This is a genomic window from Ferruginibacter sp., assembly GCF_031391665.1.
Classification (GTDB): Bacteria; Bacteroidota; Bacteroidia; order Chitinophagales; family Chitinophagaceae; genus Ferruginibacter.
Genome location: NZ_JANMUN010000070.1, coordinates 1 through 57671, shown reverse-complemented (window position 1 = coordinate 57671; position 57671 = coordinate 1). Strand labels below are relative to the sequence as shown.

The window sequence follows — 57671 nt, the reverse complement described above, 5'->3', positions numbered from 1 at the left end:
TGTAGCTATGGCACAGGATAAAGCAGCTGCAACAGCAACTGCAGGTTACAACCAACTTGCCATTCTGTTAATAATAATGACGGTGGTGCTGGCTTTTGTAATTTATGGATTAGGCCAGGTACTGCTGGTATTAAGCAGACAAATGCTTGATAAAAATAAAAAAGAAAACAAAACTGCAGCTGCTTTAATTATGGTTGCATTATTGTTTATTTCACCGGCATGTTTTGCCACTGGCGATGTAGCAACCGATGCAGTAAAGGTTTTGCCTAATTTTGGAGGATTGTCTGCAACAAATTTTTACATGTTTGTTGTGGTTATTGCTGTAGAAGTTATTGCTATTTTATTTTTGGTATTTTCTATTAGAAGAGTGTATGCCGAATTGTTGCCTCAAAAAGAAATGGTACCAGGAAAGATTTCTCTGTTAAAAAATTGGTGGGTAAATATTGATAAAAAAATATTTACCAAAGCCGTACCTGTGGAGAAGGAAGCAGATGTAATGCTGGATCATAATTATGATGGCATACAGGAGTTGGATAACGCTTTACCGCCCTGGTGGAAGTATGGTTTTATAATAACCATTGTAATTGCATGTGTGTATCTTTTAAATTTTCATGTATTGGGTACCGGTAAAAACCCAACTGAAGAATATGTGGCAGAAATGCAAAGTGCAAAAAAAGAAATTGAAATATTTGAATCAAAAAATAAAGATAAGGTCGATGAAAGCAAAGTGCCCATGGCCGATGCAGCAGGGATAGCCATCGGGCTGCAATTGTTTGAGGCTAATTGTGTGGCATGCCACACTAAAAGCGGCGCAGGTAGTCAGGAGCCGGTAAGTGTGGGTCCTAATTTAGTTGACGAATATTGGATACACAAAGGCTCATTAAATGATATTTATACTACCATAAAAAACGGTTATCCTGATAAGGGTATGCAGGCGTGGAACTCTAAGTTTAATCCTAAAGAAATAAGCCAGCTGGCCAGTTATATAAAATCTATACGTGGTACAAAAGTACCCAACGCCAAATTACCACAGGGAGAAATGTATACAGAATCAGTGGCAGCAGATTCGGCAGCAACAGTTAAAACCGGTGCAGCTTTACCGAAAAATGCAACAGGGGTAATTGTAAAAGATTCTGCAAAGCAATAATAATTAAGCAGCAGTAGTAAATGCAGCAAATATAATTATGGAAGAAACTATTGTACAGGATAAAAAAGGAAGTTTCAGGGATACTGTTGCCACCATTACCAAGGAGGGGGGCAGAAATTTCATTAATCCCAAAAAACCAAAAGGCAAATTATATAATTTAAGAACACGGTTCAGTATTTTTTATTTAATTATTTTTTTTACACTTCCTTTTATAAAAGTAAATGATGCACCATTATTAATGCTGAATATACTGGAAAGGAAGTTCATCATTTTTGGATTAATTTTTTGGCCGCAGGATTTTTTTATTTTCGGGATTGCAATGCTTACGTTTGTAGTTTTTGTTATTTTATTTACTGTAGTTTTTGGCAGGATATTTTGCGGCTGGGCCTGCCCGCAAACCATTTTTATGGAAATGGTTTTTCGAAAAATTGAATACTGGATCGATGGCGATTCAACCAGGCAAAAGCAATTAAAAACAATGCCATGGAATGCGGAGAAAATTAAAAAACGGGGTATAAAGTTTATAATATTCTTTAGCCTCTCTTTTATTATAGCTAATTTTTTTTTGGCTTATCTTATTAGTATGGATGAGTTGCTGGGATATTTACAAAATCCTTCGGCACACATTGCTACACTCATTTCTTTACTAATTTTTACCACTGTTTTTTTCTTTGTGTATTGGTGGTTCAGGGAGCAGGCATGCATTGTGGTTTGCCCTTACGGCAGGTTGCAGGGTGTGTTACTCGATAAAAATTCAATTGTTGTAGCTTATGATTACCAGCGTGGCGAGCCTAGGGGTAAATTAAAAAAAGCAAATGATCACGATTGTAAATGTACAGATTGCAAAGAGGAAGGAGCCTGTAAAAGTATTGCAGCTAAGTTTGAAGCTATTGTTCCGAAGGGTGATTGCATTGACTGCTTTGCCTGTGTACGTGTTTGCCCAACAGGTATTGATATCAGGAACGGAACACAATTAGAATGCGTAAACTGCACGGCCTGTATTGATGCCTGTGATGCAATTATGACCAGCATTGAAAAATCTAAAGGTTTAATTCGCTATGCATCAGAGAATAGTATTCTTGAAAAAGTGAAATTAAAATTTACACCAAGGATAAAAGCTTATACAGCGGTCCTTACTTTGTTATTGTCGCTATTAGTTTTTCTTTTAGTTAGCCGTACAGATTTAGATGCAAGATTAATGCGTACTGCAGGTATGACTTTTACCACATTACCTGACGGTAGGATAAGTAACCTGTACAATTTAAAGCTTACCAATAAAACACATAAAAATATTCCATTTACATTAAAGCCGGAAAATTTTAAAGGCGAAATTCAATATGTGGGCAGCAGCAGTTTAACAGTAAAAAAAGAAGCTTATGCTCAACTGCAGTTTTTTGTAAAACTAAACCGTAACGATGTTAAAAGCTGGAAAACTGAATTGCAAATTGGGATGTATCAGGATGGAAAAAAAATAAAAACTATTACGGCTAAATTTATTGGTCCGGAAATTTATAACTAAAAAATAATAGGCAAACATGCTGGTTGTTAGCCAGAGTTTGTTGAAGGCTAGATTTTTAAATTTAAATATTTTATTATGAACTGGGGGTATAAAATACTTTTTGTTTACGGCATATTTATAGCTGGCATTTTATTTATGGTTTTTAAATCATCAACCCAAAAAATGGATTTGGTAACTACTGATTATTATGCCAAAGAATTAAAGTACCAGGAAAAAATTGACGAAGCCAATCGTGTGAGTGCTTTGTCAGAAGAAATCCGTTATCAAGTAAAAGATAAGGAGATTGCAATATATTTCCCCAAAGATTTTTTAGGAAAAAAAATAACTGGTATAGTAAATTTATATTGCCCTTCTGATGCACAAAAAGATATAACACAAAATTTTTTGTTACTGGATGAAGCCTTGACAATACCAACTAGTAATAAGGGTCAGTTTGAATTACACATCAACTGCCAGGCAAATGGTATTACTTATTATTTTGAAAAGAAAATATTTATTGATTAACAGTTATGGTACAATTAATACTTGTTGCATTTACAATGGGATTGCTGGGCAGCTTTCACTGCGTGGGTATGTGTGGGCCATTAGCCTTATCGCTGCCATTAAACAGTGATAGTTTTTGGAGTAAGTTTTCGGGCTCTTTATTATACAATGCAGGCCGCATTGTTACTTACTCCGTATTTGGTTTAGTGTTTGGCGCCATTGGTAAAAGCGTGGCATTGTTTGGTTACCAGCAGTGGTTATCTATACTGTTAGGGATACTCATTATTTTTTTTATTATCCTGCCCAAACGCATTGCTTTATTTAAAAAAAATAATATTGTACTTCAGTTTCTGGAAAAATTACGGGCTTCTTTAGGGCAACTTTTTTTGAAAAAAAATTACGCTTCTTTATTTTCAATAGGATTATTAAATGGCCTGTTGCCATGCGGTTTAGTGTATATGGCAGCAGCCGGTGCTGTGGCCACCGGTGATATAGTGCACAGTATTTTTTTTATGGCATTTTTTGGGTTAGGCACACTGCCTATGATGTGGAGTATTGCTTTTTTTGGCAATTATGTAAGCATTGGTATCAGGCAGAAAATTCGCAAAGCGTATCCTTATATGATGATGTTGATGGCCTGCTTGCTTATTTTAAGGGGTATGGGTTTGGGCATTCCGTATATAAGCCCTAAAGTTAATGTTGAGAAAAAAGAAGTACTGCGTTGTTGTACAATACCTGATTAAATTCAGTGAATGGTATGACGGCGATTTGTAAAAACTGAGATAAATAAAAGTATTTTTATTTTATTTATGATTATTAAAATTGAATACAAACCATTTATTGTTAGTTAAATGACCAATAGTTACATATCTAAGTTAGATCAGTATCACCACGAACATCTTACCTGGGAGAGGATGCTTGATTTTTTTAAACAGGAGAATGCGTTTTTAAAGACCCGTTTGTCGCAGGTATTAGACCGTAAAATTGACAAGGAGTTTCTTGCCCTGGCGGAACAATTTCAAAACCAATTTATAATAAAAGATGATTTTATCGATGAATTAAAACACGATATTAATGAAATGGAAAGATCAGTAAAAGAAAGTACGGTTGCGTTGAAAATTGTACCAGATATAAAGGCAGAGGCAAAGCATAATAAATTACGCAACGAAATGGAGTATTTAGAAAAAAACTTTGCCCAGTTAAAAAATGAATTCAATAAATACCTGGTTTCAGTATTATAACAAGCTTTTAATTTAAAAGGGCAACTAATTTTTTCTCGTTTACAATAGAAATATTACCATCTTTAATCTCTATAAGTTTTTCACTTTTAAAATCACTGAGTGTACGTATTAGCGACTCAGTAGCAGTACCTGCAATATTGGCCAGATCTTCACGGGAAATATGCATTGAAAAAACAGCGTCGCCTTCTTTTTTGTATTTTTTCTGTAAAGTAATCAGCGCATCAGCCACTCTTTTTCTTAAAGAATTATAAGCAATGCCTAATAACTGTTCTTCCTTTTCAGAAACGTTTTTTGCCAGCAGCTGTATAAATTTTTTCTGTACACCGCTATTGGAATGCATCAGTTTTTCAAAATCTTCCTTTGATATTACGGTAATCTCGGCATCTTCAATGGCTTCTGCATTTTCTTTGTAAGCCGATTCTTCTAGCAGGGCAGTATAGCCCAAAAAATCGCCTTCGTTAAAAAGTCCCACGGTTAATTCTTTTCCATCATCATTGGTTTTAAAAGTTTTTACTTTACCTTTTTCAATGTAAAACAATCGTACAGGATGATTTCCTTCGGTATAAATAAGTTGTTTCTTTTTATAATGGTTTACGTTGCCACTTTCGGTAAGGTGCTGCAGGGCATTCTTTCCGCCAAACTCATTAAGCATTTGTTGTATACCGTCTGTATTGGCTTGGTATTCTTTTTTTAATAATTGCGCTTTACGCAGGCGGTTTTCAATTGCATTCAATAATTCTATATCGCTAAAAGGTTTGGTTATATAATCATCTGCACCCATTTCCATTCCTTTTCTAAAATCGCTGCGTTCTGCTTTAGCGGTTAAAAAAATAAAAGGTATGCCTGTTAATTCCGGATTTTTATTAATCAGGTGCAATACACCATAGCCATCCAGCACCGGCATCATTACATCGCAAATGATCAGGTCAGCTTTTTTTTGAAGGGCAATTTCAATACCTCGTTTTCCATTTTCGGCAGTAGCAACAGTGTAGCCTGCCAACTGCAATATCTCTGCTGTATTTTCTCTCAGTTCGTCATTATCTTCAATAAGCAGTAAATGGTTCATAAAAAAAATATTTCGTTTACAAAATTATGATGAAGTAAATTTAATAATAAATTCTGTTCCCTTTTCCAATTCACTGTTATAAGAAATCTGTCCATCCATTAATTCGATATACTTACTTACAATGTGAAGCCCTAAACCGGTGCCTTGTATATTAGCAGCATTAGTGCCTCTGAAAAAGCGTTCAAATAAATGCTCCTGGTCTTCTTTCGAAATTCCCAATCCGCTGTCTCTTACTGAAATAATAATTTCCTGATCATTAGCAGTGGTTGTTATTGTAATTGTTCCATTCTCTAAAGTAAATTTTATTGCGTTAGACAACAGGTTAAGAATTATGTTCCTCAATAGGGAAGGATCCAGGTCAACCACTTCGTTGCCATGATGTGTATAATTGATCCGCTGACCGCTTTTTACCAGATTTCGCATTTCTGCACAAACAGTTTCCAGTAATTCTTTAATATTAAAATGAGAATAGTGTGCAATAATTTTTCCATCTTCTATTTTGCCTATAGATAAAAATTCATTGAGCAAATCGGTAAGATTGCTCACAGATGTTTTTATACGGTTAATATGTTTATCCCTGTTTTCCTGCTGAGCAGTTTCGGTATATTTTGCCACTAAAGATGCAGAGGAAAGTATAGTGCTTAATGGTGTTCTGAATTCATGCGAAGCCATTGAAACAAAACGGCTTTTTAAATCGCTCAATTCTTTTTCCTTGCTTAATGCTTTGGTCAGTTCTTCTTTTGAATTTTGTAATTGTAATAACGTTTCCTGTAACTGCTCTGTGCGTAATTCTACTTTTTGTTCAAGGTCATTATTCAGTTCTTCTATCTTTAAATTAATATCTGCCAGCTGCTCTTTTTGCTGAATAACAGCATTTTCAATTTCCTTTCGTTTGGTTATATCACTAATAAATGCGATGGCAAAATTTCCATCATCAGCAGTGTAATGGCTTAAACTTATTTCTACAGGTATTTCTGTACCATCTTTTTTTACTCCAAACAAATCTTTACCAATACCCATTGGCCTGCGTTCAGGTTTTTTACTGTAATGGGCCAGGTGCTGGGTATGTTTATGATGATACCGTTGTGGAATCAACGTTTCAACTGGTTTACCAATTATATCGTCAGGCGTTTCATATCCAAACTGCAACAGTAAAAAATTATTAGCAAGTATAATTTCACCCCTGGCATCAATAACCAATATGCCCATTGATGCATATTGAAACAGGGCTTCAAATTTTTCTTTTTCTTTTAAAAGATTATGTGCTGAAGTAGATATTAATTTGTTATATTTTTCCACTTTTTATTTTTAAGCATGCCGGCAAAGTATTAAACCAATTAGATATTGAATCTATCCGGTTAAAAAGCTGTCAGGTTGAGCCCGTCGAAACCGGTGCGATATTCATCCCGCCTTTGACATCCGCCTGTGGCGGAGACAGTATTCTTTCAATGTCTAATTGGTATTATTATTAGTTATTAAACAAAAATATTGGGGTAGATAGCTACATAGCGCTGTGGCACCACAATAATTTAGTAATATTAAAATTACAACAATACAAACAGATAGAGGAAGATAAAAAATAGAAACAATGAATTTTACAAACCTCCGTAATAATCATAGCCTCTTTCGTACCAGTAATCGGGTGGTCTTTCGTTACTGAAAAAGATAGTACCAATTCGTTTAAGGTGTTTTACGCCGTATTTAACAGGAATGATAAGCCGTAATGGATAACCCTGGTTCGCAGGCAATGGTTTGCCATTCATTTCGTAGCAAAGAATTGTTTGCGGATGTAAAATACTTTTACTGTCGATGCCTACATAATATTTTTTATCAGGCGTGTTCATACCCACATAGCCAAGATGTGTTTGGTTGTTAAGATTATACCTTGCAGCAAAGTCGCTGAATTTTACACCGCCCCAATGCGTAACCTGGCTCCAGCCCTCAATGCATTTAAAATCAAAAATAATTTCGGTTTTAGGTAATGCTTTTATTTCTTCTAGAGAAATTAAAACGGTATCGCCTGCGTTGCGAACTACCTGTAATTTCCATTTGGTAGCATCAAAGTCGGCACTCATACCTTCATCGCCATTCTTTCTTACTTTAACCGCTGCGGCCGAAGGGGGATAGGTTTTTGTTAGATGATTATCGCTGAAAACAGAAGAAAATATTTTTTCATTAGCATTTAAAACAGTTCGCAATGGTTTGGGTGTACCGTTATCTGCAGGTTGTTTATAAATCCATTTCCATATAGCAATGCAGGAGGCAATAAACAAAAAGAAAAATAAAAAAGAGATCAGTGTTTTATTTCTTACTCTTTGTGATGAAATTATTTGTGTATTATCATTGTCCATTTGAATTAATTTGATGAAGGGTTACTAATTTAGTGGAGTCTTCAGGAGTTTCTCCGCCAGCTAGCGGAGGCGGAGGGGACTTCCTCGTCTCAAACCCTCTTACCATTCCTGCAAAATTATTCCATCCGGCAATTATCACCTGTACAACATGCACTAAAAAGAAAAGGCAAAATAAAATAGTTAAAATAAAGTGCTCTGCTCTTGCCCATTCGTAACCACCTAATGCGGTACACAACCAATATAATTGTACTGGTTTAAAAATAGCAAGTCCGGTTAATAAAGAACCAAGCCCCATAAAAATTACGCCGGTATATGCAATACGTTGTGCAGCATTATATTTTTTTTGTGGAGGCAATCCTTTTTTTATGTGCAGGTCGTGCAGTAAAACTAACCAGGCTTCTCTTAAAGATTTTTTATTGGGAAAAATGAGTTTATACTGTTTAGAAAATAATAAATACACAACATACAATAAGCCATTAATGGCAAACAGCCACATAAAAACAAAATGTAAATTCATTCCTTCGGCCAGGCGAAAAGGAATGTTCAATGCTTTATTAAAAGAATCAGGAAAAAATTTTAAAATTGTTTTATCACCCCAGCCTAAACGGTACACATCATTGGCCCAGTAAATTAACATGCCGCTCCAGATCATTACACCCAGCACCGGAAAATTTATCCAGTGAAACCATCGTATGGCCAACGGATGTTTTTGTATAATTTTTTTCTCGGCCATTAAAGTTGGTATTTGAAATTCCGAATTTTAAATTAACTCACTAAGTTTTTACAGGGATTAGATTTTAAAATTTCAAATCCAGAATTAAAAATTCAATTATTTCTTTGGATAAAATACTAAACTGGCCGAGTTCATACAATACCTTAAGCCGGTGGGTTTTGGGCCGTCTTCAAAAACATGACCTAAATGAGCGCCACATCTATTGCAGTTTACTTCTGTGCGTTGCATACCAAAGCTATTATCGGTTACATCTTCTACATTAGCTTTTGATATGGGTTGCCAAAAACTTGGCCATCCTGTGCCGCTGTCAAATTTTGTGGCAGAACTAAATAATTCCTGATCGCAGCAAATGCATTTGTAAATACCTGTTTTATGATTATCCCAGTATTTACCGGTGTAAGCTGCTTCTGTACCTTTTTTTCGGGTAACCTGGTATTGCTCAGCAGTTAATTGTTTGCGCCACTCAGCATCCGTTTTTTTTACGGCATAAGTTTTTGTTTGGGCAGATGAACAGCCTGACAATAATATGAGTGCCGCCGCCAGTATATTTTTCATAAATTTTATTTGAAATAGATACGCAGGATGAACAATTTTAGTTTTAACAGCGCTAAACTTTTAACAAACTTTCGTGTTAACAAATTTAAACTATAAATTTATAAAGAAAAAACCTTTTACACCAATGGGAATATTAAATCAGATTGCAGAATACCTGTATTTAAAAAAGAAAGATCCCAATGCGCCACGTACGCAATGGATGAAATATATGCATGGCATTAACCGGCTTTCTCTTTTACTTTTTTTACTGGCCATGATAATACTGGCAATAAAATTACTGCGTTGAAGAAGTAAGGAAATTGTAAATACTTTTAGCAGCGTTGGCAGATGCATGTCCACCCTGGCTTAATAAATTTTTTAAAGCAGCGTAATCTTTTTTAAGCTGTTCCTGTTTTTCTTTACTGTTTAATATGGTATCCAATTCTTTTGTAAGATTTTCCACCGTAAGATCGTCCTGTATTAATTCCTTCACCACTTCTTTATCCATTATTAAATTTACTAAGCCAATATATTTTATTTTCACCAGGCGCTTTGCAATTTGGTAAGATATTGAGCTGCCCTTATAACAAATTACTTCGGGCACTGCAAATAAAGCGGTTTCTAAAGTGGCGGTACCACTTGTTACCAATGCCGCTTTTGATTGTGCTAATAAATCGTAAGTTTTATTTACTACAGCAGATACATTGCTGTACGGCACCAGTAATTCGGTGTAAAAATTTTCATCCAGTCCCGGTGCTTTGGCAACAACAAATTGATAACTGGGAAAATGTTTTGCCACTTCCAGCATGATGGGCAGTTTTTTTAAAATTTCCTGCTGGCGGCTGCCGGGTAAAAGTGCAACAATGCCGGAATTAGAAATTTGTAATTGGGAATTAGGGAAAGTTGTAGCAGTATTTTGATCCGGTAATTCCAAATTCCTAATCCCAAATTCCTCAATCACTTCCACCAGCGGGTGCCCAACATATTCCACTTCGTAATGCCATTTTTTATAAAAATCTTTTTCAAAAGGCAGGATGACAAGCATTTTATCCACGCTTTCTTTTATGCCTTTTACCCTGTTCTCTTTCCATGCCCAAACCTGCGGCGAAATATAATAGATGATTTTTATGCCCTGCTGCTTTGCCCATTTTGCAATGCGTAAATTAAAACCGGGGTAATCAATCAGTATCAATACATCAGGTTTATGCGCCAGAATATCTTTTTTGCAAAAATCGATATTGCGAAAAATTGTACGCAGGTTTTTTATCACTTCTATAAAACCCATAAACGCCAGATCCCTGTAATGCTTTACCAATGTGGCACCTGCGGCTTCCATTTTATCTCCGCCCCAGCAACGGATGCCTGCAGCAGCATCCAGTTTACGCAACTCTTTAATAAGATTGCTGCCATGTAAATCGCCACTTGCCTCACCTGCTATAATATAATACTGCATAAATAATAATTACCGGTGCAATTTACTGCATTGTTTATTTAAATATACTTTGTTTAAAAAAGATTTCGTGGTTACCTGGTATTACATGCAGCTGCATTTAAACTACTGCCTTTATTAAAGCAGCAAGTATTTTTATCTTGAGCCAAAACTATAAAAAAAAGGTAGTTTTGGCTCAAGATAATTGTATAATCTTGAGCCAAAACCGTTAAAAAAACTTACTTTTGGCTTAAGATAATTGTAAGTAATGGAAGTAAATATTATAGGCAGAGAAGAAGAAAAGCTTTTACTGGACAGTATTATAGCCAATAAAAAAGCAGATTTAGCGGCGGTATATGGCCGGCGCAGAATAGGTAAAACTTACCTTATCCGCACCTATTTAAAAAAACATATTGCACTGGAGTATTCCGGTATTCATAACGTAGAAACTGCTGTACAGTTAGGAGGTTACTGCAGAGCAGTAGCCAAACAATTGAATAATAATATTGCCCTGCCCGAAGTAACTGATTGGTTTGCTGCATTTGATTTAACAGCCCGGTTGCTGCAAAAAAAAATACGCCGCAAAAAAGTAGTTTTATTTTTAGATGAGTTTCCGTGGATGCAAACACCCAAATCAAATTTTTTGGCTGCCTTTGAACAATTTTGGAACACCTGGGCCAGTAAACAAAATAATCTCGCTGTTATACTCTGCGGCTCAGCCGCCAGCTGGATGATACAAAATGTAGTACGAAATAAAGGCGGCCTGCACAACCGCATTACACAAAAAATTGCATTGCAGCCTTTTACTTTACATGAAACAGAATTGTTTTTAAAAAGCAGGAATGTACAATTAAACCGTTATCAAATTACACAATTGTATATGGCATTTGGTGGCGTGCCGCATTATTTGGAGCAGGCAACACCCGGCTTAAGTGCTGCACAAATTATTGATAAAACCTGCTTTACTAAAAATGGTTTTTTGTACAATGAGTTTACCGATTTATATAAAGCTTTATTCGATAGTGCCGACAGGCATTTTAAAGTAATACGGGCACTGGCTGCAAAACCCATGGGGCTTAGCCGCAACGAAATTATTAAAGTATGCAAATTGCAAAGTGGCGGCAGCACTACAGCCTTGCTGGAAGAATTGGCGGCATCGGGGTTTATTACGCCTTATATACCTGTTGGTAAAAAAAGTAAAGACAGTATTTATAAATTAACTGACGAGTACTCTTTATTTTATTTAAAGTTTATGGAAGCTAATCGCAGCGGCAGTAAAGGTATATGGGTACGCCTGAGCGATACACCCACCTGGAAAAGCTGGAGTGGACTTGCTTTTGAAAGTATATGCATGAAACATATACCTGCCATAAAAAAAGTGTTGGGTATTACTGGTATTTACAGCGAAACCGCCATTTGGAAAAGCCGTGGCAACAGCAGTAAAGGTGCTGCACAAATAGATTTAGTAATCAGCAGGCGTGATAACTGCATTAACCTTTGCGAAATAAAATTTTATGAAAACCAGTTTACTATTGATAAAAAATATGCTGCTTCGCTGCAGCAAAAAAAATATATTTTTCAGCAGGAAACCAAAACCCGTAAACATCTTTTTATTACCCTCATCAGCAGTGTGGGTTTGCAGGCTAACGAACACAGTATTGGATTGATTGACCAGCAAATCACTTTAGATAATTTGTTTGTTCCTTTGCAAAAAGAAGGATAACATCCTGAGCCAAAACCCTGTTTTTTTATGAGTTTTGGCTCAGGATGTTTTGCTGCAAAATTAACAGTTGATATTGATTGTTTGAAAATATTACACTTTTACCGCTTCAATAATTACACTTTCCATTGTTACCATTTTGCCATTTAATTCAAAATCGGGCTCCTGTTTTTCTATGGCTTGTGCAATGGTAAAACCATTTTGTGCAAGCAATTGCGTTGCATCCTGTTTACTAAACATATTAAAACCGTATTTTGTAAAAGGGTAATTTATCATTTGCCGCTTTGGCCGCAGGGTAATAATAAGTTTTCCTTTGTGTTGTAACACCCTTTTTATTTCATCAAGAATTTTAATGCTGTCATCCCAAAAATAAATGGTGTTGATGGTAAATATTTTATTGAAACTTTCATCGGCAAAGGGAAGTGTAATACCATTAGTTAAAACAAATTTTGCCTGCCCGTTTTTTATCCATGTGTCATTTATTCTTTCCGCCTCGGCAATCATTACATCCGAAAAATCGGCACCGGTGTATTGTATGCTGTTATGCTGCTGCAAAATTTTGTTTATAAAAAACCCATTGCCCATACCAATTTCTAAAATGTTATCGGCTGCTGTGGCATTTACTATTGCAAGTGTATCTAAGTTGATATGTACATTACCACGGTTCATCCACTCACCGGTTTTTATTCCTTCTTCACCAGTGGGTTGGCGGAGTTGAGCGGCAAGTTGCTGAAGGGATTGTTCGTCCATGAGAAGATTGTTTGGAATTTTTTTATGAATCAGGAACTATTTTATTGGTAATCTTCTATCTTGAATTTTTTGTTAATTTGTAAGGTCTTACCATTAACCTTATTTATTGAAATAAGATTTGTGCTTAAAGCCATCCCTGTTCCTAAATCTTTTACTTCTGCTTTTATTCTAATTTTCTTTTTTGTATCAATCAATTCCTGCCTGCGATAAATCTTTATTTTTTGATAATCATTATTAGTGAAATAAACTTTAATAATAGAATCGTCATCAAGCTTTAACTCAATATATGGGCTGTATAATAAATTTTGAGCTTTCAGCGTTTCATACATTTTTAAAAACCTCAGATCATTTGAATCTAACAGTTTACGATTAACAGTATCTGCATATACCTTTACTTTTTCAATAATACTGTCCGGCTGATTATAGAAACTGCCAATTCGAAACCAGCTGTAGTACAGATCTCCTTCAATCAATTTATTATTTTGTTGATGAGATTTACAACTTGTAAATAAAATAATAACTGAAAATAGTATGGTTGATGAACGTAATGGCATATAGATTAATGCTGGAATATAAATATACGAAGCATTATACTATCTTTAAAATTGATTAATATAGTTTTAAACTATCAGTAATAAATAAAGACAATCAATCTACGCTGCAATAAAAATTCAGTAAAGAATAAAAAGTTGAAGAGTGCGACGCCACCGCAGCCAAATAGAATTAATAAAGCCCGGCTCAAAAAAATGAAAACATGATCTTCTTTATTTCCCCCTTCAGGGGATAGGGGTTTTATTTCTCAAACACCTCAATCGTTGCATTAATTCCTCTTTCGGTAATGGCATCGCATTGGGGTTTTAATATTTCGTAGCTGCCTTCTTTTACGGCGTATTTGCCTTTGGTGTGGATGATCATGCTGCATTGTTCGGCCTGCTCTTCGGTATGGCCACAAACTGCCATCAGGGTTTCTATCACCCATTCAAAAGTATTCACTTCATCATTCCAAACAATTAGCGAACTGGTTTCGTCGGATGAGGTTAATACATCGGTGTACTCCCAGCTTTTTATTTCGGTATGTGTTTTTACTGCAGCCATGCTAACACAAAAATAATATCATTTTTTTATAAAACAGCGCAATGCAACATTTAAGGCACAATAATTGTCTGAATATGCAGTTACAATACTGTACCAAAAAAATTACCAAATACAATGCTGCGGCTCACCAGGCGAAAAAAAGAAGGCACCGAACCACCTGCAAAAAAGCAGGCCGTTGTATTGCCTTTGCATACGGCCAACCGCAGCTTAGATTTTTTGGTGGAGCTGATAAAAAAAATACGCCCCGATAACCCCCGCAGAATTGAAGAAGCCGAATTAAAATTTAAAGCGGTAATGTACCAGATAGGGCAGGAGCGTATGTCTTTATTTTCTTTACGCAAAGCATTACTCACCCAGTTTTTAAAAACCAATATTGTTACCGCACTTACCGAAAGTGGTATTGTAAGCAGCCGGGGTTTTGTGCAGGAGCTGCAGGGTAAACTAAAACATAAAATATTACCGGCACTGCAAAGCCCCGATAATTTTTTATACGTTATCAATAAAATATTTTATAAAAAAAGCGATCATATTTGGGTAGAAGGTATGGACCCGGAGTTGTGGAAACAGTTTTTTGAAATGCTGGGCATACAAATTAATCTTACCGAACCGGCGCTGATAAAGCAATTACAGCAATCGCTGCAGTTATTAAGTTACCGCATTACCACGCTGGGTTTAGAAAAAGAAATGACGCACCGTTACGAAAATATTGATGATGCTATTTATCCTTTTTTAGAACAGAACCGTTTGGTGAATGACTATTTAAAAATTTACCAGGCTGGCGGTAACGCAGAGTCGCAGCGGATATTGCTGGGTAATATTACCGAGGCATTGCACAATTGCAACCAGAGCATTCAGTGGATAAGGGACCAACGTAAAACTTATGGTACCAGCCTTGCACAAACTTATATACTTACCAGGTTGCAGCAGCAAATTAACCGCCTGTTTATAATTATTGATGTGCTGGACAGTGATAACGCATTAAACACCGAACGCTTTGCTGATTATTTTAAAACTGTAGTGCATAACGAGAACAAAAAAAATTCGGTAAGAGAATTTTTAAGTGAAAACACCGGGTATTTAGCGTACCAAATTGCAGAGCATGGCGGCCGCACCGGCGAAAGATATATTACCACCACCCGAAAAGAATTTTGGAAAATGTTTTGGAGTGCTGCAGGCGGCGGTATAATTATTTCTTTTATTGGCATAATAAAAAACCTGCTGGGTAAAATGAAACTGGCTCCTTTTTGGCAGGGCTTTTTATACAGTACCAATTATTCGCTGGGGTTTATTTTAATACAGGATACCAACAGCACACTGGCTACTAAGCAGCCGGCATACACGGCAAATAATGTGGCCAGCTCTTTTGATGTAGAAAAAATTGGCGAACAGCCCGACTTACGCAACCTTGCTATAACGGTTGCAAGAGTAAGCCGTACCCAACTGGCATCTTTTGCAGGTAATTTAATGGTGGTTTTTCCGCTAACCTATTTACTGGCATTTTTATTTTTTGAAATTACCGGAACAAAAATTGCCGAAGGCGCAGCGGCACATAAATTACTGGTAGATCAGCAGCCTTTTCACAGCCTGGCATTATTGTATGCCTGCTTTACCGGCTTTTTTTTATTTGCCAGCGGTTTAATTGCAGGCTATGTAGAAAATTATGTGGTGTACGGCAAAGTTGGCGACCGCCTCCGCAGCCTGTCTTCTTTTAAAAATACTTTTAGCGAAAAAAGACGTTATAAAATTATCCATTACATCGAAAATAATTTGGGTGCACTAACGGGTAACATTGCCCTTGGTTTCTTTTTGGGTATGGCAGGTTTTTTCGGTTATATCTTTGGCATCCATTTCGATATCCGGCACATTACCATTTCTGCTGCCAACACTGCTATTGGCTTTTTTGGTATGAACAACAGTATATCCACCAAAGAACTGTGGTACACCCTTGCCGGTGTGTTTAGCATTGGCTTTTTAAATTTTGCAGTAAGCTTTAGCCTGGCATTTTTTGTAGCCGTAAAAAGCCGGGGCATCCATTTAAAAAATTACCCCGAGTTTATTGGTATTATGTGGCGCTACTTTAAAAAATATCCCCGGGATTTTATAAAAGCACCTGCGGTGCGTACGGCAAATCAATTAAAATAATTTTTTTGGGACGGGCTTTATGCCTTTGTGGAGCTGCGGTGGCGTCGCACTCTTGTACAGTTGTTCTTTATTGAAATTTTATCTAAGCGGAACCACAAACACTAAAAACTAAAATAATTGTTAATAAATCAAGTGAGAGTTTGGGGTTTATACGATTACAAAATATTTTTCGTTACACCACCAATCCTAATAAAATCTTCCTTAAAAAACACACATGAAAATAATAAAAACATTATTTAGCATTTTTTTTATTTTGTTTTATTCTTCAGCTATTTCTCAATCAGATTCTTTGTCAAATGACCAAATTGTTCTTCAGCTTAATATTGTAACATTCGAAAGTGAGAAAATTGTTACAACTGTTCACCTTAGAAATACCGCTGACAATAAGACGAGAAGTTTTAAAACTGATAATAAAGGAAAAATAAGCTGTAATGTACAAATTGGGGGAAATTACGTTATTTCGATTACCGATTCAGACGATTCCTATGAATATACTATTCCAGATTCGGACGGAGTACCATTAATTTTTAATTTCAAATACAATCTTCAGCAAAAATCCATTTCAACAGTCGTTATCAAAATTTTTAACAATGAAATTCTGAAAGATATTTTAGTTGATGCAAAAAATGACTCAAGACAAATTTTGAGAATAAAAAATGATACAGTACATTTTCTTATTTCAAAGGGGAGAAATTATCTTGTTCAGGCAGCTGGAGTTGAAATTAAAAACAATTTTATAAAATTTGATGGCACTTATAATAGCGCATTTAGTTACGTATTATACTTCAGTGACGAAAAGCATGCAGAATTAATTGCAATAGATAGTTCTCAATCTGTTCTCAATATAGTTTATAAAAATCTTTATAATAAACCCGTAAAAGGTGAAGTAATTACAATAGAAGGTAAGAAGCATGGTACTAACTATAAAATAAGGACTTCCACAAACGGTAGCAGTTTGGCAATATTGCCAGCAAACGATTATTATACTGTATCCTTAAAATATTTTCCAAATGTCTTTAATATTAATATCGAAAAGGAAAATAGCATAATTCTTGCCAATAATCTATTATTAAATTACCCCAGTCCGCTAGAATTTGAAAAGCAAAAAAAGGAAGAGGCAAAGAGGATTGCTAAACGGGATTCTTTATATAAAATATATGATAAACCTTTCGAATTAAATTATCTTGATCTTCAAAATGATTTATCTGCTCAGGCTTCCATTGACGCTGTAGAAATAGAAAAAGATTTGAATTATTTTAAGAAAAAAAATAATGTGGTTTGTGCGGTTTTAAACAGAAATAAATGGGCTTCTAAGATAATTGTAACTGATGTTACCGGAAGTATGTATCCCTATATGAAGGAAGTAGCACTATGGCATTTACTGGAAATGATGAATAAATCGAGATCTGATTATGTTTTTTTTAATGACGGGGATAATAAGCAGGACTATTTGAAAGTTATTGGTAAGACTGGAGGAGTATATACCAGTTTGAAAGGAGCACCTGATTCTGTAATTAAAACAATGCACAGAGCAATGAACAATGGAAATGGCGGGGACACTCCGGAGAATGATATTGAAGCATTATTGACGGCAACAAAATTGAAAGAACCAAATTCAGAATTACTTTTGGTTGCAGATAATTTGAGTGGCATTAAAGATATCTCTCTTATAAATGAAGTTAAATTACCCGTTAGAGTTATTCTTTGTGGTGCACAAAAAACTTGGATTCATTCTGATTATCTTGAACTTGCCTATAAAACCGGAGGCAGTATTCATACAATTGAAGAAGATTTATTCACATTGTCTAAATTGCATAATGGAGAAACTATAGTAATCGGTGGGATCTCATATAAATTTGAAGGTGGACGATTTTTTCTTATAACTTCACGATTATAAATTATATCCGGAAATATTAAAATTTTATCGATGATTTTCTTGCCCTATTTTTAGTTTGCTGTGTCATTGGTTTTTTTACACTATTCATTTTCAATCTAAACTTTGTAACCGTGAAACCCTGTTGTTTTGATATCTTTTAATTAGGGTACTGTTGCAGTTGGAATTATTTTACATTTTCTTCTCCTTATTACTGCCCCGGAATAAACTAACTAATAACCAAAACAATGGCCAAATAATTAGTAACATAATTGACTGGCATAGTAAAATCATAAGGCCGGGTATTCTTTCCGTAAATAAAATTAACGATGGAAATAATACAGCCGGGTAGAATACATAATATAATATGCCATCGCTTACAAGATTATTCGTTGACCAGTAACTGTAAACTGTTGCAAGAACTACATAAACTAAAGCAATATAGAATGCCAGTTTTTTATTCGATAACCTTCTTTTTATCACTTGCCGGTTAGTTGGTTAATAATCTCCGCCTTGTTTCGTGTCTCACGAAACATTCGCCGCAATCTTCGCTTCTGTTAGATTGTAATGCTATTTAGCAATCAAATAAACACACTGTAATTATTTGAAATTGGGTTATAAACTTGCATTGCTTTTATATTTTCTGACAAAGTACCGAAGCGAATGGTTCGTGAGACACAAACCAAGGCTGGCAAAAAACCAGGCGAATTATTTCATCAATGCTAAACCTTTTTCCAAACTGTCCTTCCACTCAGGAATACCAATACCAAAAGTATTTTTTATTAAACCATTGTCTATAACGGAATATTGTGGCCGCTTTGCAGGTGTGGGATATTGAGATGTGGGAATTGGGTTGACTATGCAGTTACTGCCGGCTAATTCTTTTATGGCTAAAGCAAACTGGTACCAGCTTATTATGCCCTGGTTGCAATAATTAAAAATAGTATTATGGGGAGTAATAGGCGAATGGGGAATAACAGCAACAGGATTTTTTTGAATGATTACCATTATTGCATGAGCTAAATCGGCTGCATAAGTAGGGCAACCCAACTGATCATTTACCACATTAATACTTTCTCTTTCCTTCATTAACCGCAACATGGTTTTTACAAAATTATTTCCATAAGAAGAATATACCCAGGATGTTCTTATAATAATTACTGATGGATTATTTTGTAAAGCCAGCTCTTCGCCTTTTAATTTTGACTGGCCGTAAATACTTATCGGGTTAGTAGCATCGGTTTCGGTATAGGGCTGTTGGGCAGTGCCGTCAAAAACATAATCGGTGGAAATATGTATGAGCTGCACATTAAATGTTTTACAAACAAAAGCCAGGTTGGCAACCGCATCCGCATTTATTGCAAAGGCTTTTTCTTTTTCAGTTTCTGCTTTATCTACTGCCGTGTAAGCCGCACAGTTTATGCAAAAATTTATTTGGTGATTGGTAAAATATTTTTTTACTACTTCGCTATCATTTACTGGTAACTCTTCTTTACCTGCAAATAAAAAATTGTATTGCGGATATTGTAAGGCCAATGCCCGAAACTCTTTTCCAAGCTGGCCATTAGCACCTGTAACTAATATTGTTTTATCGGCTGCCATTTAAAATTTTAGAAAGTAAAATTATTAATACAATTATGCAACACCGGATGCTTCAAATCTTTTTCGGAAATAATTGCTTTGTCAGCAGGTATTTGCCAGTTGATATTTAATGCGGCATCATTATACATTATGCCGCCTTCAGTTTCTTTATGATAAAACTCATCGCACTTATAAAACACTTCGGCAGTTGAGCTAATTACAGAATACCCATGTGCAAAACCCTGCGGTATCAGTAATTGTTTTTTATTGGCAGCAGAAAGTTCCAATTCAAATACTTTACCATAAGTAGGAGAGCCTTTGCGAATATCAACTGCCACATCTACAATAGCACCGCTTAAAACCCTTATTAATTTTATTTGCGCATGTGGATTTAACTGGTAATGCAAACCACGTATTACACCATAAGAGGATTGGGCCTGGTTATCCTGTACAAATTTTATTGCTACGCCTTCGGTAGAAAAAGTATTTTCATTATAACTTTCAAAAAAATAGCCACGGCTGTCTTCAAACACTTTGGGTTCAAAAACCATCAGGCCGGGGAAATCTGTTTTAACAAAAGGCATTTGTGTAATTTATAATGAATAATTTATAATGGATAATTTTTGCGTCTTATATATGGTGAAATAGCCTGATGTTATTTGAAAATAAAAAATTATACATTATCAATTATAAAATTATCCATTTTTACTTGCTGTACAATTTTTTAAAATACTGAATAGTTTCAATCAATCCATCTTCAAATTTTTTAGTGGGCTGGTAGTTCAATAATTTTTGCGCTAAGGAAATATCGGCTAAAGAATCTCTTATATCACCGGCTCTTGGTTCCCGGTACGTTGCAGCAAAATCACTATCCAGTTGTTCCTGGCATATTTTATACAATTGATTTACAGTAAATCTTTCCCCAATGGCAACATTGTAGGCTTTGTTAAATGCTTCGTTATTATCTGTAAGCATTCCTTTAATATTTATCTGCACTGCATTATCAACAAAAGTAAAATCTCTTGTTTGTTCGCCATCGCCATTTATATAAACCGGTGTACGGTTAATAATTCCTTTTACAAACAAAGGTATAACGGCAGCGTATGCCCCATCAGGATCCTGCCTTGGCCCAAAAATATTAAAATACCTGAAACCCATTATGTTTAAACCGTATGCCTGGCCAAAAACTTTTGCATATAATTCGTTGGTTCTTTTTGTAACGGCATAAGGCGATAAGGCATTGCCAATTTTGTCTTCCTGCTTGGGTAAAGTTTGCTCATCGCCATACACACTTGATGAAGAAGCGTAAACCATTTGTTTTACGCCTTTATCAACAGCTGCCTTCATAATATTTACGGTGCCGGTAATATTTACTTCGCTAAAATAAACGGGTTCTTTCATACTGCGTGGCACACTGCCCAATGCAGCCTGGTGGCTGATATAATCAATGCCATCGCATGCCTGCAAACAAATTTCTGTATTGCGGATGTCTCCATTAATAAATTCAAAAGCAGGGTATTCTTTTAAAACGGTTAAATTACTTTCAAACCCATTTACTAAGTTATCCAGCACCCTTACTTTTTTTGCACCATGCTTTAATAAATATTCTGCAATGTGGCCACCAATAAAACCTGCGCCACCCGTTACTAAAAATGTTGAGGCACTTAAATCTTGTGTATGAAAATTATCCATTATAAATTATTAATTATTCATTCCTGTTTACAGGCTCCAATACTTTCTGCTGCTTATCTTTCCCCTGTAAATGCCTTTTAAATCTGCAATCATTGCATGGGGCTTTGTGATAGAACTAAAATACGCATCATCTAATTTTTTATAATCGTTATGCGGAACAGTTACAATCACCGCATCGTAATCATTACTAAGTTGAGGTGTTAATTCAAAACCATATTCATGTTTAAGTTCTTTACTTTCTGCATGTGGGTCGGCAACATCTACATTAAGCGAAAATGATTTTAATTCTTTTACTACATCCGCTACTTTACTGTTTCTGATATCGCTTACATTTTCTTTAAAAGTGGCCCCCATTATTAAAACTTTAGCAGCTTTTATATTGCTGTTGTTTTGAATAATATGCTGCAGTATTTTTTTAGCCACATATCCTGCCATGCCATCATTAATTACACGGCCAGCTAATATTACCTGGCTCTCGTAACCCAATTCTTTTGATTTGTGGGTAAGATAATACGGATCAACACCTATGCAATGTCCTCCTACAAGCCCGGGTTGAAATTTTAAAAAATTCCATTTTGTGCCTGCCGCTTCTAAAACTTCAAACGTGTTAATATTCATTCTGTCGAAGATGATGCTGAGCTCATTCATCAATGCAATATTTAAATCACGTTGGGTATTCTCGATAATTTTTGCAGCCTCAGCCACTTTTATGGATGATGCTTTGTGCACACCTGCTGCAACTACCAGCTCATATACTTTTGCAATTGTATCCAAACTTTCGGCATCGCAACCACTCACTACTTTTACAATACTTGATAAAGTATGTTCTTTATCTCCCGGATTAATTCTTTCCGGCGAATAACCTAATTTAAAATCAGTAATATTTTTTAAGCCACTTAATTTTTCAAATATGGGTAAACAATCTTCCTCGGTACAACCGGGGTAAACTGTACTTTCAAAAATTACATAATCCCCTTTTTTTATTACTTTGCCAATGGTTTCGCTGGCTCTTTGCACCGGTATTAAATCAGGAACGTTATGTTCATCAACCGGAGTAGGTACCGCAACTATAAAAAAATTAGCTTGTCTTAGTACATCCAGATCATTTGTAAATTCAATATCGCAGCCATCAAATGCACTGCTCTCCAATTCCTGGCTGGGGTCAATTTTATTCCGCATCATTTCCACACGCTTTGCATTAATATCAAAGCCAATTACTTTTATCTTTTTTGCAAACTCCAGCGCAATGGGCAAGCCTACATAGCCTAAACCTATTACGGCTAATTTTTTTTCTTTATTTAATAACGATTGATACATTTATAATGAGTAATTAAGAATGAAAATAATGCATGATTAATTTTTGCGCTCAAATTGTTTGGGCAATTTATATAATTCTTCTGTTGGTAAATTTTTAAAATAATCGTATGTAATCTTTAATCCTTCTGCCCTTGCAACTTTAGGTTGCCAGCCTAATAATTCCCTTGCTTTTGTAATGTCTGGTTGTCTTTGTTTAGGGTCGTCGGTAGGTAATTCTTTATAAACAATTTTTTGCTTTGTGCCCGTGAGTTTAATAATTTCTTCTGCAAAATCTTTTAAAGAAATTTCATCCGGGTTGCCAATGTTTACCGGTTGTGCATATTCACTCATCAGTAATTTATAAATGCCTTCAACCAAATCATCTACGTAACAAAAACTTCTTGTCTGACTGCCATCGCCAAATACAGTTAAATCTTCGCCACGTAAAGCCTGGCCAATAAATGCAGGTAATGCCCTGCCATCATTTAACCTCATGCGTGGGCCATAGGTGTTAAATATTCTTATGATCCTTGTTTCTACATTATGAAAAGTATGGTAGGCCATGGTTATCGCTTCCTGAAAACGCTTAGCTTCGTCGTACACACCACGTGGTCCAACGGGATTTACATTGCCCCAATATTCTTCTGTTTGTGGATGTACTAACGGATCACCATAAACTTCGCTGGTACTGGCTACTAAAATTCTTGCATTTTTTGCTAATGCCAATCCTAAACAATTATGTGTACCTAAAGAACCAACTTTTAAAGTTTGAATAGGGATTTTCAAATAATCTATCGGGCTTGCAGGTGATGCAAAATGTAAAATATAATCCAGCTTGCCGGTTACATGAATAAATTTGGAAACATCATGATGATAAAATTCAAACTCTTTTAATTTAAAAAGATGTTCAATATTTTTAAGGTCGCCGGTAATTAAATTATCCATACCAATAACATGGCACCCTTCTTTAATAAATCTGTCGCAAAGATGGCTTCCTAAAAAACCTGCGGCGCCAGTAATTAAAATACGCTGCCCCCTCCCCCCCCTAAAGAGGGAACCTGACTCTGAAGTTTGTATTTCTTCTTCGTTACTCATAAACTATCTTTTTATAAAATCTTTACTAAATTTAGGGTGTTAAGCCCCTTTAGGGGTTTGGGGTAATACTGTTCTTCTTCCCACACTTACGTAATGAAATCCCATTTCTTCCATAAATTTCAAATCAAATAAATTTCTTCCGTCAAAAATTACTTTATTTTTTAAAAACGAAATTATTTTTTCAAAATCAGGGGTCCTGAATTCACTCCATTCTGTTGCAATAACTAAAACATCTGCATCTGCAAGTGCCTCGTATTGCCTTTCAGAAAAAGTTATGGTATTACCTAAAATTGCTTTCACATTACCCATAGCTTCAGGGTCATATGCATTTACTTCGGCACCTTCTTTTAAAAGTTCTTCAATAATGTACAGGGCCGGCGCTTCTCTTATGTCATCGGTGTTGGGTTTAAATGCCAAACCCCATAAGGCAATTTTTTTTCCTTTTAGATCATTATTAAAGTAAGCTTTTATTTTTGGCAGTAAATGCAGTTTTTGTTTTTCGTTTACATCCATTACCGCATTCAATATTTTAAAATCGTAATCAATTTCATTTGCCGATTGTACCAACGCCTGCACATCTTTGGGGAAACAACTGCCACCATAACCAATACCGGGAAATAAAAAACGTTTGCCAATTCTTTCATCGCTGCCAATACCTTTACGTACCATATCAACATCTGCACCCAACCGCTCACACAGTTGAGCAATCTCATTCATAAAAGTTATTTTAGTTGCCAAAAAAGAGTTAGCTGCATATTTAGTAAGCTCTGCACTTTTTTCATCCATAAAAATTATGGGGTTGCCCTGGCGTACAAATGGAGCATACAAATCAAGCAATATTTTTTTTGCTTTTTCACTTTCTGTACCAATAACCACACGGTCAGGTTTCATAAAATCATCCACCGCTACACCTTCTCTTAAAAATTCAGGGTTACTAACTATATCAAATTCAACAGTAGTGTTTTTGGCAATTGCTGCATGTACTTTAGCCGCAGTGCCAACCGGTACAGTGCTTTTATCAATAATAACTTTGTAGTCAGTAATTATTTTTCCTAAATCATCAGCTACACCTAAAATATATTTTAAATCGGCACTTCCATTTTCACCTGGCGGGGTGGGTAATGCTAAAAAAATTATTTGTGCATCTTTAACAGCATCTTTTAGCGATGTAGTAAAATGCAAACGGCCTTCTTTTTGATTGCGTAAAAATAATTTTTCTAATCCGGGCTCATAAATAGTTATTTGTCCGGCCGATAATTTATCAACTTTGGATTTATCTATATCAACACAAATTACATGGTTACCTGTTTCTGCAAAGCATGTGCCTGTAACTAAACCAACATATCCTGTACCTACAACTGCTATCTTCATATTTTATTTTGGGAGATTTTTAAATTATTTGTTTACAAACTCTAATACTTTACTTACTATAAAACTTTGCTGTTCTTCATCCAGCTCGGTATGTATGGGCAGGCTTATTACTCTTTCAGTAAGCCAGTCTGTTGTGGGTAAAATAAAATTACTGCCACCAAATGCATCAAACATTTTTTGGCGGTGTGCAGGTACCGGGTAATAAATCATTGAGGGTACACCGTTATCAGCAAGGTATTGGTGCAATGCATCTCTGTCAACGTCTTCTACCAATAAAGTGTATTGATGAAATACATGTTTATTATTTGCATCTCTAAACGGTACTGTTATCTTTTTATTATTTACAAAAGCATTGTCGTAAAAATCTGCTGCTTTTCTTCTGGCATCAATGTATTCATCTAAATGTTTCAGCTTAATATCTAATATTGCTGCCTGCAGGGTATCTAACCGGGAGTTGCAACCCACCACATCATGATAGTAGCGTTTGCTTTGTCCGTGTGAGGCTATCATTTTCAATTTTACAGCCAGCTCATCATTGTCCGTAAACATTGCACCACCATCACCATAAGCACCAAGGTTTTTGCTGGGATAAAAAGAAGTACACCCGATATGACCAATGCTGCCGGTTTTTTTTATAGTGCCGTCACTAAAAATATAATCATTACCAATTCCCTGGGCATTATCCTCAATTACAAATAAATTATGGGCATCGGCAATTTTCATTATCGCTTCCATATTGGCGGCATGACCGTACAAGTGCACGGGAACAATTGCTTTTGTTTTTGAAGTAATGGCTTTTTCAATGGCAGCAGGGTCAATACAAAATGTTTTAGCATCTACCTCAACAAAAATTGGTTTTATGTTTAGTAATGCGGCAACTTCTACAGTGGCAATGTAGGTAAAGGAAGGGGTAATAACCTCATCGCCGGGTTGCAAGCCTAACGCCATCATGGCAATTTGTAATGCATCGGTGCCATTTGCGCAGGGAATGCAGTGTTTGCTGCCATGGTATTTGGCAAGATTATCAGCAAAATCACTTACCACTTTTCCGCCAATAAAAACTGAGCTTTCTAAAACATTTATAACAGCAGCATCTACGGCCGTTTTTATTTTTTGATACTGTGTTTTAGTATCTACCATCTGTAAGGGCCTCATATTGCTTTTTTTAACGTGGGCAAAGATAGTATTCGGTAAGCAGTTGGCAAAGGGAAAAGGGAATTAGGAGTTGGTAATTTGAAACCTAGTCTGCCGACAGGCAGGTTTAGAAAACAATGTGCTGTAACTGTTCAAACAGCAGATAATTGAATTTTAAAATTGCTATCGTAATAATCTTTTTTGTATAGATTTGTTACAAAATAACTTTTGAGTCAAATCTTTTATAATCTTTTTCTTTTTTTGTATTCGGCAGGTATCCGCATTGCTGCTTTATGGAACCCTAAAGCCAAAAAATGGGTAGAGGGGAGAAGAAATATTTTCGCCACCATTAATTCTAAACTCCCCACCCAAAACTCTAAACTGGTTTGGATGCATTGCGCCAGCCTGGGTGAATTTGAACAGGGCAGGCCTTTACTGGAAGCATTAAAAAATAAAAATCCTGCACAAAAAATTGTACTCACTTTTTTTTCTCCCAGCGGATACGAAGTAATGAAGGATTATAAAGGCGCCGATTATATTTTTTATTTGCCCATGGATAATTTTTTTTCAGCAAAAAAATTCATTAATGCCATCAATCCATCATTAGTGTTGTGGGTAAAATACGAATACTGGTTTTATTATTTGCAGGAATTAAAACGGCGTAATATTCCGGTGCTGTTAGTGTCAGGTGTGTTTAGAAAAAGCCAGCCGTTTTTTAAATGGTATGGAGGCATATGGAAAAAGATGCTGCAAAATTTCGATCATCTTTTTGTGCAGAACGAAGCATCCAAACAATTACTGCAAACCATTGGTATTAATCAAAACGTTACTATAAGCGGTGATACCCGATTTGACAGGGTTATTGAAATTGCTAAACATCAATTAGATGATAATATTATAAAAGCATTTTGCCAAAATCAAAAACTAATTGTTGCCGGCAGTACATGGGAAGATGATGAAATTATTTTAGCAGCTTATGGCGACGAAACCAACCATGAACAAAAAATAATTATTGTACCGCATGAACTGGATAAAGCACATCTTGACATGGTAAAAAAAATGTTTAAAAAATCCGTTTGCTATACCGATGTTCAGAATAATCCTTCTTTAATAAATTCAATTAACAATTACAATACTTTAATAATTGACTCAGTTGGCATGCTCAGCCGCCTGTACAATTATGGCCACATTAATTATATTGGTGGCGGATTTACCAATGACGGTATCCATAATATTTTAGAAGCCGCAGTTTGGGGTAAGCCCATCATTATTGGGGAGAATTACGAAAAATATTTTGAAGCCGTTGATTTAATTGATTGCGCTGCTGCAGAAAGCATCAGCGACGTAAACGAATTAAAAGAAGTGATGGATAACTGGCTTACTGATGAAATTGCTTATAATCAAAGTGGTAAAGCCGCAAAAGAATATGTGTATGCAAAAGCTGGTGCAGCAAATAAAGTGATGGGATACATTTATGTAAACCGTCTCCTCACCAATTGAATAAATTGTTTTACCGTCTCGTTGCCATCGCTCCAGCCAATTTTAGTTTTTAATTCTCTTTGTATCCAGTATTCTGCCTCGGGCAAAATAGAAAAACTGTTGATCGTTTTTATACTGCGTTCGTACATATTCTCATCGCCGCGGAACAATTCGTTTATGTACAAAAAACGGTCGTTAATACCAATCGCTTTTTTTAAATCTCTTATCGGCACTTCGGTTAACGAATCGCCTAAATCAATTTTAGACTGTTTTAATTTATCGTTTAAAGAAGCATTATTGGCGCCGGCAATTTCATTTATCTCTTTTTGCAAAACAGGTTTTGGCGGTAAATAATGTGCCAGTGTAGGAATGTCCTGTTCTTCTTCTTCAAAAACTATTGATGGCTTATTATGCACACTAATTTTTTGTATCGCCTCCGCATTGCGTTTTATTTCTTCCAGTTCGGCCTCTATTGCAGCTTCATCCACCTGCAAAACTTCTACTGTTTTTTCTTCCTCTTTCTTTGCAGCAGTTGCAATTGTTTGAGGAATATCTACACTGATGCCACCATTATTTTCCGGTGCATCATTAGCCTGAGCATGTGTAAGCTCTGCCTGCAGCATTTGAACGGTTAACAATAATTGGCCAGCAGTTGCATTGGCTGCGAACTGTTCCTGTAATTTTTTTATGAGTGTGTCCACTCTTTGCATTTATAATTATACTTTTGATGCCCTGTTAGTAAAACGGCTAAAAATTTAGTGGCCTAAGTTACAAACACAATTTTAAAAAAATATATAAATGTTTATAGAACCAAATTTTGGTGGCGAAAGAAGGGGCTGGATTGAAGTGATTTGCGGCAGCATGTTCAGTGGTAAAACAGAGGAATTGATAAGAAGATTAAAGCGGGTAAAAATTGCCAATTTAAAAGTAGAGATTTTTAAACCCGCCATGGATGTACGTTACGACGCTGAAAAAATTGTAAGTCACGATACCAACACCATACTTTCCACACCGGTAGAAAGTTCTCAAACCATTTTATTGCTGGCGCAGGATGTAGATGTGGTGGGCATTGACGAAGCACAGTTTTTTGATGCTGAAATTGGCAATGTTTGCGAATTGCTGGCATTAAAAGGCATTCGTGTAATTGTTGCCGGCCTCGATATGGATTACACCGGCAAACCCTTTGGACAAATGCCCGGCCTTTTGGCCAAAGCCGATTATATCACCAAGCTCCACGCCATCTGCGTAAAGTGCGGCAATATTGCCAATATCAGCTACCGTAAATCTGCCGAAGGCCCACAGGTTTTATTGGGCGAAATGGATATTTACGAACCCCGTTGCAGGCATTGTGCACAGGAAAAATAAATGTATTTTTTTGTTACGGCCATTTGATTTTTATGGCATTCCCGTACGTACGGGATTGCCACGCTCGGTTCAAAGGCATACCATTGGTCATCTTTAATTATGTTTTATTATAGACCATATTAAGTTTTTTAAATAGAAGATGATCCACTTTCAAAATTCACACTCATAAAAATTATTTGTTGCAAATGCATTAAGTTTGTGTACTTACAAATGAAACTTCTAGTATCCGCCATTTTTATTTTTTTTAGTTTTTGCAGTGTAGCGCAGCAAACAAAAATTGACACTCTCCTCACCCTCAATGCCAATTATAAAAAAGATGATTCCATAAAAGTTATTTATCTCAATGATATTTTTAAAGAATACAGCAGGCTTAACAATTTGCCAAAGCTGAAAGAATTTTCTGGCAAAGCAATTGAAATTGCACAAAAATTACCCCAATCATATTCTTTAACCCGAACCTATTTTCGCCTCGGGCTTTGCTACCATGGCAAATCGATGTACCTGCAGGCAATTGACAGTTATAACAAGGGTATTGAAGTAGCAAATAAAAGAAAGGATAAAAATAGTGCTGCTGGTTTTTATTTAAACCTTAGTGCATTATATCAAGCCATACCCGATTATACAAAAGCGCTGGAAGCCAGTGATAGTGCCGTTAACCTTTATAACCAAATGGGAGATAAGGATCAGGTAAGCAGTTGTTATATGAACATAGGTTCAATTTACAATGATTTACAAAAACCCGTGCAGGCTGTTGCTTATATACAAAAAGCACTTGCTGTTTTTATAAAAGCAGATGAAGGAATTAACTATGGTGTAAGTTCCGCATACCAGGGCATTGCGAGCAGTTACAGCAAAGCTACCGATGCAGAATTAATTACACTTGGTGTTAAGCCGGCAGAAAAATACCAGCAAAGTCTTATACTTTTATTTAAAGCATTGCAAGTGGCAGAAACTGTCGGCGATGCCGCCTCTACACAAATTGCGCCACTGCATAACGATATAGGAAAAGCCTATGAAAAAATGGATAATGGAAAACTTGCTTTAGCCTATTATCAAAAGGCATTAATACGCTACAATCAAACTTCCGAAGATAAAAATAGTATTGCTGATATTCTTTTTTCGATGGGTAATTTTTATGCCGATAAAAAGAATTACGACAGCAGCTTATTTTATTTAAACAAGAGTTTACAAATTGGTAAAGAAAATAAGTTGCTGCTAATACAACAGCAGGCATTGGAAAAAATAAGCAATGTGTATGAAAAAACCGGAAAGTTTGAAAGTGCTATTATTTTTTACAAAGATTTTATCAAAGTAAAAGAAGAAATTATAAATGCCGAAAAAGAAAAGGAAATAACCCGTAAACAGTTGCAAATTGATTTTGCCATAAAAGAAAACGATTACAAATTAGTACAGCAGGTAAGCGATGGAAAATTAAAGCAGCAACAATTACAAATTAGTTTAGATAAAAAAGTAAAAATATTTTTAGCTGTTGCTATTGCACTGGCATTAATAATAGGGGGCTTAATTTATTATGACCGCCGTAAAACAATAAAATTAAATACTGTTATAAACCAACAAAAAGCCGAACTGGAAAAACTGGGAACTGTAAAAGATAAAATTTTTAGTGTAGTAAGTCATGATATGAGGGCACCGTTAAATTCACTCATATCTTTTATTAATATTTTAGAGGAAGGAAATATTGCACCGGAAAAATTAAATTTATATGCAAAAGATCTAAAGCAAAATCTTAGCTACACTTCTTCGCTAATGAATAATTTGCTTAACTGGGCAGCATCGCAAATGCAGGGCTTTAAACCTGTAAAAGAAAATTTTGATGTATGGGCAATGGTAACCGAAGTAACTAACACATTGCAGCATCACTGGCAGCAAAAAGAAGTAACTATAGAAAATAATATTCCTGCAAACACATTTATACATGCTGATATAAATATGACGGCTGCCATTTTGCGTAATCTTATAAGCAATGCTATAAAATATTCTTTTAAAGAAAGTACTGTAACTGTTATTGCCGAACAGTATGAAACCGGTTGGAATATATTGGTACAAGATGCAGGTACAGGAATGCAGCCCGATCAACTTGCAGCGTTCAACATCAACACTCAACACCAAACAGAAAGTAAAAGAGGTACAGCTAACGAAAAAGGCACAGGGCTTGGTTTATTATTGTGCAAAACATTTACCTTGCAAATGGGTGGTAAAATAACTGCTTATACAAAAGATAAAGGCACCACTTTTAAAGTTTGGTTGCCGGTAAATAAATAATTTATCTTGAAAAAACTTTTTTATTTATCACATCTAATAAGGTTGCTTTGTATGCAGCACCAACAGGAATAATTTCTCCACCGCTTAATTTTATTTCACCTTCGGAAGTAAGTGCGGTAATGTGTTTAAGGTTTATAATAAATTGTTTATGCACCCTCATAAATTGTTCGGCAGGTAATTGCTCCTCCATATTTTTAAGGCTTATCAATGTAATATGTTTTTTTTGCTGCAGCATTTGCAACCGGCTAAAGTTACCCATGCTTTCTATAAAAACTAAGTCGCCGGTATTTATTTTGGTGTAGCCGTTATCTTCTCTTATAAAAAAATGATTGCTGGTATTTACCGGTGCAACTGTGTTTTCGATACTGCTATTTACAGCACTTTTTTTAAGTTCAATATATTCAATGGCTTTATTGGTGGCTTTCATTAACCTGGCAAGGCTAACTGGTTTTACAATAAAATCTATTACATCAAGATTGTAACTTTCTGCTGCATGCTCGGCATAAGAACTTATGAAAATAAAAACAGGAGCGTTCTGCAGGGTTTGTATCAATTCTAACCCGGATAAATCAGGCATATCAATATCACTAAAAACAATATCAATTGCTGTGCTCTTTATTACTGTTGCGGCTTCTAATCCATCATTACATACGGCAACAATTTGCAGGTTGTCAATTTTGCCCACATACATTTCCACTGCATCCCGGTCTATTATATTATCATCGGCAATAAGGCACTTATAGGTTTTTTGCATAGTCAGTTCAAAATTAAGTGATTTAACTAAAGTGTAATTGCAACATTCATTCTTTTCCACCAAATCGGGCTGTTGCTCAACTTTTAAAACCAGTTCATCAACTAACGAATATTACGCTCACTAAGATTGGCATCTTTACCACATTAGTTAATAAAAATGGAATCGAAAAAATTTGTTCAGTAAAAATCCATATCGTAACAATTAAAACTATCTGTAAATAAATACTTATTTAAAAAGAGATCTTCCTCTTTAATATTTACTCAAAAATCCAAACTAAAAAAACACATGAAAAAGTTAATTACCTTTTTATTTCTCCTAACCACATTATTATCTACTGCACAAAGCTGGGTAAACACTGGCACTGCAGGCTTCTCTGCCGGGGGCAGTAATTTTACCTGCATTACAACCGATGGTACTACTCCTTATGTTTTCTTTTTAGACCAGGGAAATGGTTTTAAAGGATCTGTAATGAAATACAATGGCAGCAGTTGGGTATATGTAGGTACTCCAGGATTTACTGCTAACCAGGTTCCATACAATTACATTACAATGGATGGCAGCACACCTTATGTAGCTTACCGTGATGCAGGTAACAGTAACAAAGCAACGGTAATGAAATTTAATGGCACCAGTTGGGTAAGTGTAGGGCCAGTGGGTTTTACTGCAGGGCAGGCCGATGATATATGCTTAACCATAAACAACGGTACTCCATACATAGCATTTAGAGATTACAGTAATGCACAAAAAACAACTGTGATGAAATTTGATGGTACCAATTGGGTAGCAGTGGGTGCAGCAGGTTTATCAACCGCTGCAGCATACTACAACAGTTTGGTATTTGATGGCACTACGCCTTACATTGGTTATTATGATAATAGTTTAGCAGGAAGAGCAACTGTTAAAAAATTTGATGGTACTAGTTGGGTAACAGTTGGTGCAGCAGGCTTTTCGGCTGGTGGTGCCGGTTGGATTACTATGGCATTCAGTGCAAGTACTCTTTATATCGGATACCAGGATGCTGCAAATGGTAATAGAGCCTCAGTTAAAAAATTTGACGGTACCAATTGGGTAACCGTGGGTGCAATTGGTTTTAGTGCAGGCACATCTCAATATAATAAATTAGCTTTTATTGGTACAACGCCTTATGTGGTTTATGAGGATTTTGTTAATGGCCAAAAAGCAAACGCCATGAAATTTGATGGTACCAATTGGGTAAACGTTGGAGCTGCAGGTTTTTCTGCCGGCATTGCGGAATATACCGGCTTAGCAGTTATTGGCAGTACACCTTATGTAGTTTACAGAGATGCAGGCAATGGACAAAAAGTTACCGTCATGCAATTTAGTACAGCAGCCACCGGTATAAATTTTGATGGCCTTAACGATAAAATTACAGTGGCTTCACCAACAGCATTGCCAGTGGGTAACGCTACCTATACAATAGAATCGTGGATAAAACCTCAGGATCCTTCTACACCTCATGGCATTGCAGGCTGGGGCAATTATGGCAATTTTAATGAGGTAAATGCATTTAGAACAAGAACAACTGCCGAAGGTGTTGGGTTAGTAAATTACTGGTGGGGCAATGATTTATATGCTACCGCAGGATTTAATTTATTTGATGGAGCCTGGCATCATGTAGCGGTAACGTATGATGGTGTTAACCGTAAAATTTATGTAGATGGAATTGTAAGAGCACAGGATGTTCCATCATCCACTACTCATTCTGTGCCTGCCACAAATTTTGCAATAGGCAGTACAAATAATGGCGAGTATTTTAAAGGTGATATGGATGAAGTACGTATTTGGAGCAGGGCATTGGTGCAGAGTGAAATTCAAAATAATATGAGTTGCCAAATGAATCCGTTGGGCCAAACAGATCTGTCTATGCTTTATCATTTTAACCAGGGTTATGTTGGCGAAGCCAATACTGCAGTAACTACAGCAACAGATGCAAGTGGTAACAGCAACACTGGCACACTTACAAACTTTGCATTAACAGGCGCAACATCAAATTGGGCAATTGGTAATACTACGGGTAATTGTAACCTTGCTGCCGGCGGTTTAAATTTTGATGGTATAGATGATAATATTGGTTTTTCCACTACGCCGGTTTCCAACCTAAACAATTTTACTTTTGAAAGTTGGGTATATTCAACAAGTGATGCTGCTAATCAAACTATTTACTCAGAAGGTTATTCTTCATCGTTAAACCAAATGTTTGCATTATCAAAACTAGCTGGAACTAATACCGGGTTTGAGATTGTATTGCGTAATGCCGCCAGTGTTGGCTTGGTAATAGGTACTACTACAGGTTTTATTCCTTTAAATACCTGGACGCATGTGGCTTTTGAAAGAACTTCTGCTACCACAGCCAAACTATTTATTAATGGAGTAAATACAGATAATTTTGGTTTTAGCGATCCGGGAATAATATTAGTTGATGGAGCCAATTTAGGCGTTCGCAAAAGAAATACAACCAGTTTAGACGGTTATTTTTTAGGCACTATTGACGAAGTACGGATATGGAATAGAACATTATGCCAAAGTGAAATTCAAAATAATATGAGCGGCGCATTAAATACGGCTGTTCAAACAGGTTTAATTCGCTACTATAAACTAAACCAGGGTTTTTTAAATTCAAATAATGCAGGTATTACCACAGCTAAAGATAATAGCGGTAATAATTTTACCGGCACACTCAATAATATTTCATTAACTGGTGCTACTTCCAACTGGGCCGCAGGTAATGTAACAGGAACAAGTACTGTGTTTGCACCGGCAAGTTTAGCGGGCACCGCTGGCGGTGTACAGGTTTGTCAATCTGCAACAATACAAACCCCGGGTACAAATTATCTTGATGGCAGTTGTAATTTAATTGCTGCGGTTAATCCATCTGGCGCATCTCCATTAACGGGTACAGTAAATACTTGTGTAAAAATTGATGCATCAGTACAAACTTACAATGGCCAGCCTTATGTACAGCGCCATTATGATATTACACCGGCAACAAATCCATCAACGGCCACAGGAACGGTTACCCTGTATTTTACACAGGCAGAGTTTAATGCTTATAATGCGGTAAGAGGAACAAAGCCTGCATTGCCAACATCTGCTGCAGATGCAACAGGCATTGCTAAATTAATTATTACACAATTTCATGGTACGGGTACAGCACCGGGCAACTATTCCGGGGCAAGCGAAGTAATTAACCCGGTTGATGCCAATATTGTTTTCAACAGTACCTTAAGCAGGTGGCAGGTAACATTTGATGTTAACGGGTTTAGTGGTTTTTATGTGCATACCAACGGAATTAATGCACCATTGCCATTAACCCTGGCAAGCTTTTCCGGTAAAAGTAATGGTATTATTAAATTGCTGCAATGGGTTACATCAAACGAAGTAAACCTAAAAGAATTTGTTGTAGAAAGAGGTAATGATATCAGCAACTTTAAAAGTATTGGTACGGTAAATGCAAAAGGTTTTGTAAACAATACCTACGATTTTATTGATACGTACAATAATGAAGGTGTTGTTTATTACAGGCTAAAGCTGGTAGATAATGACGGTAAGTTTAGTTACAGTAACAGTATAAGCCTGCTTAATAAAGCGGATGGAACAGTAACTGTTTACCCTAACCCAATAAAAAATAAAGCTACCCTGCAAATAAATGACAGAAGCCTGATGAACACAGCAGCAAAAATTACAGATATTAATGGCAGAACAGTGCAAACATTTATTATTAAAAATAATGTTGAAGTTGTTGATATGAATAAGTTGCCTTCAGGTGTTTATTTGCTGCAAACAGCAAACGGCGGCAACAAAAAATTAATAAAAGAATAAGAAGATAGTAATCAAGTGGTAGTTGGCTAAAAAAAGCCGTTACAGTAAAATGTAACGGCTTTTTTTTATTAGGGCAGAAGATTTATAAAAAATTACAGTTTTAAAAATTGCTTAGTAATCACTTTTCCAGATTGGTATTTAACGGAGAGCTGATACACTCCTTTTGCAAGCTTTTCAACGCCATCAACAGTAAAAGAATTATTACCATTAGATAATTGTACTGTTTGCAAAATTACCTGTGCGCCTGCTGCATCTATAACGGCAACAGTTGCTTTATCAGTTGTATAGTTTACAACATTTACAAATAAATTTGCAGTAACCGGGTTTGGATATAGCAGGAGCGATGCAGTTTTATTATTTCTTTTAACTGATATTATTTTACTGTAATAAAAATTACCGTTTGTATCATACTGTTTAATTCTGTAGTAAAATCTTTCAGCAGTTATTAATGCAACATTATCTGTTATTGAATAAGATTTGATGTTAGCGCTATTACTATTGCTTTGCAATTCATTTACTTTAAAATAATTTACACCATCTGAACTTCTTTCTATTTCGTACCTGTTTACATTTACTTCGTTTTCAACTGTCCATTTTAAGTTGATGCTGTTGTTGTTTTCAACTGCATCAAAACTAATAAAACGTGTAGGTAATAAAGAACTGGCAATATAAATGCCTGTTACAGCAACTAAATCAATTCCTCCAGGTCCGCCGGTGTTAACTGGAAAAAAAGTAGTATTGGTAAAGTCAACAAGATTGGCAGGAGTTGCACCAACCGGCAGATCGTTTGCAAAAAGAGAGTAACCATAAATAGGAGTGTTAGCCGCAACACCAAGATCTTGTAGCGATACAATCAGGCCACCACGGTTTTGGGTACCCGTTCCTGCATCTAACAAATTGGCTGGCACCTGTCCTTTTAAAATTCTGTAAGTAACATTAGGGCCAGGCTCGCCATAATTTGCTGCCACTACCCTTACAATATTGCTGTATGCACTTGGGTTACCTAACCCATCTACTGCAGTTATTGCAGCTATACAAAATGGGTCGTGTGCTGCTGCAGCACCACGTTCAAATACCGCAAAGCCAACCAAAGAGGGATTGGGTGTAGAATAACTGCTGGATAAAATCCAGTCTAACCTTTCTATATTATTGCTGTTGGCAGATGTGTTATCAAAAAAATTATCAGTGCCTTTATTATAAGTACGGTTGTTAAAAAATGGCTCCATATCATTTTGATATTCCGGAAACATATTAAAAGTTGTGGCAACGTTCACCACTTCTGCCCATACTAAAGAAAAATTACCTGTTGTAAGTGCATTATTTACCCTCCTTAATTTTACGGTGCCTGTTAAAAAACTGGCGTAAGAGTAGGGCACTCCTGCAGTAAAACCACCAACTGACACTACTGAGTTATTGGGTGTAAGACCCCAGTTGTAGGTATTTGCTCCGCCTACATAACTAAAATTTGTTGCGGCTGCAGCAGTGGTTGAACTTACCGCAGTAATAGCTGTTTGAGAATTTGCTCTAATGCAAAAAAACAGTAACGCTACAATTGTAAAAATAGATTTCATATTATTTGAACTTTTTTTTAATGAAAAGAATACAGAAGAAATTGGGTTTAAATTAAACAACAATTTTTAAAAACATATTGCTTTATATTTTTCTTTTTTTTACTATTTTGTATTTTGCAATATTATCCTACAAAAAAATAGAATTACTACTACTACTGCCTTTGTCCTCAGTTAAAAATTTAACCTGGTTAGTTTTAGTAAGATGCCTGCAGTGGCATTTGGGTTGCTTTCTTAAAAAATAAAAAGAAATAAATGTTTTAGTAAGCTCTTCCGATGGTATCGCAAACAGCTTTTAATAAGGAGTTATTATCATGTGCATCATGGCTTTTTTCCCACAGCATTATACCATTGGCAGTTTGTTTGGCCAGCATAGCTTTCTTTTTTACAGTAGCCATACCATTATAATAAATGGTGTAATTAGTAAAGCCACCATTGGTAACAATTGCAGAATCGGATTGTGGGTTAGCACCTCTTGATAAAATATCGCTGTAGCTTAGTATCGTATTGGTTTGTGTGATGCCGCTTGGCCTGCCATAACCTGCAATGCCTAACACGGCTTTTGCCGCAGGCATTCCTCTTGTAGTTAACCAGTAGTTTAAACTTACTGTTGCCAAAGTATAATCGCAATGTTGTTTGTATGGAGCAGTGGTACTAAAATCATCGTAGCTCATAATATTAAACCAATCTACATAATTACCCTGCCACAATTCACTTTTAATGGCATCACGAATACCCCCTGCATATTTTCCTGCGGTAATGGCTGCGGTTAAATAATATTTACTTCCGGTATGGCAACTGTCACTTAACTGTTTCATTAAAGCAGTATAAGTTAAATCGGTACCATCGGTGGTGGAAGGAAATTCCCAATCCATATCCACACCATCCAGCCCATAAGTTCTTACTAAATTCATGGTTTGGTTAATTAAAGAAGTTCTGCCGGTTGCAGCAGATGCCAACGTTTTAAAATCTGCAGCGGCACCGTTAATGCTTAAAAATATTTTTGCGTTATTGGCTTTGGCTTTTGTTTTTACTTCAAGCAAATGACTGCTGCTGCCCAATACCAAACTGCCTGTGCTGTTAACAGTAGCAAAAGCATAATTAATAACGTTGCACATCCTGAATTTAATATCAGGCACAGCCGCTACCGTTCTGTAAGATGGAAAATATCCCACTACATAAAAACCAAATGCCGGTGGCGGAGCAATAACAGTATTAACAGGAGGAGGTGTTGGGGTTGTATCAGATTTTTTACAGGAGTAGGCAAATGTAATTAACATACTTGCAAAAAAAAGATAGCGCAATTGTTTGGTCATAGTTTTAGAATAAGGCTATGAAGATAATAAAAAAAATAAAAGCCATCGCTGAATTCATTCTAATGTCCGGGATTGAAATTTTAAGCAACTTTTTATTTTATCTTAGTAATTTGCATTGTGGTTAAACGCATTTACGCTTTATTGCAAAAAGATGTACTGCTCGAGTTCAGGCAGAAGCATACTTTTTACGGTATAATTTTATACATCGCTTCAACAGTCTTTGTAATTTATTTATCTTTTCCTGATAAACCGGATGGCGCTACCTGGAACAGTTTGTTCTGGATAATTCAGTTATTTATTTGTGTAAATGCTGTAGCTAAAAGTTTTTTACAGGAAGGCAAAGGAAGGATGCTGTATTTTTATTCTATAGCATCGCCGGTGGAATTTATCATCAGCAAAATTATTTATAATGTTTTATTAATGGTGCTGATGAGCAGTATCAGTTTAGCATTATTCTTTTTCTTTTTAACCAACCCCGTAAATAATACGTTGCAATTTACCGGCATTGTAATTTTAGGCGGCATAAGTATTAGTTTAGTTTTTACATTAATGAGTGCCATTGCAGCAAAGGCACAGCAGAATGCCGCATTAATTGCCATTATGGGTTTCCCTATTATTTTGCCGCAATTATTAATGCTGATGAAATTAAGTAAAGTGGCTTTTGCAGAAGTTTTCAGGGAGGGGGCTGTTATGCAGTTAAGCGCTTTAATAATTGGGTTAGATGTGCTGGTAATTGCAATGGCAGTAGTGCTTTTTCCGTACTTGTGGAAGGATTAGAGCAAAAATCTCTAAGGTTAATGCAGATATTTTAAATGTACATACTTTTTTGATAAATAAATACAACTTAACCAACGGAGATAAAATCCAAAAAACTCCAAACTGAAAACTCCAAACTGAAAACTCTACCCTATCTTTGCGCCACTAAAAAATAATCTTCCTTTTGAAGAAAAGTTGGTGGAAAATATTATCCTTTGCTTTATTGATCTACACTGTAGTTGCAGGTTTTTTAGTCAGCGTTCCCGATCTGCCCATTATTCATCAGTCTATCCGCAATTTATATTTTCATGTGTGCATGTGGTTTGCCATGATGATACTGTTTATCATCAGTTTTGTGTACAGTATTAAATATTTAAGTAACTCCAATTACCGCAACGATATTTTTGCCCGGCACTTTGCAGCCGTGGGTGCTTTTATGGGCATACTGGGTTATGCCACCGGCGCTATTTGGGCAAACTATACCTGGCTAACCGATCAAAACCAAAGCCTGGGCAGTGTATTAAAAGAACCCAAATTGCTTGGTGCCGCTATTGCATTATTAATTTATGGAGCTTACTTTGTGTTAAGAGGAAGTTTTACTGATATGGATAAAAGAGCAAGGGTAAGTGCAGTGTATAATATTTTTGCTTTTGTAATGCTCTTCCCCAGTATTTGGATTATACCAAGAATGGTGGGAAGTTTACATCCCGGGGCACCAGGCAGCGACAGTGGCAACCCGGCATTAAATGCACAAAATGATTTGGATGCAGGCATGCGCATGATTTTTTACCCTGCAGTTATTGGCTGGACTTTATTGGGTGTGTGGATTACCACTTTAAAAATACGCATACAATTATTAAAAGATAAATCATTGCTGAATGAAATATAATCATTGGTCATTAGGCCTTAGAAAAATGTTGCTGGTATTTATTTTTTTATTCAGCAGCATCATTTCATTTGCACAAAACAATTCTACATCAGAAGAACTGATGCGTAGCAACGGAAAAATTTATGTAGTGGTAGCAGTTTGCTTAACTATATTAACCGGCTTATTCATTTATGTTTTTTTAATAGATAGAAAAATAAGTAAAATTGAAAAAGAAAACTGATTTATCAAGTATAGATTTTTTTGATTTTAAAAGATATGCTCCCCTTCAGGGGATGGGGGCAAAAGATAATTAAACTGACTTGCCAGCCAGTTTATAAAAATAAAAAATTTAAAACAACGATTGCAAAAATTAAACTAAACATTTTATGTCAGCAGAAACGCACTACAGTTTTTTTCAGAGCGTAGAAAAAAGCTTTGATAAAGCAGCAAAATTCACTACCTGGGATGCAGGATTGTTAGAACAGATCAAACAATGTAATTCTGTATTAAGAATGCATTTTCCTGTAAAAGTTAATGATAAGATAGAAGTAATAAAAGCTTACCGTGTACAGCACAGTCACCACAAAGCACCCTGCAAAGGCGGTATCCGCTACAGCCCCGAAGTAAATTTGGATGAAGTAATGGCGCTTGCCGCATTGATGACTTTTAAATGTGCGATTGTAAACGTTCCGTTTGGCGGGGCGAAAGGCGGTATTACTATCGACCCTAAAAAATACAGCGTGTATGATTTGGAAAAAATTACCCGCCGCTATACAGCAGAGTTAGTAAAGAAAAATTTTATTGGCCCCGGCATTGATGTACCTGCACCCGATTATGGAACAGGAGAAAGAGAGATGGCTTGGATAGTTGATACTTACACTTCTTTAAAACCCGGCGAAATTGATGCAGCCGGTTGTGTTACCGGTAAACCTGTTACCCAAGGCGGTGTACGTGGCCGTAAGGAAGCAACTGGTCTTGGCGTTTTCTTTGGAATACGTGAAGTATGCAACATGGAAGACCAAATGAAAAAATTAGGTTTATCTGTAGGCATTGAAGGAAAAAAAGTAGTGGTGCAGGGTTTGGGTAATGTGGGTTATCACAGCGCAAAATTTTTTAGAGAAGCAGGCGCAAAAGTAATTGCACTGGCAGAATATGAAGGTGCTATTATGAATGCTGATGGATTGAATGAAGAAGAAGTTTTTCAGCACCGTAAAAAAACGGGTTCTATTTTAAATTTTCCCGGCGCAACCAACCTTGCAAAAAATACAGATGCATTGGAACTGGAATGCGATATTTTAATTCCGGCTGCATTAGAAAATGTTATCAATGGCGAAAATGCACCAAGGGTAAAAGCAAAAATTATTGGTGAAGCGGCTAATGGGCCCTGTACGCCTGAGGCTGATGAAGAATTTACAAGGCGTGGGCTTTTATGCGTACCGGATATGTATTTAAATGCAGGTGGCGTTACCGTTAGTTATTTTGAATGGTTGAAAAATTTAAGCCATGTGCGTTATGGCCGTTTGGAAAAACGCTTTGCCGAAAATTTAAATGGTCATATACTTGGGCAAATTGAAGAACTGAGTGGTAAAAAAGTAAGCCAGAAAGAAAGGGATTTTATTATGCATGGCCCCGAAGAACAGGATTTGGTACACAGCGGCCTGGAAGAAACCATGATTACTGCAACTAGAGAAATTATGCAGATTTGGAAAGATAACCCCACCATACCTGACATGCGTACGGCAGCTTATGTAAGTGCCATTAATAAAGTAGCCAACAGTTATAATGAGTTAGGCATATTTCCATAAAAATTTAAAATGATTTATAAAAAATCCTGGGTTTTTACCGGGATTTTTTTTGCTTTGCCTTGGTTCCTGTCTCACGAACCAAACTGCAATGCTGCGGCCGGGGTCTCACGAATCACCCTCCACGATCAGGCAAAAACAGGTTCGTGAGACACGAACCAAGGCGTTGCTTTATTTTTCCACCTCAATTTTCATTTATCTTTTTTTAAAAAGATTGCAATAGATTTGTTTAGATTTAAAAACTGAAAAAAATACCTCAAAAAAAAAATATGAAAAATAAATTTTTAATGCTTTTTACTGCAGCAATATTTTGTACCTGTTTTTCTTTTGCTCAGCAAGGCGACCCTAAACTTACCGAAGTATGGAGCCCCGAACCTGTAAAAGTACAACCCGGAAAAACCAACAGCGATGCGCCATCGGATGCTATCATTTTATTTGATGGTAAAAATTTAGATGAATGGGTTTCTACAAAAGACAGTACAAAACCTGCTATGTGGACCGTAGCCAAAAAAGCCATCACTGTAAAAAAAGGAACCGGTAATATTCAAACTAAAAAATCTTTTACCGATTACCAGTTGCATATTGAGTGGCGCATACCTGCAAACATTACCGGCAGCGGACAGGCACGTGGCAACAGCGGTGTTTTTTTAGCGGCTACAGGCCCAGGTGATGAAGGCTACGAAATACAGGTACTGGATAATTATGATAATAAAACTTATGTAAACGGACAGGCAGCCAGTATTTACAAACAAGCTGTTCCTTTGGCCAATGCCTGCAAAAAGCCCGGCGAATGGCAATCGTATGATATTGTGTGGACGGCCCCAAGATTTAATGAAGACGGCACCATAAAAACCAACGGCCGCATTACAGCTTTGCAAAATGGTGTGCTGGTACAAAATAATGTAGAAGTAAAAGGCGTAACCGTTTACATTGGCAAACCTTATTATAAAAAACATGGCGCCGCACCAATAAAATTACAAGATCATGGCGACCCGAGTGAGCCGATTAGTTATAGAAATATTTGGGTGAGGGAGTTGTGAGGAGAAAAACTTTAATTTCTTTGGTCTTGATATGAGAGACAACAATCATTCTGACGAACATTTTGTTTGTAAAATACGAAGACTTTAGTGTAAGTTGAAGCATAAGCCGCTGGTTGAAAACCAAGCAGAGGCGAGGATTGGGTACTGCGAACGAAACGATGGTACCCAAGGAGGAGTGAATTGTATATTAATGTGTCCAAATCATTGCTTGTGGGTTTATTTCCCAATGATATTTTTGAGCTTCACCAAATGATGCAAAGTCCATTTTTTGTCCAAGTATAATCTCTTTATATGCTTGGAACATTTGTCTTGCTGCAATCATTGGCTGCATTCGTCCTACTCCTGTACAAAGTCCTGGAACCGCAACAGAAGAAATTCTATTATCACTTTTTGCTTTGATTAAAATTGCTTTCATTGCTAAGTAAGCATTTATAGAAGTATCAATATTGAAGTTTGTAGGAATACGCATTGTCGGTGCAGAAATTAGAAAAGGAATTATTTTGTCTCCTGTCTCTAAAAGCAAAGCTTGTCCAACTAAAAGCTCACCTTCTGGGAGTTCTTTAATTATTTTTTGTAGTTTCTTTTCTAAGTCCCAACCAAACCTTTCTGATAAAGCATAATCAAGTCCACCATCCATAAAACCAAATGAATTGGCAGGACTAACAATAGCATTACACTCAATTTTTGTAATGTCGCTTTCAACAACTGATACATTTTCTTCATTGCTAAAGAACTCTGTCCAAGCATCAAGAAGTTTTGGTGCTAATCCTGTCAATATAATTTTCATACTTAAATGGTCTTTCTAAAGTAGCGCCCAACATATGTATTTACGCTAAAATACGCTACTTTTTTACTTAAAACAATTTGTATGCAAACTCTTCAACACATTGTTTTACAAAAAATATTCTACCACAATGCATTAGTGCAAATACATATTGTCTTCAAAAATTAAAATACACCCAATAAAAAAATCCCGGTAATTAACCAGGAATTTTCTATTCATTTTTTTACAACTTCTTAATCTTTATATTCCTGTACCAAACCATATTGCCATGATCCTGTAAAGCAATACGCCCTTTTTTAATTGTACCAAAGTCGGGCATGTCTTTAAACTTGCTGCCGGCAATCATTTTTTTCCAGCTATCATCCCACATAGTAGTGCTAACAACATTGGTGCCGTTTAAATACAGGTCTAATTTGCCGTTGTTGCATTTTATTTCTGCTTCATTCCATTCGCCAACTGGTTTTACAGTTATAGTACTGCAACTAATTAAATCGTACAGGTCACCGGCTTTATGTTTAATTATTTTCCCATCAGGGTGCCCTTCATTGTCCACCACCTGCATTTCGGGGCCGGTTTGCCAGCAGTATTTATATTTAACGGTGTCTTCGTTAATATAAAAAATTATACCACTGTTACCCTTGGCCGCAATTTTCCATTCTAATTTTAAATGAAAGTTATCGTATTCATCGGCAGTGCAAATATCGCCCCCGGTAGTTTGCCAGCCTTCTTTTTTTGTGGTGTCTAAATACAAAGCGCCATCGGCAACTTTCCATGCATCACCGGCTGTGGTTTTACCGTAACTGTGCCAGCCTGCAGTTGTTTTACCATCAAATAAAGAAACCCAGCCACTGTCATTATCAGTTGTTTTCATTTCTGTAGAGGTTGTAGCGTTACTTTCGGTTTTAGCATCGGTGTTATTGTTGCAGGCTATTAAAATTGAAAGTGCGGCAACAGAAACGATAAATTTATTTTTCATCAGTATAATTTAAAATGTAAGAAAATGGTTTAGCTAAATTTATTTTTCATCTTTCAACAGCATAATATATTTTGCCATAGCTACTGCATCTTCTTTTGATAAACTGCTGTGTGCCGCCATGGGTACCGATCCCCAAACACCCGATCCGCCATTTTGAATTTTTTCTGCCAGTAAATTAATATTGGCTTCTGTATTTTCATACTTCTGTCCAATTAGTTTATAAGCAGGCCCTATCGATACCTCACTTATTTTATGGCATCCCCAGCAATCTGATTGGGTGGTTAGAGCCAATCCTTTTTCATAATCAGGATTGTCTGCCACAGATTTTGTTTCACCGGTTTTTTCACTGCTGCTGCCTCCGCTGTTGCATGCAAAACAAAAAACAGCCAGTGTAATAATTAAAATGTTTTTTTTCATCTTTATTTTTTTATTTATTGTAATCCTAAAATAGTTTTATTAAAATCAGCGTTGTTACCCGTTTCTGCAAAATCATCAAATGCTTTTTCTGTAACTCTTATAATATGGTCTTTTATAAATTGAGCACCTTCCTTTGCACCATCTTCAGGATGTTTAATGCAGCATTCCCATTCCATTACTGCCCATCCTTTGTAACCGTATTGCGTTAATTTGCTAAAGATAGTTTTAAAATCAATTTGTCCATCACCGGGGCTGCGGTATCTTCCGGCACGATTAAGCCAGCTTTGGTAGCCGCCAAAAGTGCCCTGCTTTCCGGTGGCATTAAATTCTGCATCTTTTACATGAAAAGCCCTGATTCTTTCGTGATAAAAATCAATGTACTGTTTATAATCCAACTGCTGCAATACAAAATGTGAGGGATCGTACAACAAACAGGCCCTGGCATGATTGTTTACTTTTTCTAAAAACATTTCGTAAGTAATGCCATCAAAAAGATCTTCGCCGGGATGTATTTCGTAACAAACATCTACACCGCATTCTTCAAAATAATTTAAAATGGGCATCCAGCGTTTGGCTAATTCTGTAAAGCCATCCTCCACCAAACCGGCAGGGCGCTGCGGCCACGGATGAAAAGTATGCCACAGCAAAGAACCACTGAAAGTAGCGTGGGCATTCAATCCTAAATTTTGCGAAGCCTTGGCACCATATTTTAATTGTTGCACAGCCCATGCAGTTCTGGCTGCATAATTACCATGTAATTCTTTTGGTGCAAAGCCATCAAACAAGGTATCGTAAGCCGGGTTTACTGCAACCAATTGCCCCTGCAAATGTGTACTCAGTTCTGTAATTTCTAAGCCGCATTCGTTTACCAATCCTTTTATTTCGTTTGCATAAGTTTTACTTTCGGCAGCTTTTTGTAAATCAATGCACCTTGCATCCCATGTAGGAATTTGTACTCCCACAAAACCTAAACTTTTTGCCCAGGTACAAATGTTTTTTAAAGTATTGAATGGCGGCTTATCATCCAGAAATTGTGCTAAGAAAATGGCGGGGCCTTTTATTGTTTGCATATATTTTGTTTAATCCACGCTGTGGTTTATTTTTTTAATTGGCACGCAGGGAGGCAGAGGGCGCTGAAGTTTTTATTAAATATTTCTCTGCAATCTCTGCCTCTCAGCGTGCCAAAATTCAAGGCTCTGCATAACCATTCGCAATTCTCTTAATGCCCTCTCTTAAAACTTCTACATTAAAATTTATCAGTAATCCTATGGTAATATTCGTAAGTCGCAAATAAGTTTTAAATATTTTATACGCCACTGGCGGAACTGTTTCCTGCGATTTTAATTCTACCAATACTTTTTCTTCCACCATCAAATCGTACCGCAAATCTATATTCATTTTCACATCTTCGTAAATAAAAACAATGGGTTGTTGTCTGTTTACTTTTAACCCACGCTTTGTTAATCTGTAAAATAATAATTCTTCATAAACAGATTCTAATAAACCAGGCCCAACATCTCTGTGAATTCTTATTGATTCCTCAATTATAATTCCTGTAATATCATTTATCTCCATAAAATTAATTTTCTTATCTGCGTCCTCTGCCCCTCAGCGTGCCATCCCTCTGCCTGCTCTACACCACAAATTCTTTTCTGCGTCCTCTGCCCTCAGCGTGCCATTCCTCTGCTTCCTCTACACCACAAATTCCCTCCACTTCTCCTCACTCTCCGATGATGCTACCACATTATCCACAAACGCCATTCCCCGTATCCCTTCTTCCACTCCCGGAAAATCCAACCATTCTTCTTTTGGTTTTTCTCCATCAATTTTTGCTCTTACAGTTAATGCAAAGTTGCGGTATAAATTTCCAAAGGCTTCTAAATATCCTTCGGGGTGGCCAGCAGGAATTCGGGTGTTGTGTGCCGCAAAAGAAGAATTGTATGCGCCGCCAGTTCTGTAAATTTCAGTAGGTTTATCCAGCCATTTTACCAATAATGTATTGGCATCTTCCTGTTTCCATTCCAGTCCGCCTTTTTCGCAATACACTCTTATCTTAACATTATTTTCTTCGCCTGCGGCAATTTGTGTAGCCATTAAAACTCCGGTAGCACCATTGTTAAATTTTAAAAATGCAGCACCATCATCATCCAGCATCCGGCCTTCTACAACAATGTTTAAGTTGGAACAAATTTTTGTTACCTGCAAACCGGTAACATATTCTGCCATGTTAAAAGCATGTGTTCCAATATCACCCATGCAACCAGCTTTGCCGCTTTTTTTAGGATCGGTGCGCCAGCTGGCCTGTGCCTGTCCCGTACTTTCTAATAAAGTACTTAACCATCCCTGCGGATATTCCACAAAAACTTTTCTTACTTTTCCTAACGAGCCTGCTTTTAATAATTGTTTAGCCTGCTTTATCATTGGGTAACCGGTGTAAGTGTGGCATAATAATAAAGTTAAACCGGTTGCATCCAGCTTTTCTTTTATTTGCTTTGCCTGCTCTAAAGTAAAAGTGATGGGTTTTTCAATTACCACATTAAAACCTTTATCCAATGCCATCATTGCCGGATCGAAGTGTACAAAGTTGGGTGTAACGATAGTTACAAAATCAATTTTTTTATCAGCAGGCATGGCGGCTTCTTTTTCCAGCATCACTTTATAATCGGTATAAATTCTGCTCTCTTCTAAAAACAAAGATTTACCGGAGTCTAAAGCAATTTCCGGATTTACACTTAATGCCCCGGCAACCAATTCCACCTGGCCATCCATATTCATGGCAAGGCGGTGTACTCCACCAATAAAAGCATCTTTGCCGCCACCGATCATTGCCATTCTTAATTTTCTTTGCATAATATTATTTTAAGTTATAGTGATACTATTTTAATGAGGAGGATTTTATTGAAAATTAAAAATAAAAAATTTATTAAAGTTATTGCTATAAATTTTTAAAAATGGCAACCGCAAACGGTTGCGATAAAACATTTTTTTTATTATTTGATTTTTTGATTAGTATAAAAATTATATTTACGAAGTAATTATTTACCGCTTTAAAAATCGATATGCAAGCTATAAACCGAAACAAATTATTTGTTGCCAGCTGTTTGGCTCTATTGGTAACTTCACTATCATTCGGTATTCGTGCCGGTTTACTCGGCACCTGGGGTACACAATTTAATTTAGACAAGTCTGAAATTTCCACTATTACTGCAACTGCCTTTTGGGGTTTTCCTCTTGCTGTAATTATTGGAGGAATGGTTGTTGATATTATTGGGATGAAAAAGTTGCTGGTAATGGCTTTTATCTTTCATCTTTCAGGAATTCTGTTAACTATTTTCGCAGGTAGCTTTGGCAGTCCTTACTGGGCATTATTTATTTCCACATTACTTATTGGTATTGCAAACGGAACAGTGGAAGCCGCCTGTAATCCATTAGTAACTGCATTGTATTCCGATAATAAAACAACCAAATTAAATCACTTTCACTTATGGTTTCCGGGTGGTATAGTAATTGGGTCGTTGATAGTTTATTTTTTAAGCCAACAGGGAATCAATTGGCAGATACAAGTTGCCTTAATGCTGATACCAACTTTTTTATATGGTTGGTTATTTATGAAAGAGCAATTTCCGGTTACCGAAAGAGTAGCAAGCGGAGTTTCAACTGCCAGCATGTATAAAGCATTGGCCAGTCCTCTTTTTATTTTTATGATTGTTTGCATGTTTGGCACTGCAATAACAGAATTATTTACCGGCCAGTGGATTGGAGTTTTATTAAATAATGTTACTCAAAATTCATTACTAATACTGGCAGTATCAACAGGTATAATGGTTATTGGGCGTGCTTTTGCAGGCCCGGTTGTACACAGCCTTGCTCCACAGGGTGTATTACTAATGTCAGCAATATTAGCTACACTTGGCTTATATATATTAGGGCATTCCGGAGGTAATATGGTTTTTGTTGGCGCATTAATTTTTGGTATGGGAGTTTGTTATTTCTGGCCCACTATGCTGGGTTTTGTTGCCGAAAATTTGCCTAAAACCGGTGCGGTAGGATTAAACTTAATGGGTGGCGCAGGTATGTTTGCAGTTTCGGTATATACAATTTTTATGGGAGGGGTGTATGACAATAAAATTGCTGCACATTTACCTGCAGGATCTGATTTAAAATTATACAACAGTCCCGAAGCAACAGAACAAATGAAAGCAGCTTTAGCCGAAGCAAATAAAACAGCAGGCCCCGAAATTATAAATACTACTTTAATTATCCCAGTAATTTTAATAGCAGCATTTGCCGGTTTATATTTTTACATGCGTAGCAAGAAAGTAAGTGCTGCAAATGGGGCATAATTTATAATAACAAATATTTTATAATAATTGATTAAATTTAGAGTGGCATTTTATTAATGAAATCAACTATCCGCATACAGCTATCCGCAATGATGTTCCTGGAATTTTTTATCTGGGGATCCTGGTTTGTTACATTGGGAACCTTTCTATCTACTAATTTAAATGCATCAGGTGGTAAAATAGGCGAAGTATTTTCAACGCAATCATGGGGAGCTATAATTGCGCCGTTTATTATTGGGTTAATTGCAGACAGGTATATTAATGCAGAAAAAATATTGGGCTTTTTACATATTGCCGGTGCGGTGCTGATGTATCAAATGTATAATGCTGCAGATATTTCAGTTTTTTATCCTTATGTTTTGATATATATGATTTTATACATGCCTACGCTGGCATTAGTAAACTCTGTTTCATTCAATCAAATGAAAGATCCTGAAAAAGATTTTTCCAGCATACGTGTTTGGGGCACACTTGGATGGATAATAGCAGGGTTACTTATCAGCTATCTTTTTCATTGGGATAGTGCAGATAATACAGCAAATGGTTTATTGAAAAATACTTTTCTTATGGCTGGCATTGCATCTGCTGTATTGGGTGTATTCAGTTTTACTTTACCAAAAACCCCACCAACAAAAAGCACCGGCGAAAAAGTTAGCATCAGCCAGATAATTGGGTTAGATGCGTTGAAGTTGCTGAAGGATAAAAATTTTGCTGTGTTTTTTATTGCATCAATCCTCATTTGTATTCCTTTAGCATTTTATTATCAAAATGCACATCCGTTTCTTTCTAATATTGGTGTAGAAAACCCAACAGGTAAAATGACGATTGGTCAAATATCCGAAGTGCTTTTCTTATTATTGCTTCCTGTATTTTTTACAAAATTTGGGTTTAAGAAAACAATTTTAGTGGGCATGCTGGCATGGGCATTGCGCTATACTTTATTTGCATATGGCAATGCTGGCGAACTGAGTTTTATGTTAATTATTGGTATTGCATTGCATGGTATTTGCTACGATTTCTTTTTTGTATCAGGCCAAATTTATACCAACTCCAAAGCAGGCGAAAAATATAAAAGTGCAGCGCAGGGTTTAATTACATTGGCCACTTATGGTATTGGTATGTTGATTGGTTTTGCGATAGCGGGTAAAATTACCGATGCGTATAAAATTTCTGAGAAGGTTTTTGATTATAAGATGATCTGGTTAATTCCATCTGCTATTGCGGCAGGCGTATTTTTATTATTTGCTGTTTTTTTTAAAGATGAAAAAAAGAAAAATATTATTTAAATAAATGGAAAATAAATCATCAAGACGAAAATTATTAAAGCAACTGGCTGTTGGCTCTGTTGCAGTTGCCGCCAACCCATTAGCATCGTTAGCAACTAATAATAATGATGAGATGTATAAACTTAAAGGAAACATCAACCACTCCGTTTGCAGGTGGACATACAGTTTTTTACCGCTGGAAGAGTTATGCGTTGTTGCAAAAAAAATTGGATTGAAAGCTATTGATTTAATTGGCCCCAAAGAATGGAATGTTTTAAAAAGCCACGGTCTCGATTCATCTATGTGCAATGGCGCCGAAATTAGTTTAACAGAAGGATGGAATGACAAACAGTATCATTCCACATTAATAAAAAATTATACCGACCATATAAATTTGGTTGCTGATGCCGGTTATAAAAACTTAATTTGCTTTAGCGGCAATAAAAAAGGGATGGATGATGAAACAGGATTGAAAAACTGTGTGGATGGATTAAAACAGATTATGGCTTTGGCAGAAAAACGTGGCGTAATTATCCAGATAGAAGTTTTTAACAGCAAAGTAAACCATCCGGATTACATGGCCGATAATACCAAATGGACGATTGAATTGTGCAAAAGACTGGGCTCAGCCAATTTTAAAATTTTGTACGATATTTATCACATGCAAATAAGTGAAGGGGATATCATTGCCACCATTAAAAAAAATCATGAATACTTTGGTCATTATCATACAGCAGGTGTACCGGGCAGGCACGAGATAGATGAAACACAGGAATTATTTTATCCTGCCATAATAAAAGCAGTGGCAGATACCGGCTTTAAAGGATATTTAGCACAGGAGTTTATGCCAACAGCAACAACAACAGAAGATAAAATAAAAGCATTAAAAAAAGCAGTGAAGCTTTGTGACGTATGAAGGTAAACTACTATAAAAACTAATCAACTATTAAACTAATTAACAAATAAACAATTAAAAATGGCAGACAATACTTACGACGCAATTGTAGTTGGTTCCGGCATCAGTGGTGGATGGGCCGCTAAAGAACTTACCGAAAAAGGGCTTAAAGTTTTAATGCTGGAAAGAGGACCGGATATTGAGCATATAAAAGGTTATGTAAATGCTCAAAAAGAAAGCTGGGAATTTCCTCATCGTGATAGCCGTACACAGCAGATGATAAAAGATTTTCCGGTTATAAAAAGGGATTATCCTTTAAATGAATCTACCATGGGCATGTGGGCAAGTGATAAAGACAATCCTTATGTAGAAACAAAACGTATGGACTGGTTCAGGGGTTATCATGTGGGTGGCCGGTCGCTTATGTGGGGCAGGCAAAGTTACCGCCACAGCAAAATGGATTTTGAAGCCAATGGAAAAGAAGGCATTGCTGTTGACTGGCCAATACGTTACGATGACTTAGCGCCCTGGTACAGCTATGCAGAAAAATTTGCCGGCATACAGGGCAGTAAAGAAGGGTTAGATGTATTGCCCGATGGAGAATTTATGCCGGCAATGGAAATGAATGTGGTAGAAAAAGATATTGCAGGGAAACTTAAAACGCATTATAACGGTAAGCGGCACATGTTTATTGGCCGCAGTGCAAATATTACCGAGCCGCATAACGACAGAACCAATTGCCAGTACCGTGACCGTTGCTGGAGAGGCTGCCCGTTTGGAGCTTACTTCAGTACACAATCTGCAACATTACCTGCTGCAAGAAAAACCGGTAACCTTACGATGGAAGTAAATAAAATTGTTACCAAACTTATTTACGATAAAAATTCAAAAAAGGCAACAGGTGTAGAAGTGATTGATGCAGAAAATAATCAAACATACACTTACAATGCAAAAGTTATTTTTCTTTGTGCATCAAGTTTTAACAGCACCTGGATATTAATGAACAGTGCAACTGATATATGGCCTGATGGTTTAGGCAGCAGCAGCGGCGAATTGGGGCATAATATAATGGATCATCATTTCAGATTGGGTGCAAATGGAAGAGTAGAAGGTTTTGAAGATAAATATATTTACGGCCGCAGGCCAACTGGTATTTATATTCCAAGATTTAGAAATGTAGATGGCGATAAAAGGGATTATCTGCGTGGCTTTGGTTACCAGGGTAGTGCTCACCGTGGTAGAGGAATTGATGTGGCAGAGTTTACACTTGGCGCCGAATTGAAAGATGCATTGTCTGAACCCGGTAATTGGGAAATGGGCATAACAGCCTTTGGAGAAATGCTGCCCTACCACAGTAACAAAATGTCATTAAGCAAAACTAAAAAAGATAAATGGGGTTTAGCCGTGCTTGATTTTGATGTGGAGATAAAAGAGAATGAGAAAAAGATGCGGATAGATATGATGAACGATGCAAAAGAAATGCTGGAAGCAGCAGGATTAAAGGATGTACATACTTATGATGCAGGTTATGCTGTAGGGCAGGGTATTCACGAAATGGGTACAGCACGTATGGGCAGAGATCCTAAAACATCTGTGCTAAACGGCAACAACCAGGTATGGGATGCCATGAATGTATTTGTAACCGATGGCGCCTGCATGACGAGTGCAAGCTCCGTAAACCCATCGCTTACTTACATGGCATTAACTGCAAGGGCAGCAGATTATGCAGTTAAAGAATTGAAGAAAGGAAATATTTAAATCATTTTCACTATTAATTAACCATGGCAGATAATACTTTTGATGCAATTGTAGTGGGCTCCGGCATTAGCGGAGGCTGGGCTGCAAAAGAACTTTGCGAAAAAGGGTTGAAAGTATTATTGCTGGAACGGGGTGGCCCACACGAACATATAAAAGATTATAAAACAGCTGATAAAAATATTTGGGAACTGGAGCATCGTGGCCGTACTACTGCAGATCAAAAAAATAAATATCCTGTAATACACAGGGGCTGGGCTGCACAAGAGGAAGTAATGGATGCCTGGGCTAATGAACAGGACAGTCCTTACACAGAAGTAAAACCTTTTACATGGTGGCGCAGTTACCGTTTTGGTGGCCGCTCGGTTTTATGGGGCAGGCACAGTTACCGCTGGAGCCCAATGGATTTTGAAGCCAATGCAAAAGATGGCATAGCTATTCCATGGCCTTTAAATTACAGCGAAATTGCACCATGGTATGATCATGTAGAAAAGTTTGCTGGCATCAGCGGGTCAAAAGAAGGCATACCCAATTTACCTGACGGACAATTTTTACCACCATTCGATTTAAATATTGTTGAGAAAGATGTGGCGGCAAGAATAAAAGAAAAATTTAAAGGAGAAAGACATTTGATAATTGGAAGAGTTGCAAATTTAACTGCACCGTTGCAGGAAAGAACAAATTGCCAGTACAGAGCCCGTTGCTGGGAAGGTTGTCCGTTCGGCGGTTATTTCAGTACGCAATCCTCTACTTACCCGGCAGCATTAAAAACCGGTAATCTTACAGTGAGGCCATACTCCATCGTTACACAGGTGTTGTACGATAAAGATAAAAAGAAAGCAACTGGTGTTGAAGTACTGGATACAGAAGATAATAAAACGTATGACTTCAATTCAAAAATAGTTTTTCTCTGTGCCTCTGCATTAAACTCTGCATGGATATTAATGCGGTCGGCAACAAATATATGGACAGATGGTTTAGGCAGCAGCAGCGGCGAATTGGGCCATAATATTATGGATCATCATTACAACTTAGGCGCAACAGGAACAATAGAAGGCTTTGAAGATAAATATTATTTCGGCCGCAGGCCAACAGGGTTTTATATTCCACGTTTTGCAAATGTGGGTAATGATAAAAGAGATTATTTACGTGGCTTTGGTTACCAGGGTTCTGCAAGCCGCAGTGGGTGGAGCAGGGAAGTTGCCGAAATGAATATTGGAAAAGATTTGAAGGATGCATTAACCGAACCCGGGCCATGGCAAATGGGAGCTACAGGTTTTGGTGAAATTTTGCCTTATCATGAAAATAAAATAACGCTTGATAAAACTAAAAAAGATAAATGGGGCTTACCCGTTTTATCAATGGATGCAGAGTTAAAAGAAAATGAAATGAAGATGCGGAAAGATATTTTATCAGAGATGGTAGCGATGCTGGAAGCTGGTGGAGCAAAAAATATCAATACTTATGACAGTGGTCATGCAATGGGCCACGGCATTCACGAAATGGGTACAGCACGTATGGGCAGCGATGCAAAAACCTCGGTATTAAATAAAAATAACCAGGTATGGGATGCGCCAAATGTTTTTGTAACAGACGGTGCATTTATGACATCTTCTGCATGTCAAAATCCATCGCTTACTTATATGGCCTTTACTGCAAGGGCAGCTAACTATGCAGTGGAACAATTAAAAAAACAAAATTTATAATACTCCTAAAATAAAAATTATGGAACGCAGGGAACTTTTAAAAATGATTGCCGTATTAACCGGCGGTGTTGTAATCGGTGGCGATGTATTCTTATCGGGATGTACATCTAAAACAGCAGATGCTTCAACTTTTTCTGTTGATAATATTGCATTGCTTGATGAAGTGGGAGAAACAATTATTCCTGCTACAACAACACCTGGTGCAAAAGCTGCCAAGATCGGTGATTTTATGAAAACAATTGTTACTGACTGTTACACCGAAGCCCAGCAAAAAGTTTTTGGGGATGGCCTCGCCGGTTTAAATGCCGCTTGTGAAAAAGCCAACGGTAAATCTTTTATGGACAGCACACCGGAGCAACGTAAATCTTTTTTAATTGCTTTAGAAAAAGAAGCGAAAGATTATAACAGCAAGCGTGACGAAAAAGAAAAAGATGCCAGGGAAAAAGCTAAAAAAGAAATGGATCCCAACTATGTAGGCAGTCCATCACATCATTACACCATGATGAAGCAATTAACTTTGTGGGGATATTTCAGCTCCGAAATTGGAAGTAAGCAGGCTTTGCGCTGGGTACCCATTCCCGGTAAATACGATGGCAACTTGCCTTATAAAAAAGGTGATAAGGCCTGGGCTATTTAAAAATATTTTTTGTTATAAGAAATGCCGTTCAAAAAAGTGAACGGCATTTTTGTTATTTTATTTTAGGATTTAATTTTGTAAAAAAATTTTGCAAATTATCAATGTTGAAGTACAGTAGTACAAAAGCCTCATCAGGGAACAATCCCGAAAAAGGGATGTAATCTTTTTCGGGTGGCTTTTTTGTTTCTTTTTTTTCACAAAAAAAGAAAAGAAAAAAGACTACTGGAATATAAAAGCTATTGCCGCATATTTATGGTCAATAATATTCATTAAAATTTGCATTAATTTTCCTTCAATAATTTATCAATCAGCTCCTCAAATTCTTTTTTATAAATAAGATAATAATTGCCCGTTGCAGGTCCGTTAAAACCTGTATCTAATTTTCTTATCCTACCCATCTTATCAATAATTACAGAAGAAGGAAAAAATTTGATTGGTGTTAGCTCCGGTAACGTTTTTTCAGTACGTAAACTATCGCCAACGCTAACACCGGTATTTAAAATAGTGTACTGCACATTAAATCTCTCCTGAAATTTTTTCAAACTTTTTACAGAGCGTTCCCAATCGGTCGTGTATTCATATGCCAACGCAATAACTTCTACGCCACGATTTTTATTTTTATTGTAGTACTCACTTAAAAATGCAGTTTCATCCATACAGTTGGGGCACCAGCTGCCCATTAATTGTATTACTACTACTTTATTTTTAAATTTATCATCGTTTATGGAAACGGATTTACCTCCCAGGTCTTTAAACGTAAAATGTAATTTCTCTTCACCGGGTTTTACAAACATGGCTACAGATTCTTCCGAAACTTTTGCAGCAGCATTTTTTACTGCCGACCAGTCTTCTTTATAAGTTGCACCCGAAAAAAAAGTACCGCCACTAATTTTTTTATTGCTTTCCACTTTTGCAGTAAATAAAAAAGCATGGCCTCCATCAAAGCAACTGAGTAATAAAGAATCTTTTGTTACAATGCCTTCTAAATAACGGTAGTCGCCGGTGGGGTTTAAAAATGTACCCGTTACTTTATTACCCGTTTGTTTAAATTCTGCAACCGATAATTCGTTGGCCTTTGCGCTGGCAAATATTGCAGCCCATCTTCCCGAAATATTTTTAGTGCTTTTAGTTACTGCATCAAATCTTTTATTACCGGGTATTGCAATAAAAGCCATAGACTGTGTTTTTATACTGCCTCCTTTTAACCAAACACCTGTAATTTTTTTATTGCTGTACACCACCCTGAATTGTGATTCAAAAACCGGCATCTGTACAATTAATGAATCTGCGGCCGCAGTTATATTATCAACCTTTATTTTTTCTGCTGCGTTATAAATATACCAAACGGGTTTACCCTTTTCAGTTTTCCAATCAAACGTAAAAGCAATGGCATTACCATCATTGCGCTGCAACTTTGCACTCCACCAACCCTGTTGGCCAAATATTGCCGGGCTTATGCTTAATAGAATTATTGCCAGTAAAACTTTCATGCTGCAGTTTTATTTAATAAGCAAAGATACCGTTACACCCACCAAATAAAAAAAGGCATTTGTTAAAAATCTACCATTTA

Annotated in this window: 51 protein-coding genes (1 of these 51 running past the window's edge); 24 read left to right on the top strand and 27 right to left on the bottom strand. The window is 36.5% G+C overall.

Features of this window, described 5'->3' with window-relative positions; all coding sequences use genetic code 11:
- From ACY651_RS05585 to ACY651_RS05565, 5 genes are all read left to right on the top strand, one after another.
- A protein-coding gene (locus tag ACY651_RS05585) for a cbb3-type cytochrome c oxidase N-terminal domain-containing protein (RefSeq protein ID WP_462250563.1) crosses the window boundary here: on the top strand, positions 1-1147 show its 3' portion. 65 nt of this gene lie to the left of the window's left edge; the window shows 1147 of its 1212 coding nt (coding positions 66-1212); the start codon falls outside the window, past its left edge; it ends in the stop codon at positions 1145-1147.
- A 37-nt stretch (positions 1148-1184) separates the two neighbouring features.
- Positions 1185-2666 carry a cytochrome c oxidase accessory protein CcoG gene (gene ccoG, locus ACY651_RS05580; RefSeq protein WP_462250561.1) on the top strand — a complete coding sequence of 494 codons (1482 nt, stop codon included), beginning with the start codon at positions 1185-1187 and terminating at the stop codon, positions 2664-2666.
- Between the two features lie 75 nt (positions 2667-2741).
- The gene (locus tag ACY651_RS05575; RefSeq protein WP_462250559.1) at positions 2742-3170 is read left to right on the top strand and encodes a FixH family protein; all 429 of its coding nucleotides are present in this window, start codon (positions 2742-2744) and stop codon (positions 3168-3170) included.
- A 5-nt stretch (positions 3171-3175) separates the two neighbouring features.
- Complete coding sequence (locus ACY651_RS05570) at positions 3176-3892, top strand: sulfite exporter TauE/SafE family protein (RefSeq protein ID WP_462250557.1); 717 nt, start codon at positions 3176-3178, stop codon at positions 3890-3892.
- Between the two features lie 108 nt (positions 3893-4000).
- Positions 4001-4390: a hypothetical protein gene (locus ACY651_RS05565; RefSeq protein ID WP_462250555.1), complete on the top strand. Its 390-nt coding sequence runs from the start codon at positions 4001-4003 to the stop codon at positions 4388-4390.
- 7 nt (positions 4391-4397) lie between these two features.
- On the opposite strand, the gene ACY651_RS05560 is transcribed toward ACY651_RS05565, so the two are convergent.
- The 5 genes from ACY651_RS05560 to msrB all read right to left on the bottom strand — a co-directional run bounded on the left by ACY651_RS05560 (position 4398) and on the right by msrB (position 9095).
- Complete coding sequence (locus ACY651_RS05560; RefSeq protein WP_462250553.1) at positions 4398-5456, bottom strand: response regulator; 1059 nt, start codon at positions 5454-5456, stop codon at positions 4398-4400.
- A gap of 24 nt (positions 5457-5480) precedes the next feature.
- Positions 5481-6755: a PAS domain-containing sensor histidine kinase gene (locus ACY651_RS05555; protein WP_462250551.1), complete on the bottom strand. Its 1275-nt coding sequence runs from the start codon at positions 6753-6755 to the stop codon at positions 5481-5483.
- Between the two features lie 296 nt (positions 6756-7051).
- Positions 7052-7807, bottom strand: coding sequence for a molybdopterin-dependent oxidoreductase (locus ACY651_RS05550; protein WP_462250549.1), 756 nt, complete (start codon positions 7805-7807; stop codon positions 7052-7054).
- A complete protein-coding gene (locus ACY651_RS05545; protein ID WP_462250547.1) occupies positions 7797-8540 on the bottom strand; it encodes a cytochrome b/b6 domain-containing protein in 744 nt (247 codons plus the stop codon). The genes ACY651_RS05550 and ACY651_RS05545 overlap by 11 nt, the downstream gene beginning before the upstream one ends.
- Positions 8541-8636: 96 nt before the next feature.
- Entirely contained in the window at positions 8637-9095 is a 459-nt protein-coding gene (gene msrB / locus ACY651_RS05540; protein ID WP_462250545.1) for a peptide-methionine (R)-S-oxide reductase MsrB, read from the bottom strand.
- Positions 9096-9219: 124 nt separating this feature from the next.
- On the opposite strand from msrB, the gene ACY651_RS05535 reads away from it, so the two are divergent.
- Positions 9220-9381, top strand: a complete 162-nt coding sequence (locus ACY651_RS05535; protein WP_462250543.1) for a DUF6728 family protein — start codon at positions 9220-9222, stop codon at positions 9379-9381.
- On the opposite strand, the gene lpxB is transcribed toward ACY651_RS05535, so the two are convergent.
- Positions 9370-10527 (bottom strand): lipid-A-disaccharide synthase, encoded by a 1158-nt coding sequence (gene lpxB / locus ACY651_RS05530; RefSeq protein ID WP_462250541.1) that lies wholly within the window; start codon positions 10525-10527, stop codon positions 9370-9372. The genes ACY651_RS05535 and lpxB overlap by 12 nt on opposite strands.
- Before the next feature lie 244 nt (positions 10528-10771).
- On the opposite strand from lpxB, the gene ACY651_RS05525 reads away from it, so the two are divergent.
- Positions 10772-12226, top strand: coding sequence for an AAA family ATPase (locus ACY651_RS05525; protein ID WP_462250539.1), 1455 nt, complete (start codon positions 10772-10774; stop codon positions 12224-12226).
- Between the two features lie 90 nt (positions 12227-12316).
- Here ACY651_RS05525 and ACY651_RS05520 read toward each other — a convergent pair whose 3' ends face one another.
- The 3 genes from ACY651_RS05520 to ACY651_RS05510 form a co-directional block, all read right to left on the bottom strand.
- A complete protein-coding gene (locus ACY651_RS05520; RefSeq protein WP_462250537.1) occupies positions 12317-12973 on the bottom strand; it encodes a class I SAM-dependent methyltransferase in 657 nt (218 codons plus the stop codon).
- Positions 12974-13014: 41 nt separating this feature from the next.
- The gene (locus ACY651_RS05515) at positions 13015-13527 is read right to left on the bottom strand and encodes a hypothetical protein (RefSeq protein WP_462250535.1); all 513 of its coding nucleotides are present in this window, start codon (positions 13525-13527) and stop codon (positions 13015-13017) included.
- 238 nt (positions 13528-13765) lie between these two features.
- A complete protein-coding gene (locus tag ACY651_RS05510) occupies positions 13766-14068 on the bottom strand; it encodes an ATP-dependent Clp protease adaptor ClpS (protein ID WP_462250533.1) in 303 nt (100 codons plus the stop codon).
- Between the two features lie 114 nt (positions 14069-14182).
- On the opposite strand from ACY651_RS05510, the gene ACY651_RS05505 reads away from it, so the two are divergent.
- Positions 14183-16210 carry a hypothetical protein gene (locus tag ACY651_RS05505; RefSeq protein ID WP_462250531.1) on the top strand — a complete coding sequence of 676 codons (2028 nt, stop codon included), beginning with the start codon at positions 14183-14185 and terminating at the stop codon, positions 16208-16210.
- Between the two features lie 214 nt (positions 16211-16424).
- Complete coding sequence (locus ACY651_RS05500) at positions 16425-18107, top strand: hypothetical protein (protein ID WP_462250529.1); 1683 nt, start codon at positions 16425-16427, stop codon at positions 18105-18107.
- Positions 18108-18791: 684 nt separating this feature from the next.
- Here the strand turns inward: ACY651_RS05500 and rfbD are convergent.
- The 7 genes from rfbD to ACY651_RS05465 form a co-directional block, all read right to left on the bottom strand.
- Positions 18792-19685 carry a dTDP-4-dehydrorhamnose reductase gene (gene rfbD / locus ACY651_RS05495; RefSeq protein ID WP_462250527.1) on the bottom strand — a complete coding sequence of 298 codons (894 nt, stop codon included), beginning with the start codon at positions 19683-19685 and terminating at the stop codon, positions 18792-18794.
- Positions 19686-19693: 8 nt separating this feature from the next.
- Positions 19694-20248, bottom strand: a complete 555-nt coding sequence (gene rfbC, locus ACY651_RS05490; protein ID WP_462250525.1) for a dTDP-4-dehydrorhamnose 3,5-epimerase — start codon at positions 20246-20248, stop codon at positions 19694-19696.
- 121 nt (positions 20249-20369) lie between these two features.
- Positions 20370-21356: an SDR family oxidoreductase gene (locus ACY651_RS05485; RefSeq protein WP_462250523.1), complete on the bottom strand. Its 987-nt coding sequence runs from the start codon at positions 21354-21356 to the stop codon at positions 20370-20372.
- A gap of 27 nt (positions 21357-21383) precedes the next feature.
- Entirely contained in the window at positions 21384-22673 is a 1290-nt protein-coding gene (locus ACY651_RS05480; protein WP_462250521.1) for a nucleotide sugar dehydrogenase, read from the bottom strand.
- Between the two features lie 36 nt (positions 22674-22709).
- Entirely contained in the window at positions 22710-23747 is a 1038-nt protein-coding gene (locus ACY651_RS05475) for a UDP-glucuronic acid decarboxylase family protein (RefSeq protein ID WP_462250519.1), read from the bottom strand.
- Between the two features lie 39 nt (positions 23748-23786).
- The gene (locus ACY651_RS05470) at positions 23787-25118 is read right to left on the bottom strand and encodes a UDP-glucose dehydrogenase family protein (protein ID WP_462250517.1); all 1332 of its coding nucleotides are present in this window, start codon (positions 25116-25118) and stop codon (positions 23787-23789) included.
- Between the two features lie 24 nt (positions 25119-25142).
- Positions 25143-26273, bottom strand: coding sequence for a DegT/DnrJ/EryC1/StrS family aminotransferase (locus tag ACY651_RS05465; protein WP_462250515.1), 1131 nt, complete (start codon positions 26271-26273; stop codon positions 25143-25145).
- Between the two features lie 207 nt (positions 26274-26480).
- Between ACY651_RS05465 and ACY651_RS05460 the strand changes: the two genes are divergently transcribed.
- Positions 26481-27752 carry a 3-deoxy-D-manno-octulosonic acid transferase gene (locus ACY651_RS05460; protein WP_462250513.1) on the top strand — a complete coding sequence of 424 codons (1272 nt, stop codon included), beginning with the start codon at positions 26481-26483 and terminating at the stop codon, positions 27750-27752.
- Here the strand turns inward: ACY651_RS05460 and ACY651_RS05455 are convergent.
- Positions 27725-28432 carry a hypothetical protein gene (locus ACY651_RS05455; protein WP_462250511.1) on the bottom strand — a complete coding sequence of 236 codons (708 nt, stop codon included), beginning with the start codon at positions 28430-28432 and terminating at the stop codon, positions 27725-27727. The genes ACY651_RS05460 and ACY651_RS05455 overlap by 28 nt on opposite strands.
- Positions 28433-28529: 97 nt before the next feature.
- On the opposite strand from ACY651_RS05455, the gene ACY651_RS05450 reads away from it, so the two are divergent.
- Entirely contained in the window at positions 28530-29096 is a 567-nt protein-coding gene (locus ACY651_RS05450; RefSeq protein ID WP_462222817.1) for a thymidine kinase, read from the top strand.
- A gap of 210 nt (positions 29097-29306) precedes the next feature.
- The gene (locus ACY651_RS05445; protein ID WP_462250509.1) at positions 29307-31379 is read left to right on the top strand and encodes a tetratricopeptide repeat-containing sensor histidine kinase; all 2073 of its coding nucleotides are present in this window, start codon (positions 29307-29309) and stop codon (positions 31377-31379) included.
- 1 nt (position 31380) lies between these two features.
- Here ACY651_RS05445 and ACY651_RS05440 read toward each other — a convergent pair whose 3' ends face one another.
- Complete coding sequence (locus ACY651_RS05440) at positions 31381-32133, bottom strand: LytR/AlgR family response regulator transcription factor (protein ID WP_462250507.1); 753 nt, start codon at positions 32131-32133, stop codon at positions 31381-31383.
- Between the two features lie 285 nt (positions 32134-32418).
- On the opposite strand from ACY651_RS05440, the gene ACY651_RS05435 reads away from it, so the two are divergent.
- The gene (locus ACY651_RS05435; RefSeq protein WP_462250505.1) at positions 32419-35973 is read left to right on the top strand and encodes a LamG-like jellyroll fold domain-containing protein; all 3555 of its coding nucleotides are present in this window, start codon (positions 32419-32421) and stop codon (positions 35971-35973) included.
- 92 nt (positions 35974-36065) lie between these two features.
- On the opposite strand, the gene ACY651_RS05430 is transcribed toward ACY651_RS05435, so the two are convergent.
- Both ACY651_RS05430 and ACY651_RS05425 read right to left on the bottom strand, forming a co-directional pair.
- Positions 36066-37544: a T9SS type A sorting domain-containing protein gene (locus ACY651_RS05430; RefSeq protein WP_462250503.1), complete on the bottom strand. Its 1479-nt coding sequence runs from the start codon at positions 37542-37544 to the stop codon at positions 36066-36068.
- A gap of 257 nt (positions 37545-37801) precedes the next feature.
- On the bottom strand, positions 37802-38857 hold the full coding sequence (locus ACY651_RS05425) for a glycoside hydrolase family 18 protein (RefSeq protein ID WP_462250501.1): 1056 nt from the start codon (positions 38855-38857) through the stop codon (positions 37802-37804).
- A 117-nt stretch (positions 38858-38974) separates the two neighbouring features.
- Here ACY651_RS05425 and ACY651_RS05420 point away from each other — a divergent pair, with 117 nt between their 5' ends.
- From ACY651_RS05420 to ACY651_RS05400, 5 genes are all read left to right on the top strand, one after another.
- Positions 38975-39634, top strand: a complete 660-nt coding sequence (locus tag ACY651_RS05420) for a heme exporter protein CcmB (RefSeq protein WP_462250499.1) — start codon at positions 38975-38977, stop codon at positions 39632-39634.
- Positions 39635-39797: 163 nt separating this feature from the next.
- The gene (gene ccsA / locus ACY651_RS05415; RefSeq protein ID WP_462250497.1) at positions 39798-40502 is read left to right on the top strand and encodes a cytochrome c biogenesis protein CcsA; all 705 of its coding nucleotides are present in this window, start codon (positions 39798-39800) and stop codon (positions 40500-40502) included.
- Entirely contained in the window at positions 40492-40722 is a 231-nt protein-coding gene (locus ACY651_RS05410) for a CcmD family protein (protein WP_462250495.1), read from the top strand. Before ccsA ends, ACY651_RS05410 begins: the two co-directional genes overlap by 11 nt.
- A gap of 145 nt (positions 40723-40867) precedes the next feature.
- Positions 40868-42286, top strand: a complete 1419-nt coding sequence (locus ACY651_RS05405; protein ID WP_462250493.1) for a Glu/Leu/Phe/Val family dehydrogenase — start codon at positions 40868-40870, stop codon at positions 42284-42286.
- A gap of 266 nt (positions 42287-42552) precedes the next feature.
- Positions 42553-43323 (top strand): 3-keto-disaccharide hydrolase, encoded by a 771-nt coding sequence (locus tag ACY651_RS05400; protein WP_462250491.1) that lies wholly within the window; start codon positions 42553-42555, stop codon positions 43321-43323.
- 187 nt (positions 43324-43510) lie between these two features.
- Here the strand turns inward: ACY651_RS05400 and ACY651_RS05395 are convergent, their stop codons facing one another.
- The 6 genes from ACY651_RS05395 to ACY651_RS05370 form a co-directional block, all read right to left on the bottom strand.
- The gene (locus tag ACY651_RS05395; protein ID WP_462250489.1) at positions 43511-44110 is read right to left on the bottom strand and encodes a macro domain-containing protein; all 600 of its coding nucleotides are present in this window, start codon (positions 44108-44110) and stop codon (positions 43511-43513) included.
- A 220-nt stretch (positions 44111-44330) separates the two neighbouring features.
- Positions 44331-45083: a 3-keto-disaccharide hydrolase gene (locus ACY651_RS05390; protein ID WP_462250487.1), complete on the bottom strand. Its 753-nt coding sequence runs from the start codon at positions 45081-45083 to the stop codon at positions 44331-44333.
- A gap of 39 nt (positions 45084-45122) precedes the next feature.
- On the bottom strand, positions 45123-45500 hold the full coding sequence (locus tag ACY651_RS05385) for a c-type cytochrome (RefSeq protein ID WP_462250485.1): 378 nt from the start codon (positions 45498-45500) through the stop codon (positions 45123-45125).
- Between the two features lie 14 nt (positions 45501-45514).
- Positions 45515-46570: a sugar phosphate isomerase/epimerase family protein gene (locus ACY651_RS05380; RefSeq protein WP_462250482.1), complete on the bottom strand. Its 1056-nt coding sequence runs from the start codon at positions 46568-46570 to the stop codon at positions 45515-45517.
- Between the two features lie 118 nt (positions 46571-46688).
- Entirely contained in the window at positions 46689-47075 is a 387-nt protein-coding gene (locus ACY651_RS05375; protein WP_462250480.1) for a GxxExxY protein, read from the bottom strand.
- Between the two features lie 117 nt (positions 47076-47192).
- Complete coding sequence (locus tag ACY651_RS05370) at positions 47193-48350, bottom strand: Gfo/Idh/MocA family protein (RefSeq protein ID WP_462250478.1); 1158 nt, start codon at positions 48348-48350, stop codon at positions 47193-47195.
- 209 nt (positions 48351-48559) lie between these two features.
- Here ACY651_RS05370 and ACY651_RS05365 point away from each other — a divergent pair, with 209 nt between their 5' ends.
- The 6 genes from ACY651_RS05365 to ACY651_RS05340 are packed head-to-tail and all read left to right on the top strand — an operon-like array spanning position 48560 to position 56101.
- Positions 48560-49843 (top strand): MFS transporter, encoded by a 1284-nt coding sequence (locus ACY651_RS05365; protein ID WP_462250476.1) that lies wholly within the window; start codon positions 48560-48562, stop codon positions 49841-49843.
- A 56-nt stretch (positions 49844-49899) separates the two neighbouring features.
- Positions 49900-51129 (top strand): nucleoside permease, encoded by a 1230-nt coding sequence (locus ACY651_RS05360; RefSeq protein WP_462250474.1) that lies wholly within the window; start codon positions 49900-49902, stop codon positions 51127-51129.
- A gap of 4 nt (positions 51130-51133) precedes the next feature.
- Complete coding sequence (locus tag ACY651_RS05355; protein ID WP_462250472.1) at positions 51134-52024, top strand: hydroxypyruvate isomerase family protein; 891 nt, start codon at positions 51134-51136, stop codon at positions 52022-52024.
- A 60-nt stretch (positions 52025-52084) separates the two neighbouring features.
- Positions 52085-53761 (top strand): GMC oxidoreductase, encoded by a 1677-nt coding sequence (locus ACY651_RS05350; RefSeq protein WP_462250470.1) that lies wholly within the window; start codon positions 52085-52087, stop codon positions 53759-53761.
- A 23-nt stretch (positions 53762-53784) separates the two neighbouring features.
- Positions 53785-55464, top strand: a complete 1680-nt coding sequence (locus ACY651_RS05345; protein WP_462250468.1) for a GMC oxidoreductase — start codon at positions 53785-53787, stop codon at positions 55462-55464.
- A gap of 19 nt (positions 55465-55483) precedes the next feature.
- Positions 55484-56101, top strand: coding sequence for a gluconate 2-dehydrogenase subunit 3 family protein (locus tag ACY651_RS05340; protein ID WP_462250466.1), 618 nt, complete (start codon positions 55484-55486; stop codon positions 56099-56101).
- Positions 56102-56382: 281 nt separating this feature from the next.
- On the opposite strand, the gene ACY651_RS05335 is transcribed toward ACY651_RS05340, so the two are convergent.
- Positions 56383-57591, bottom strand: a complete 1209-nt coding sequence (locus tag ACY651_RS05335; RefSeq protein WP_462250464.1) for a peroxiredoxin family protein — start codon at positions 57589-57591, stop codon at positions 56383-56385.
- Between the last annotated feature and the right edge of the window lie 80 nt (positions 57592-57671).

Bases quoted from the DNA above. Each gene is read 5' to 3' on its own strand.
- ACY651_RS05570 (WP_462250557.1), top strand. From the start codon at position 3,176: ATGGTACAATTAATACTTGTTGCATTTACAATGGGATTGCTGGGCAGC.
- ACY651_RS05405 (WP_462250493.1), top strand. From the start codon at position 40,868: ATGTCAGCAGAAACGCACTACAGTTTTTTTCAGAGCGTAGAAAAAAGC.
- ACY651_RS05565 (WP_462250555.1), top strand. From the start codon at position 4,001: ATGACCAATAGTTACATATCTAAGTTAGATCAGTATCACCACGAACAT.
- ACY651_RS05350 (WP_462250470.1), top strand. From the start codon at position 52,085: ATGGCAGACAATACTTACGACGCAATTGTAGTTGGTTCCGGCATCAGT.
- ACY651_RS05515 (WP_462250535.1), bottom strand. From the start codon at position 13,527: ATGCCATTACGTTCATCAACCATACTATTTTCAGTTATTATTTTATTT.
- ACY651_RS05395 (WP_462250489.1), bottom strand. From the start codon at position 44,110: ATGAAAATTATATTGACAGGATTAGCACCAAAACTTCTTGATGCTTGG.
- ACY651_RS05445 (WP_462250509.1), top strand. From the start codon at position 29,307: ATGAAACTTCTAGTATCCGCCATTTTTATTTTTTTTAGTTTTTGCAGT.
- ACY651_RS05355 (WP_462250472.1), top strand. From the start codon at position 51,134: ATGGAAAATAAATCATCAAGACGAAAATTATTAAAGCAACTGGCTGTT.
- ACY651_RS05470 (WP_462250517.1), bottom strand. From the start codon at position 25,118: ATGAAGATAGCAGTTGTAGGTACAGGATATGTTGGTTTAGTTACAGGC.
- ACY651_RS05485 (WP_462250523.1), bottom strand. From the start codon at position 21,356: ATGGATAATTTTCATACACAAGATTTAAGTGCCTCAACATTTTTAGTA.
- ACY651_RS05560 (WP_462250553.1), bottom strand. From the start codon at position 5,456: ATGAACCATTTACTGCTTATTGAAGATAATGACGAACTGAGAGAAAAT.
- lpxB (WP_462250541.1), bottom strand. From the start codon at position 10,527: ATGCAGTATTATATTATAGCAGGTGAGGCAAGTGGCGATTTACATGGC.
- ACY651_RS05575 (WP_462250559.1), top strand. From the start codon at position 2,742: ATGAACTGGGGGTATAAAATACTTTTTGTTTACGGCATATTTATAGCT.
- ACY651_RS05480 (WP_462250521.1), bottom strand. From the start codon at position 22,673: ATGTATCAATCGTTATTAAATAAAGAAAAAAAATTAGCCGTAATAGGT.
- ACY651_RS05375 (WP_462250480.1), bottom strand. From the start codon at position 47,075: ATGGAGATAAATGATATTACAGGAATTATAATTGAGGAATCAATAAGA.
- ACY651_RS05400 (WP_462250491.1), top strand. From the start codon at position 42,553: ATGAAAAATAAATTTTTAATGCTTTTTACTGCAGCAATATTTTGTACC.
- rfbD (WP_462250527.1), bottom strand. From the start codon at position 19,685: ATGGCAGCCGATAAAACAATATTAGTTACAGGTGCTAATGGCCAGCTT.
- ACY651_RS05425 (WP_462250501.1), bottom strand. From the start codon at position 38,857: ATGACCAAACAATTGCGCTATCTTTTTTTTGCAAGTATGTTAATTACA.
- ACY651_RS05520 (WP_462250537.1), bottom strand. From the start codon at position 12,973: ATGGACGAACAATCCCTTCAGCAACTTGCCGCTCAACTCCGCCAACCC.
- ACY651_RS05335 (WP_462250464.1), bottom strand. From the start codon at position 57,591: ATGAAAGTTTTACTGGCAATAATTCTATTAAGCATAAGCCCGGCAATA.
- ACY651_RS05340 (WP_462250466.1), top strand. From the start codon at position 55,484: ATGGAACGCAGGGAACTTTTAAAAATGATTGCCGTATTAACCGGCGGT.
- ACY651_RS05430 (WP_462250503.1), bottom strand. From the start codon at position 37,544: ATGAAATCTATTTTTACAATTGTAGCGTTACTGTTTTTTTGCATTAGA.
- ACY651_RS05475 (WP_462250519.1), bottom strand. From the start codon at position 23,747: ATGAGTAACGAAGAAGAAATACAAACTTCAGAGTCAGGTTCCCTCTTT.
- ACY651_RS05545 (WP_462250547.1), bottom strand. From the start codon at position 8,540: ATGGCCGAGAAAAAAATTATACAAAAACATCCGTTGGCCATACGATGG.
- ACY651_RS05370 (WP_462250478.1), bottom strand. From the start codon at position 48,350: ATGCAAAGAAAATTAAGAATGGCAATGATCGGTGGCGGCAAAGATGCT.
- ACY651_RS05550 (WP_462250549.1), bottom strand. From the start codon at position 7,807: ATGGACAATGATAATACACAAATAATTTCATCACAAAGAGTAAGAAAT.
- ACY651_RS05525 (WP_462250539.1), top strand. From the start codon at position 10,772: ATGGAAGTAAATATTATAGGCAGAGAAGAAGAAAAGCTTTTACTGGAC.
- ACY651_RS05435 (WP_462250505.1), top strand. From the start codon at position 32,419: ATGAAAAAGTTAATTACCTTTTTATTTCTCCTAACCACATTATTATCT.
- ACY651_RS05380 (WP_462250482.1), bottom strand. From the start codon at position 46,570: ATGCAAACAATAAAAGGCCCCGCCATTTTCTTAGCACAATTTCTGGAT.
- ACY651_RS05365 (WP_462250476.1), top strand. From the start codon at position 48,560: ATGCAAGCTATAAACCGAAACAAATTATTTGTTGCCAGCTGTTTGGCT.
- ACY651_RS05510 (WP_462250533.1), bottom strand. From the start codon at position 14,068: ATGGCTGCAGTAAAAACACATACCGAAATAAAAAGCTGGGAGTACACC.
- ACY651_RS05450 (WP_462222817.1), top strand. From the start codon at position 28,530: ATGTTTATAGAACCAAATTTTGGTGGCGAAAGAAGGGGCTGGATTGAA.
- rfbC (WP_462250525.1), bottom strand. From the start codon at position 20,248: ATGCCTTTTGTTAAAACAGATTTCCCCGGCCTGATGGTTTTTGAACCC.
- ACY651_RS05500 (WP_462250529.1), top strand. From the start codon at position 16,425: ATGAAAATAATAAAAACATTATTTAGCATTTTTTTTATTTTGTTTTAT.
- ACY651_RS05390 (WP_462250487.1), bottom strand. From the start codon at position 45,083: ATGAAAAATAAATTTATCGTTTCTGTTGCCGCACTTTCAATTTTAATA.
- ACY651_RS05505 (WP_462250531.1), top strand. From the start codon at position 14,183: ATGCTGCGGCTCACCAGGCGAAAAAAAGAAGGCACCGAACCACCTGCA.
- msrB (WP_462250545.1), bottom strand. From the start codon at position 9,095: ATGAAAAATATACTGGCGGCGGCACTCATATTATTGTCAGGCTGTTCA.
- ACY651_RS05440 (WP_462250507.1), bottom strand. From the start codon at position 32,133: ATGCAAAAAACCTATAAGTGCCTTATTGCCGATGATAATATAATAGAC.
- ACY651_RS05535 (WP_462250543.1), top strand. From the start codon at position 9,220: ATGGGAATATTAAATCAGATTGCAGAATACCTGTATTTAAAAAAGAAA.
- ACY651_RS05360 (WP_462250474.1), top strand. From the start codon at position 49,900: ATGAAATCAACTATCCGCATACAGCTATCCGCAATGATGTTCCTGGAA.
- ACY651_RS05345 (WP_462250468.1), top strand. From the start codon at position 53,785: ATGGCAGATAATACTTTTGATGCAATTGTAGTGGGCTCCGGCATTAGC.
- ccoG (WP_462250561.1), top strand. From the start codon at position 1,185: ATGGAAGAAACTATTGTACAGGATAAAAAAGGAAGTTTCAGGGATACT.
- ACY651_RS05465 (WP_462250515.1), bottom strand. From the start codon at position 26,273: ATGAGGCCCTTACAGATGGTAGATACTAAAACACAGTATCAAAAAATA.
- ACY651_RS05385 (WP_462250485.1), bottom strand. From the start codon at position 45,500: ATGAAAAAAAACATTTTAATTATTACACTGGCTGTTTTTTGTTTTGCA.
- ACY651_RS05410 (WP_462250495.1), top strand. From the start codon at position 40,492: ATGAAATATAATCATTGGTCATTAGGCCTTAGAAAAATGTTGCTGGTA.